The 54,125-nt window shown below is 43.0% G+C and carries 63 protein-coding genes and 1 tRNA gene (2 of these 64 cut by a window edge); 45 read left to right on the top strand and 19 right to left on the bottom strand.

Annotated elements, in window-relative coordinates; translation table 11 throughout:
* The 6 genes from ACZ5NL_RS03030 to ACZ5NL_RS03005 form a co-directional block, all read left to right on the top strand.
* A protein-coding gene (locus ACZ5NL_RS03030; RefSeq protein WP_011011522.1) for an IS6-like element ISPfu1 family transposase crosses the window boundary here: on the top strand, window positions 1–143 show its 3' portion. 559 nt of this gene lie to the left of the window's left edge; 143 of the gene's 702 nt are visible here — the last part of the coding sequence; its start codon lies beyond the left edge, outside the window; it ends in the stop codon at window positions 141–143.
* A gap of 94 nt (window positions 144–237) precedes the next feature.
* Entirely contained in the window at window positions 238–654 is a 417-nt protein-coding gene (locus ACZ5NL_RS03025; RefSeq protein WP_004068133.1) for a YhbY family RNA-binding protein, read from the top strand.
* A gap of 3 nt (window positions 655–657) precedes the next feature.
* The gene (locus ACZ5NL_RS03020) at window positions 658–1,110 is read left to right on the top strand and encodes a 30S ribosomal protein S19e (protein WP_004068132.1); all 453 of its coding nucleotides are present in this window, start codon (window positions 658–660) and stop codon (window positions 1,108–1,110) included.
* 70 nt (window positions 1,111–1,180) lie between these two features.
* Entirely contained in the window at window positions 1,181–1,519 is a 339-nt protein-coding gene (locus ACZ5NL_RS03015) for a DNA-binding protein (protein ID WP_004068130.1), read from the top strand.
* Window positions 1,482–1,796: a hypothetical protein gene (locus tag ACZ5NL_RS03010; RefSeq protein WP_048874612.1), complete on the top strand. Its 315-nt coding sequence runs from the start codon at window positions 1,482–1,484 to the stop codon at window positions 1,794–1,796. The genes ACZ5NL_RS03015 and ACZ5NL_RS03010 overlap by 38 nt, the downstream gene beginning before the upstream one ends.
* Before the next feature lie 48 nt (window positions 1,797–1,844).
* Window positions 1,845–2,744: a transcription initiation factor IIB gene (locus ACZ5NL_RS03005; RefSeq protein ID WP_464842873.1), complete on the top strand. Its 900-nt coding sequence runs from the start codon at window positions 1,845–1,847 to the stop codon at window positions 2,742–2,744.
* A gap of 25 nt (window positions 2,745–2,769) precedes the next feature.
* Here ACZ5NL_RS03005 and fen read toward each other — a convergent pair whose 3' ends face one another.
* Together fen and ACZ5NL_RS02995 are read right to left on the bottom strand one after the other, a co-directional pair.
* On the bottom strand, window positions 2,770–3,792 hold the full coding sequence (gene fen / locus ACZ5NL_RS03000) for a flap endonuclease-1 (protein ID WP_464842872.1): 1,023 nt from the start codon (window positions 3,790–3,792) through the stop codon (window positions 2,770–2,772).
* Window positions 3,792–4,211, bottom strand: a complete 420-nt coding sequence (locus tag ACZ5NL_RS02995) for a phosphate-starvation-inducible PsiE family protein (RefSeq protein ID WP_464842871.1) — start codon at window positions 4,209–4,211, stop codon at window positions 3,792–3,794. Before ACZ5NL_RS02995 ends, fen begins: the two co-directional genes overlap by 1 nt.
* A 349-nt stretch (window positions 4,212–4,560) precedes the next feature.
* Here ACZ5NL_RS02995 and ACZ5NL_RS02990 point away from each other — a divergent pair, with 349 nt between their 5' ends.
* The 3 genes from ACZ5NL_RS02990 to acs all read left to right on the top strand — a co-directional run bounded on the left by ACZ5NL_RS02990 (window position 4,561) and on the right by acs (window position 8,264).
* The gene (locus tag ACZ5NL_RS02990) at window positions 4,561–5,751 is read left to right on the top strand and encodes a C39 family peptidase (protein WP_464842869.1); all 1,191 of its coding nucleotides are present in this window, start codon (window positions 4,561–4,563) and stop codon (window positions 5,749–5,751) included.
* Window positions 5,752–5,760: 9 nt separating this feature from the next.
* Window positions 5,761–6,510, top strand: a complete 750-nt coding sequence (locus ACZ5NL_RS02985) for a hypothetical protein (protein ID WP_464842867.1) — start codon at window positions 5,761–5,763, stop codon at window positions 6,508–6,510.
* Between the two features lie 365 nt (window positions 6,511–6,875).
* Window positions 6,876–8,264 carry an acetate--CoA ligase alpha subunit gene (acs, locus tag ACZ5NL_RS02980; RefSeq protein ID WP_464842865.1) on the top strand — a complete coding sequence of 463 codons (1,389 nt, stop codon included), beginning with the start codon at window positions 6,876–6,878 and terminating at the stop codon, window positions 8,262–8,264.
* Window positions 8,265–8,322: 58 nt separating this feature from the next.
* On the opposite strand, the gene rgy is transcribed toward acs, so the two are convergent.
* On the bottom strand, window positions 8,323–11,970 hold the full coding sequence (rgy, locus tag ACZ5NL_RS02975; RefSeq protein ID WP_464842864.1) for a reverse gyrase: 3,648 nt from the start codon (window positions 11,968–11,970) through the stop codon (window positions 8,323–8,325).
* A 77-nt stretch (window positions 11,971–12,047) separates the two neighbouring features.
* On the opposite strand from rgy, the gene ACZ5NL_RS02970 reads away from it, so the two are divergent.
* Window positions 12,048–12,419, top strand: coding sequence for a hypothetical protein (locus tag ACZ5NL_RS02970; protein WP_464843295.1), 372 nt, complete (start codon window positions 12,048–12,050; stop codon window positions 12,417–12,419).
* Here ACZ5NL_RS02970 and ACZ5NL_RS02965 read toward each other — a convergent pair.
* Complete coding sequence (locus ACZ5NL_RS02965) at window positions 12,388–12,927, bottom strand: SWIM zinc finger family protein (protein WP_283218027.1); 540 nt, start codon at window positions 12,925–12,927, stop codon at window positions 12,388–12,390. The genes ACZ5NL_RS02970 and ACZ5NL_RS02965 overlap by 32 nt on opposite strands.
* A gap of 117 nt (window positions 12,928–13,044) precedes the next feature.
* Here ACZ5NL_RS02965 and infB point away from each other — a divergent pair, with 117 nt between their 5' ends.
* Together infB and ACZ5NL_RS02955 are read left to right on the top strand one after the other, a co-directional pair.
* On the top strand, window positions 13,045–14,838 hold the full coding sequence (infB, locus tag ACZ5NL_RS02960; protein ID WP_464842863.1) for a translation initiation factor IF-2: 1,794 nt from the start codon (window positions 13,045–13,047) through the stop codon (window positions 14,836–14,838).
* 31 nt (window positions 14,839–14,869) lie between these two features.
* Complete coding sequence (locus ACZ5NL_RS02955) at window positions 14,870–15,481, top strand: DUF7411 family protein (protein ID WP_464842862.1); 612 nt, start codon at window positions 14,870–14,872, stop codon at window positions 15,479–15,481.
* Here ACZ5NL_RS02955 and ACZ5NL_RS02950 read toward each other — a convergent pair.
* Window positions 15,472–17,193, bottom strand: a complete 1,722-nt coding sequence (locus ACZ5NL_RS02950) for a glutamate--tRNA ligase (protein WP_464843294.1) — start codon at window positions 17,191–17,193, stop codon at window positions 15,472–15,474. The genes ACZ5NL_RS02955 and ACZ5NL_RS02950 overlap by 10 nt on opposite strands.
* A gap of 257 nt (window positions 17,194–17,450) precedes the next feature.
* Between ACZ5NL_RS02950 and ACZ5NL_RS02945 the strand changes: the two genes are divergently transcribed.
* The 5 genes from ACZ5NL_RS02945 (at window position 17,451) to ACZ5NL_RS02925 (ending at window position 20,984) form a co-directional block, all read left to right on the top strand.
* Window positions 17,451–17,849, top strand: a complete 399-nt coding sequence (locus ACZ5NL_RS02945) for a hypothetical protein (RefSeq protein WP_464842861.1) — start codon at window positions 17,451–17,453, stop codon at window positions 17,847–17,849.
* A gap of 12 nt (window positions 17,850–17,861) precedes the next feature.
* On the top strand, window positions 17,862–18,548 hold the full coding sequence (locus ACZ5NL_RS02940) for a hypothetical protein (protein WP_464842860.1): 687 nt from the start codon (window positions 17,862–17,864) through the stop codon (window positions 18,546–18,548).
* 92 nt (window positions 18,549–18,640) lie between these two features.
* Window positions 18,641–19,162, top strand: coding sequence for a nucleoside-diphosphate kinase (ndk, locus tag ACZ5NL_RS02935; RefSeq protein WP_087036613.1), 522 nt, complete (start codon window positions 18,641–18,643; stop codon window positions 19,160–19,162).
* 54 nt (window positions 19,163–19,216) lie between these two features.
* Entirely contained in the window at window positions 19,217–20,476 is a 1,260-nt protein-coding gene (locus tag ACZ5NL_RS02930; protein ID WP_464842858.1) for a C69 family dipeptidase, read from the top strand.
* Between the two features lie 40 nt (window positions 20,477–20,516).
* Entirely contained in the window at window positions 20,517–20,984 is a 468-nt protein-coding gene (locus tag ACZ5NL_RS02925) for a COG2426 family protein (RefSeq protein WP_464843293.1), read from the top strand.
* Between the two features lie 14 nt (window positions 20,985–20,998).
* On the opposite strand, the gene ACZ5NL_RS02920 is transcribed toward ACZ5NL_RS02925, so the two are convergent.
* Entirely contained in the window at window positions 20,999–22,324 is a 1,326-nt protein-coding gene (locus ACZ5NL_RS02920; RefSeq protein WP_464842857.1) for a TldD/PmbA family protein, read from the bottom strand.
* 5 nt (window positions 22,325–22,329) lie between these two features.
* The gene (locus ACZ5NL_RS02915) at window positions 22,330–23,748 is read right to left on the bottom strand and encodes a TldD/PmbA family protein (RefSeq protein ID WP_464842856.1); all 1,419 of its coding nucleotides are present in this window, start codon (window positions 23,746–23,748) and stop codon (window positions 22,330–22,332) included.
* A gap of 125 nt (window positions 23,749–23,873) precedes the next feature.
* On the opposite strand from ACZ5NL_RS02915, the gene ACZ5NL_RS02910 reads away from it, so the two are divergent.
* Both ACZ5NL_RS02910 and cuyB read left to right on the top strand, forming a co-directional pair.
* A complete protein-coding gene (locus tag ACZ5NL_RS02910) occupies window positions 23,874–24,389 on the top strand; it encodes a cob(I)yrinic acid a,c-diamide adenosyltransferase (RefSeq protein ID WP_464842854.1) in 516 nt (171 codons plus the stop codon).
* Window positions 24,390–24,394: 5 nt separating this feature from the next.
* On the top strand, window positions 24,395–25,081 hold the full coding sequence (cuyB, locus tag ACZ5NL_RS02905) for a cysteate racemase (RefSeq protein WP_464843292.1): 687 nt from the start codon (window positions 24,395–24,397) through the stop codon (window positions 25,079–25,081).
* Here cuyB and corA read toward each other — a convergent pair.
* Both corA and ACZ5NL_RS02895 read right to left on the bottom strand, forming a co-directional pair.
* Window positions 25,076–26,062: a magnesium/cobalt transporter CorA gene (gene corA, locus ACZ5NL_RS02900; RefSeq protein WP_464842853.1), complete on the bottom strand. Its 987-nt coding sequence runs from the start codon at window positions 26,060–26,062 to the stop codon at window positions 25,076–25,078. The two genes, cuyB and corA, sit on opposite strands and share 6 nt — an antisense overlap.
* A gap of 239 nt (window positions 26,063–26,301) precedes the next feature.
* Window positions 26,302–26,378 (bottom strand) — tRNA-His (locus ACZ5NL_RS02895).
* Between the two features lie 142 nt (window positions 26,379–26,520).
* On the opposite strand from ACZ5NL_RS02895, the gene taw3 reads away from it, so the two are divergent.
* The gene (gene taw3 / locus ACZ5NL_RS02890; RefSeq protein ID WP_464842852.1) at window positions 26,521–27,147 is read left to right on the top strand and encodes a tRNA(Phe) 7-((3-amino-3-carboxypropyl)-4-demethylwyosine(37)-N(4))-methyltransferase Taw3; all 627 of its coding nucleotides are present in this window, start codon (window positions 26,521–26,523) and stop codon (window positions 27,145–27,147) included.
* Here taw3 and ACZ5NL_RS02885 read toward each other — a convergent pair.
* Window positions 27,119–28,087: a ribose 1,5-bisphosphate isomerase gene (locus tag ACZ5NL_RS02885; protein ID WP_252743990.1), complete on the bottom strand. Its 969-nt coding sequence runs from the start codon at window positions 28,085–28,087 to the stop codon at window positions 27,119–27,121. The genes taw3 and ACZ5NL_RS02885 overlap by 29 nt on opposite strands.
* A 260-nt stretch (window positions 28,088–28,347) precedes the next feature.
* On the opposite strand from ACZ5NL_RS02885, the gene ACZ5NL_RS02880 reads away from it, so the two are divergent.
* Together ACZ5NL_RS02880 and ACZ5NL_RS02875 are read left to right on the top strand one after the other, a co-directional pair.
* Complete coding sequence (locus ACZ5NL_RS02880) at window positions 28,348–29,601, top strand: aminotransferase-like domain-containing protein (RefSeq protein WP_464842851.1); 1,254 nt, start codon at window positions 28,348–28,350, stop codon at window positions 29,599–29,601.
* Window positions 29,602–29,745: 144 nt separating this feature from the next.
* Complete coding sequence (locus ACZ5NL_RS02875) at window positions 29,746–30,474, top strand: helix-turn-helix domain-containing protein (RefSeq protein ID WP_464842850.1); 729 nt, start codon at window positions 29,746–29,748, stop codon at window positions 30,472–30,474.
* Here the strand turns inward: ACZ5NL_RS02875 and ACZ5NL_RS02870 are convergent.
* From ACZ5NL_RS02870 to ACZ5NL_RS02860, 3 genes are read right to left on the bottom strand one after another with little or no spacing between them, the layout of a single operon-like run.
* A complete protein-coding gene (locus ACZ5NL_RS02870; RefSeq protein WP_464843291.1) occupies window positions 30,471–31,259 on the bottom strand; it encodes a 4-phosphopantoate--beta-alanine ligase in 789 nt (262 codons plus the stop codon). The genes ACZ5NL_RS02875 and ACZ5NL_RS02870 overlap by 4 nt on opposite strands.
* Before the next feature lie 46 nt (window positions 31,260–31,305).
* On the bottom strand, window positions 31,306–32,835 hold the full coding sequence (locus tag ACZ5NL_RS02865) for a hypothetical protein (protein WP_464842849.1): 1,530 nt from the start codon (window positions 32,833–32,835) through the stop codon (window positions 31,306–31,308).
* A 42-nt stretch (window positions 32,836–32,877) separates the two neighbouring features.
* Complete coding sequence (locus tag ACZ5NL_RS02860; protein WP_464842848.1) at window positions 32,878–33,336, bottom strand: hypothetical protein; 459 nt, start codon at window positions 33,334–33,336, stop codon at window positions 32,878–32,880.
* A 180-nt stretch (window positions 33,337–33,516) separates the two neighbouring features.
* Between ACZ5NL_RS02860 and ACZ5NL_RS02855 the strand changes: the two genes are divergently transcribed.
* The 10 genes from ACZ5NL_RS02855 to ACZ5NL_RS02810 are packed head-to-tail and all read left to right on the top strand — an operon-like array spanning window position 33,517 to window position 39,706.
* On the top strand, window positions 33,517–33,843 hold the full coding sequence (locus ACZ5NL_RS02855) for a transcription factor S (RefSeq protein WP_464842847.1): 327 nt from the start codon (window positions 33,517–33,519) through the stop codon (window positions 33,841–33,843).
* 11 nt (window positions 33,844–33,854) lie between these two features.
* Window positions 33,855–34,025 (top strand): hypothetical protein, encoded by a 171-nt coding sequence (locus tag ACZ5NL_RS02850; RefSeq protein ID WP_464842846.1) that lies wholly within the window; start codon window positions 33,855–33,857, stop codon window positions 34,023–34,025.
* A 2-nt stretch (window positions 34,026–34,027) separates the two neighbouring features.
* Window positions 34,028–34,777 (top strand): DNA polymerase sliding clamp, encoded by a 750-nt coding sequence (locus tag ACZ5NL_RS02845; protein WP_464842845.1) that lies wholly within the window; start codon window positions 34,028–34,030, stop codon window positions 34,775–34,777.
* A 30-nt stretch (window positions 34,778–34,807) separates the two neighbouring features.
* On the top strand, window positions 34,808–35,368 hold the full coding sequence (locus ACZ5NL_RS02840) for a DNA replication complex subunit Gins51 (RefSeq protein ID WP_464842844.1): 561 nt from the start codon (window positions 34,808–34,810) through the stop codon (window positions 35,366–35,368).
* Between the two features lie 9 nt (window positions 35,369–35,377).
* The gene (locus ACZ5NL_RS02835) at window positions 35,378–37,276 is read left to right on the top strand and encodes a molybdopterin-dependent oxidoreductase (RefSeq protein ID WP_464842843.1); all 1,899 of its coding nucleotides are present in this window, start codon (window positions 35,378–35,380) and stop codon (window positions 37,274–37,276) included.
* A gap of 60 nt (window positions 37,277–37,336) precedes the next feature.
* On the top strand, window positions 37,337–37,657 hold the full coding sequence (locus ACZ5NL_RS02830) for a hypothetical protein (protein ID WP_464842842.1): 321 nt from the start codon (window positions 37,337–37,339) through the stop codon (window positions 37,655–37,657).
* 6 nt (window positions 37,658–37,663) lie between these two features.
* Window positions 37,664–38,023: an iron-sulfur cluster assembly protein gene (locus ACZ5NL_RS02825; protein WP_464842841.1), complete on the top strand. Its 360-nt coding sequence runs from the start codon at window positions 37,664–37,666 to the stop codon at window positions 38,021–38,023.
* Window positions 38,013–38,849 carry an aldo/keto reductase gene (locus ACZ5NL_RS02820; protein WP_464843290.1) on the top strand — a complete coding sequence of 279 codons (837 nt, stop codon included), beginning with the start codon at window positions 38,013–38,015 and terminating at the stop codon, window positions 38,847–38,849. The genes ACZ5NL_RS02825 and ACZ5NL_RS02820 overlap by 11 nt, the downstream gene beginning before the upstream one ends.
* Window positions 38,850–38,882: 33 nt before the next feature.
* Window positions 38,883–39,122, top strand: a complete 240-nt coding sequence (locus tag ACZ5NL_RS02815; RefSeq protein WP_464842840.1) for a LysO family transporter — start codon at window positions 38,883–38,885, stop codon at window positions 39,120–39,122.
* A complete protein-coding gene (locus ACZ5NL_RS02810; protein ID WP_464842838.1) occupies window positions 39,119–39,706 on the top strand; it encodes a LysO family transporter in 588 nt (195 codons plus the stop codon). Before ACZ5NL_RS02815 ends, ACZ5NL_RS02810 begins: the two co-directional genes overlap by 4 nt.
* Here the strand turns inward: ACZ5NL_RS02810 and ACZ5NL_RS02805 are convergent.
* Complete coding sequence (locus ACZ5NL_RS02805) at window positions 39,694–40,260, bottom strand: hypothetical protein (protein ID WP_464842837.1); 567 nt, start codon at window positions 40,258–40,260, stop codon at window positions 39,694–39,696. The genes ACZ5NL_RS02810 and ACZ5NL_RS02805 overlap by 13 nt on opposite strands.
* A 166-nt stretch (window positions 40,261–40,426) precedes the next feature.
* Between ACZ5NL_RS02805 and ACZ5NL_RS02800 the strand changes: the two genes are divergently transcribed.
* The 6 genes from ACZ5NL_RS02800 to ACZ5NL_RS02775 all read left to right on the top strand — a co-directional run bounded on the left by ACZ5NL_RS02800 (window position 40,427) and on the right by ACZ5NL_RS02775 (window position 44,073).
* On the top strand, window positions 40,427–40,705 hold the full coding sequence (locus tag ACZ5NL_RS02800; RefSeq protein ID WP_004069081.1) for a 50S ribosomal protein L44e: 279 nt from the start codon (window positions 40,427–40,429) through the stop codon (window positions 40,703–40,705).
* Window positions 40,706–40,722: 17 nt separating this feature from the next.
* Window positions 40,723–40,914, top strand: coding sequence for a 30S ribosomal protein S27e (locus ACZ5NL_RS02795; RefSeq protein ID WP_464843289.1), 192 nt, complete (start codon window positions 40,723–40,725; stop codon window positions 40,912–40,914).
* 80 nt (window positions 40,915–40,994) lie between these two features.
* A complete protein-coding gene (locus ACZ5NL_RS02790) occupies window positions 40,995–41,822 on the top strand; it encodes a translation initiation factor IF-2 subunit alpha (protein WP_464842836.1) in 828 nt (275 codons plus the stop codon).
* Window positions 41,819–41,998: an RNA-protein complex protein Nop10 gene (locus tag ACZ5NL_RS02785; protein WP_464842834.1), complete on the top strand. Its 180-nt coding sequence runs from the start codon at window positions 41,819–41,821 to the stop codon at window positions 41,996–41,998. The genes ACZ5NL_RS02790 and ACZ5NL_RS02785 overlap by 4 nt, the downstream gene beginning before the upstream one ends.
* The gene (locus ACZ5NL_RS02780) at window positions 41,995–42,780 is read left to right on the top strand and encodes a proteasome assembly chaperone family protein (RefSeq protein WP_464842832.1); all 786 of its coding nucleotides are present in this window, start codon (window positions 41,995–41,997) and stop codon (window positions 42,778–42,780) included. The genes ACZ5NL_RS02785 and ACZ5NL_RS02780 overlap by 4 nt, the downstream gene beginning before the upstream one ends.
* A gap of 27 nt (window positions 42,781–42,807) precedes the next feature.
* Window positions 42,808–44,073 carry a TIGR00375 family protein gene (locus ACZ5NL_RS02775; protein WP_464842831.1) on the top strand — a complete coding sequence of 422 codons (1,266 nt, stop codon included), beginning with the start codon at window positions 42,808–42,810 and terminating at the stop codon, window positions 44,071–44,073.
* Here ACZ5NL_RS02775 and galT read toward each other — a convergent pair.
* Window positions 44,070–45,050 (bottom strand): galactose-1-phosphate uridylyltransferase, encoded by a 981-nt coding sequence (galT, locus tag ACZ5NL_RS02770; protein WP_464843288.1) that lies wholly within the window; start codon window positions 45,048–45,050, stop codon window positions 44,070–44,072. The genes ACZ5NL_RS02775 and galT overlap by 4 nt on opposite strands.
* 54 nt (window positions 45,051–45,104) lie before the next feature.
* On the opposite strand from galT, the gene ACZ5NL_RS02765 reads away from it, so the two are divergent.
* The gene (locus tag ACZ5NL_RS02765; protein WP_464842829.1) at window positions 45,105–46,367 is read left to right on the top strand and encodes a glycoside hydrolase family 1 protein; all 1,263 of its coding nucleotides are present in this window, start codon (window positions 45,105–45,107) and stop codon (window positions 46,365–46,367) included.
* Between the two features lie 28 nt (window positions 46,368–46,395).
* On the opposite strand, the gene ACZ5NL_RS02760 is transcribed toward ACZ5NL_RS02765, so the two are convergent.
* From ACZ5NL_RS02760 to ACZ5NL_RS02750, 3 genes are read right to left on the bottom strand one after another with little or no spacing between them, the layout of a single operon-like run.
* A complete protein-coding gene (locus ACZ5NL_RS02760; protein WP_464842828.1) occupies window positions 46,396–47,730 on the bottom strand; it encodes an MFS transporter in 1,335 nt (444 codons plus the stop codon).
* Window positions 47,717–48,811 carry a polysaccharide deacetylase family protein gene (locus ACZ5NL_RS02755; protein ID WP_464842826.1) on the bottom strand — a complete coding sequence of 365 codons (1,095 nt, stop codon included), beginning with the start codon at window positions 48,809–48,811 and terminating at the stop codon, window positions 47,717–47,719. Before ACZ5NL_RS02755 ends, ACZ5NL_RS02760 begins: the two co-directional genes overlap by 14 nt.
* Window positions 48,812–49,867: a galactokinase gene (locus tag ACZ5NL_RS02750; protein WP_464842825.1), complete on the bottom strand. Its 1,056-nt coding sequence runs from the start codon at window positions 49,865–49,867 to the stop codon at window positions 48,812–48,814.
* 83 nt (window positions 49,868–49,950) lie between these two features.
* Between ACZ5NL_RS02750 and ACZ5NL_RS02745 the strand changes: the two genes are divergently transcribed.
* A complete protein-coding gene (locus ACZ5NL_RS02745; RefSeq protein ID WP_464842824.1) occupies window positions 49,951–50,886 on the top strand; it encodes a thiamine-phosphate kinase in 936 nt (311 codons plus the stop codon).
* On the opposite strand, the gene ACZ5NL_RS02740 is transcribed toward ACZ5NL_RS02745, so the two are convergent.
* Window positions 50,883–51,602, bottom strand: a complete 720-nt coding sequence (locus tag ACZ5NL_RS02740) for an SDR family NAD(P)-dependent oxidoreductase (protein WP_464842822.1) — start codon at window positions 51,600–51,602, stop codon at window positions 50,883–50,885. The two genes, ACZ5NL_RS02745 and ACZ5NL_RS02740, sit on opposite strands and share 4 nt — an antisense overlap.
* 87 nt (window positions 51,603–51,689) lie before the next feature.
* On the opposite strand from ACZ5NL_RS02740, the gene ACZ5NL_RS02735 reads away from it, so the two are divergent.
* The 5 genes in view from ACZ5NL_RS02735 to ACZ5NL_RS02715 are tightly spaced (at most 60 nt apart) and all read left to right on the top strand, a layout consistent with a single transcriptional unit that may run on beyond the window.
* A complete protein-coding gene (locus tag ACZ5NL_RS02735; protein WP_464842821.1) occupies window positions 51,690–52,352 on the top strand; it encodes a helix-turn-helix domain-containing protein in 663 nt (220 codons plus the stop codon).
* Between the two features lie 52 nt (window positions 52,353–52,404).
* Window positions 52,405–52,674, top strand: coding sequence for a hypothetical protein (locus ACZ5NL_RS02730; protein ID WP_464842820.1), 270 nt, complete (start codon window positions 52,405–52,407; stop codon window positions 52,672–52,674).
* Window positions 52,643–53,095, top strand: coding sequence for a type II toxin-antitoxin system VapC family toxin (locus ACZ5NL_RS02725; protein ID WP_464842818.1), 453 nt, complete (start codon window positions 52,643–52,645; stop codon window positions 53,093–53,095). The genes ACZ5NL_RS02730 and ACZ5NL_RS02725 overlap by 32 nt, the downstream gene beginning before the upstream one ends.
* A 60-nt stretch (window positions 53,096–53,155) precedes the next feature.
* Complete coding sequence (locus ACZ5NL_RS02720) at window positions 53,156–54,007, top strand: ABC transporter ATP-binding protein (RefSeq protein WP_464842817.1); 852 nt, start codon at window positions 53,156–53,158, stop codon at window positions 54,005–54,007.
* Window positions 54,004–54,125 carry the beginning of a fluoroquinolone export ABC transporter permease subunit gene (locus ACZ5NL_RS02715; protein WP_464842816.1) on the top strand. The gene runs 580 nt beyond the window's last position, so 122 of the gene's 702 nt are visible here — the first part of the coding sequence; its start codon is at window positions 54,004–54,006; its stop codon lies beyond the right edge, outside the window. Before ACZ5NL_RS02720 ends, ACZ5NL_RS02715 begins: the two co-directional genes overlap by 4 nt.

Raw genomic sequence — 54,125 nt, 5'->3', positions numbered from 1 at the left:
GGGGTAAAGACTGGAGGAGGGTTCATAGGTTTGTTTTTCTGTTTGCCTTCTGGTATAATTTTGTCAGAATTCATTCTAGTTTTGGTGATCCGCCTGGTGATGTTACTGAATGGCTTCAGGAGGTGATGCCCCAGTTATCCTAACAGTATCGCAATACCTTAAGCAAGGTTTAAAAAGGGCCTCTCCTAAAAAACTTCGCGTCCGTGAGTAAGGGCGAGATTACTTGAGGTGAGAGAGATGGAAAAGCGCTTACCTGGAAAGGTGAGAAGAGCTATAAGGGCTAAATATTACGATATTGAACCTAAAGCGTGGGTTGGTAAGAGAGGGTTAGATGATAGCGTCATTGACGAGATCAATACTCAGCTTAAGAAAGACGGGATATTAAAAGTTGAAATAAAAAAAGGTGCTTTAATATCAACCCAGATGGACAGAAAAGCGATAGCAGAAAAAGTTGCGGAGCTTACAGATAGTGAACTTATTGACGTGAGAGGCAAAAGGTTTATATTGTTCCGTCCCAGAGAGGGATGGGAAAAGTATTTAAAGAAGCTCAAGCTTAAGGAACTCTCGAAAGAGAGACGGGAGGAAAAACCCGTTAAGAAAGTCAAGCTCGACATTGCTCAATTTAGGAAAAAGTTCAAGAAAGGGAGGGAGTGAAGAATGGCAACAGTTTATGACGTTCCCGGTGATTTACTCGTTGAGAGGGTAGCTCAAAAATTGAAAGAGATTCCCGAAATAAAGCCACCTGAGTGGGCACCCTTCGTTAAAACCGGTAGGCATAAGGAGAGACTCCCAGAGCAAGACGATTGGTGGTATTATAGGGTGGCTTCAGTCTTCAGAAAGATATACATTGACGGGCCAGTTGGTATTGAAAGGCTAAGGACTTGGTATGGTGGAAGGAAGAACAGAGGGCACGCTCCAGAGCACTTCTACAAGGGAAGCGGAAGCATAATTAGGAAAGCCCTTCAGCAGCTTGAAGCGGCAGGGTTTGTCACAAAGGTACCTGGAGAGGGAAGGGTAGTTACACCAAAGGGAAGGAGCTTCCTTGACAAGGCAGCTACAGAGCTCAAGAAGGAGCTCGAAGAGGTAATCCCAGAGCTTAAGAAGTACTGATGTTCTCTTACTTTTTGGCTTTAATCAGTTTTTGAATACTTTTAAATATCATTTTATCTGGGGTGGTACGATGGCTGAGGACATAGAGGAGATTAGAAAGAAAAAACTTTTGGAGCTTCAGAAGAGACTTGCAGAGCAGCAGAAAGAGGAAGAAGAAAGGGTAAGGCAGGAGATGGAATTAGAAGCTCAGCTAAATGCCATAATGAAGCAAATTCTCACACCTGAGGCGAGGGAAAGGCTTGCGAGGGTTAAGCTTGTGAGGCCTGAGCTTGCGAGACAAGTAGAGTTGATTCTCGTTCAGTTATACCAAGCAGGCCAGATAACCGAGAGAATCACGGATGAAAAACTTAAAAAGATTTTAGCTCAAATAGATGCCAGAACGAGAAGAGAATTTAGGATTAAATGGTGACAAAAACGTGAAAATTAAAGACGTCATCAGGATACTAAATGAAAAGGGCGAGGTTAGTTTGGATATCTGGAAGCCATTGTCGGCAAGAAAGAGTAGTGATGGAACTCTTGACATTCTTTACCGCAACCTTGTTGTTGGAAGTGAGAAAGATCCGGTTTTCCTTTGGGTGTATGTCAACGTCCTTGAAGACGATGTCAGAGTGCTTGAGAAGATTACCTTTAAAAAAGAGCATGTAAACTGGATAACAAATTCAATATCGAAGTTTGGAAAAACTTAAGATTTATATATGGGGATTGACAAGTTTACTGACCGTGGGGGTGTAATTGTGACTAAGCATAGGGTTTGCCCAGTTTGCGGTTCCGATAAGTTTGTTTATGACCCCGAAAGGGGAGAAGTAATCTGTGCAAATTGTGGTTTTGTAATTCAGGAGAACATGATTGATATGGGTCCCGAGTGGAGAGCATTTGATGCTTCTCAGAGGGAGAAGCGTTCTAGAACCGGTGCGCCTGAGAGCATTCTGCTGCACGATAAGGGTCTTTCGACGGATATTGGTTATGACAGGAATGTTAAGGGTTTGATGAGGGAGAAAATTTATCGTCTCAGGAAGTGGCAGAGCAGGCTGAGAGTTAGCGATGCCGCCGAGAGAAACCTTGCTTTTGCCTTGAGTGAGCTTGACAGGCTTGGTGCGAGGTTAAACCTTCCAAAGCACGTTGAAGAGGAAGCTGCAAGGCTTTACAGAGAGGCTGTTAGGAAGGGGCTTATCAGGGGAAGGTCAATTGAGAGCGTTATTGCGGCTTGTGTTTACGCTGCATGCAGGCTCTTGAAGATTCCGAGGACTCTCGATGAGATTGCCGATATTGCCAAGGTTGACAAGAAAGAAATTGGCAGGAGCTTCAGGTTCATTGCGAGGAACCTTAACCTGACTCCCAAGAAGCTCTTCGTGAAGCCGACGGATTATGTGAACAAGTTTGCCGATGAGCTCAGCTTAAGTGAGAGGACTAGGCGGAGGGCTATAGAGCTCCTTGAGAAAGCTTACGAGATGGGCTTGACGAGTGGTAAAAGCCCTGCTGGCCTTGTTGCTGCAGCCTTGTATATTGCCGGTCTCCTGGAGGGTGAGAAGAGGACTCAAAGGGAAGTTGCCGAAGTTGCAAGAGTAACAGAAGTCACAGTAAGAAACAGATACAAAGAAATGGTAGAAAAACTAGGGCTAAAGCTCCCGCTTTGAGTATATTCTTTTGGAAATTAGCTTTTCACTTTTTAAACCAGCTGTCCAGCGTAAACTGTCTTCCTGCCTTAACCGCTTTTTTAAGCCTTTCTAAGCCGTTTTTAACTCTTTCTTCACTGAAGTCATGCTCGTCACATAAAAATTTCAATATGCCCTCTTCATCGGGCATTTTCCATTCGAGCTTGTATTCGTCTGTTGTCGGCGGGTTTAGGAAGAACTCCTTTATTGCATAGAGATCAACGTCGCTCATTTTTTGATACTTTGCCAGAGGATCTTTGGAGTATTTGACTATTTCAAGGGCCTTTTTTGGTCCAATCCCTTTTATGCCTCCAGGATTGTAGTCCGTCCCTACGAGAATTGCAAGTTCTATCAGCTTTTCCCTCGTTATCTTAAGCTCCTTTAACACCTCTTCAAGAACTATGAGCTCCGGTTTAACTTCCACGTAAATATCCTTCCCAGGAAGCTTTCTCTTTCCAGTTATGGTGAGGTTTCTCACTAGCCTTGGTGTTCCAAAGAGGAGCGAATCGTAGTCCTGGCTCGCCGAAGCCCAAACGTGCCCTTTAGATGCCATATAAGCTGCCTGCGCTTCACCTTCGCTGGGAGCCTGCACCCATGGGATGCCCATAAGCTCCAAAAGCTTCTTAGCATCCTCGATAAGCATCTCATTTACTTTGCTCGCCCGCTGTGCATATTTCTTCGCCTCTTCTAAGTCTCCCCTTGCTAGGGCTTCCTCCCATTTTTCCTGCGCTTCCTCCCTAGCCTCAGCTCTTTTTTCAAGCTCTTTTTTCTTGAACTCTGGAGGCTTCCCATCGAATACATACGCAGGCTTTATTCCCGCTTCCATTAGGTTTATAGTCCTGTAAAAAAGCCCTGAAAGATGGGACGTTATTCTTCCCTTGGAATCCATTAAAGGAGTCCCATCTCGTTGCCTTATTGTTGAGAGAAACTGGTAAATAGCGTTAAATGCATCTATCGCAACTTTTCTCCCATTTAAATTTTCAAGCTCAAGTTCTTTTCTTGGTAAAAGCTCACCAATCTGGACTCCCATTACTCACCACCTATCCTAATGTATAGGTGACCAAGTATAAAAAGCAATCCACCAACAGCAAAGAGCTTTAAGGCATCGAGCTCCTTAAAATCCGAGGCAACGATGAGCTTTTGGACAAGTGCAACAATTCCAACCTCAAGAATATGAGATATGCTCACGCGGTGCTGCCTTAAATAGATTATTAAGATCCTGTAGGTTTCTATTAGGATAATAGTCACTAGTATGTTCGCAATCAGAAGTTTTGGGTCGCTGGCTTTGTAAGTTAGCTTAAAGTTGAGGTAGATGGAGTATAGAGTGAGGTAGAGTATGAAGAACAGGAACACCATAACAACTGTATCAAAGGAAATCTCTAAGGCTTTCCTGAAAAGCTTGTGAATTTGGGTATATTGGGCTGTTTTTTCATCTTCAATCCTCGTCATCTCTATCAGCCTACCGGTGTGTTCATCACCCTCTCAGGGAGGGGAAGGGTCATCACCATTTTCTATTTTCTCTTCATGGCTTTAAAGCATTGCTCCATTTATTAGATTAGGGGGTTGACTCCCTCAGAGCTATGATCTTTATGTTATTCAAAGCGATCTTGTAAAACTGTTGATAGCCCATAAATTTTGGTTACTCTTCAAAGTTTTCAATTTTAATTTTTATGTATTTTGAAATTGGGGCCTTTTTAGTGCTTACTTTTTTTTCAAAGTTGGCTTTACTATTGTAAATCAAAAAAGTTAAATAGTTTGGTAGATATAACGATTATGAGAACTTCCTGTGGTGATATCAATGAGGTGGAAGTTGTTTGGTGTTTTGTTGCTCAGCTTGTTGATTTTGGGTTCTTTCGGGAGTGCTGCAGTGCCGAGTAATGAAGTTTCTCCAGCACTTGCTGAAAAAGTTGCAAAAACCTACGTGAATTGGATTGCTGCCAACATCCCTGACTTTGAGGAGTGGAAGGGTGCAACTCTTAGAAAACCCATCACTTACTACTTCCCCAATGGTGAGAAAAGTGCTTATGAATTTGCGGTTTTCAAGAACGGTAAGAACGTTGGGTTTATTCTCATCTCGGCAAGAAAAGACATGCCTCCGGTTTTAGAGTTCAGCAAGGCAGAACCACCAAGCTGGAACTTAGAAAAAGTTAAAGAACTCGCAGAAAAGAAAGGCTATAAAACTGGGAGACTACTCTATTACGGAGCACTAACCTACAGCGTTGACATTGGAAACAGGAAAGCAATAGGCTTAAAAGACCTCAAAGTGAGAAAACGCCCAACGAAAGTAAAACTAAAATTCAACAAAGAAAAAGCAAAGAAAAACTGGGATATTCTATTATCTACTTCTTCTGATTACGGAATCCAATACTTAGACGTAGGATACAACGAAATTTCTGGCGTGCCTGCATGGACATCGTATGATGATGGTAATTCAAATATCTCATATCCAAACAATGTAGGCCCAGATCCAGACCCGTGGCATGAGTGGGATGGTTGTTCTCCAATAGCAGGGGCAATGGTAATTGGATACTATGAACCACTGCTCGATGAGGAAGCAATAATTGATATTTTACACCACACCATGAGTACATCTACCGATGGATGGACAAATTTCTGGAATATTGACGATGGAATAGATGATTTTGACGACGAATACAATACACTTCTAAACTCTGGAATAGTTAATCAACCAATCTCACATTGGTTTGATGGATCAAATGATTGGTATGTTTCAACTTCCGATATCACTAGAGAAATTGATAACAGTAGACCCTTCATATTGAGTATGACTGATGCTGGTAGCAGCACAGATGGAGTTGGGCCTTATGGCGACCATAGTGTAACTGTTGTTGGATACTCTTATTGGCAAAGCATTGATTATTATGAATTTTATCTAATTTTCCATAACACATGGGACTCAGAGAAACATTATTTCGTATATGGGAATTGGGATACAGCAATTGCCACATATGTCTATGCCTATAGCTAGGGGGATAATATGGCGAGAAAGACTATGGTGCTTATCTTTTTAATTCTCCTTTCTTTATTCTTATCAATTCCTCTTCAGTACTGTATAATCATCTTTTTTGACATTCTTAAGATTGATCAGTTTCTTGGAGAATATGCACTACTTTTATTTATCATTCTACCGGCCTTCATAGTATCTTTAATTCCTTTTTATTTTCATGAGAACATGAAAATAAATAGGAAACTTTCAATTATCACGACAATAATAACATTTTTTGTAGCTGGGATAATTTTAACATCAACAATCCCAAAAGCTGGACCAAGTCCTTATGCTGCTGCTTATTTAACAATTCCTCCAAGCCTCCGTTCTTCAGGAACTGCTACTAAAACGTTAGAATGGATAAACACATACTTCTACGTTGTCCCGAAGGATTATGATGCCTCTTGGATTGGAATTATTAATGGAACATATCATATAGCAATCTTTATATGGAAAGACAAAACTGTGGGATTCATAAAGCCTCTTTTGAGTTTAAGCAATAAGAGAGGGTATTGCTTAGAAAAGTTTAATATAATTGAGGAGAACCTAAAATCTCGAAACTTTAAGGAATTAAAAATTCCAATTCAGCGGAAAGCTTATGAAAAAATTCTATTATCGAATGGCACTGAAGTAGTATACCTTGAATGCTCCGAAAAACTTGGATATCAAAGACTAATCTTCCTCGTCGGAACAGCCAATAAAACCAAAGAATTTATAGAATTCATTGAATACCTTAAATGATTTAGAAGAACCTCCCAATTCTATCAAAAATGCAATGTCCTTGAATTTAGTATTTATTTCAAATTTTGAGATCATCAAAAATCAGATTCCAGTGTCTTTGATAAGATATAGACGATGTCACAACACACTAACTATTGGATTTAAGATACTGTCAAGGATAATCTGGTGGAGGGAAGACCTCTACCCCGTGTTGTGTCTTATGAGGCTGTTATCACGGGGCAAGTCTTCCTTATGAAGCAGGAAGCCCCACCCAAAAGGGTGGGGTAGTTCACCAAACGCCGATATCCAAGTCGTCAAATGAATAAGAGAAAAGTTATAACTCCTCCTTTCGCATTAACCTTTGTAAAGTTCATGAGGTGAAGGAAATGAGCATAGAAGCACTTTTCAAACCAAAGAGCGTTGCCGTTATAGGTGCTTCTGGTAAGCCCGGGAAGATAGGATACGCTATCATGAAGAACCTTGTCGATTACGGCTACGAGGGCAAAATCTACGCAGTTAACGTTAAGGGTGGAGAGATAGAGATCAGCGGAAGAAAGTTCCCAGTATACAAGAGCATCCTCGATGTCCCGGATGAAGTAGACATGGCAGTTATAGTTGTTCCAGCTAAGTTTGTCCCACAGGTTGTAGAGGAATGTGGAAAGAAGGGAGTAAAAGTACTTCCGATTATCAGCTCAGGTTTTGGAGAACTTGGTGAGGAAGGAAAGAAAGTTGAGCAGCAACTAGTTGAGACAGCCCACAAGTACGGAATGAGGATACTCGGTCCAAACATCTTCGGTGTTGTTTACACCCCAGCCAAGCTTAACGCAACCTTTGGTCCAACAGATGTAATGCCCGGAAAGCTTGCACTTGTCTCTCAAAGCGGTGCCCTCGGAATAGCCCTTATGGGATGGACAATACTTGAGAAGGTCGGTCTTTCGGCTGTTGTTAGCATTGGAAACAAGAGCGACCTTGATGATGCAGACATGCTCGAATACTTTGAGACCGACGAAAACACAGGGGCAATCTTGATCTACATGGAAGGTGTGAAGGACGGAAGAAGATTCATGGAAGTCGCGAAGAGGGTCTCAATGAAGAAGCCGATCATAGTTATCAAAGCTGGAAGGAGCGAGAGGGGAGCCAAAGCAGCCGCTTCACACACTGGCTCCCTGGCTGGAGCAGACAGCATTTACACAGCTGCATTCAAGCAGAGCGGTGTTTTAAGAGCATTAACAATTGGCGAGGCTTTCGACTGGGCAAGAACCCTTTCAAACCTCCCAGAGCCCGAGGGAGATAACGTTGTAATCCTCACAAACGGTGGTGGAATAGGCGTTATGGCCACTGACGCTGCTGAGGAAGAAGGATTGAAGCTCTATGACAACCTTGAGGAGCTTAAGATCTTTGCAAACCACATGCCACCCTTTGGAAGCTATAAGAATCCAGTGGACTTAACGGGTATGGCCGGAGCTGAGGCTTACGAAGGTGCAGTTAGAGACGCACTAGCCCATCCAGAGATGCACGCCATAGCAGTCCTCTACTGCCAGACAGCTGTTCTTGATCCAAGAGACCTCGCAAAGATAGTCATCAAGGAATATGAGGCAAGCGGAAGGAAGAAGCCAATAGTGGTTGCCATAGTCGGTGGCGTTGAGGCTAAAGAAGCAATTGACATGCTCAACGAACACGGCATCCCAGCCTACCCAGAGCCAGAAAGGGCAATCAAGTCACTTGCTGCCCTCTACAAGTGGCACCACTGGAAAATGAAGCACAAAAAAGAGTGATTTCTTTTCTCTTCTCTTTTCATCTCAAGTTTTAAGAAGAAATGGGAAGAGAAGCAAATCAAGAAGCGATGTACTTCCTTATTTCCTTGTACATATCGTTCAGTATTTCCTGGTAATCTACCTTGTTCTCCTCCACGAGATCCATGAGCTCCTCCAGCTGTCTGGTCCTTTCTTCGCTTACGAGCTCCTTGTATTTGCTTATTAGGTAGTGATAGACCTTCGTACCAAGCTCTGTTGGCACCAACTTCTTCCTTCCCTTCGTTTCGATAACGTAGTGCCTGTCTAAGAGAGTTTTGACTATTTTTGCGTATGTAGAAGGTCTGCCGATTTTGCGCTCCTTCATTAGGGCAATTATGTCTCCTTGAGTAAACAGGGGCACTTTTGGAGCTCTCCATTTCTTGATGTCCTTAACCTTAATTCTCTGTCCTTTTTCAAGTTTGGGAAGCTGTCTTAGTGGAGGATTCCTAAGTCTTGTCCATCCATCGAAGAGTATCTCCACGTAACCCTCTATTTCCGCTTTTGCTACCTTTGCATCAATAACTGCCTTTTCATAAAGTATTTTTGCCGCTTTCATTTGGGAGGTCATAAAGCGCTTGAATATCATGTCATAGAGTCTGAAGTGGTCTCTCGTAAGACCTCTTGCCAAAGTTATTATACCATCCCTTAACAGTTGCATGAGCCTTCCAGTGTCAATGGGTCTTGTAGGTCTTATACACTCGTGTGCTCCCTCTTCACCCCACTTCCTCGGAGCAAAGTAATCCTCACCGACCTCTTCGGTGATGTATTCCTTGGCAACTTCAATACCAACGTTGCTCACATGGGTGGAATCTGTTCTTATGTAAGTTACCAGACCGAGTTCGAAGAGGTCTTGAGCAAGCCTCATCGTATAATCGGTTGAAAATCCTAGGAATCTTGAGGCATCCTGGAGCATTGTATCGGTGGTGTATGGTGGAAGGGGATTTAGATCTCTCTCTTCCAGCTGGACTTCTTCCACGATAACTTCTTGGACTTCTTCCTTAACTCCCTCCAGTGTCACTTCCAAGTCGTTTTCGAGTGTCAACCTCATGAAATCGGTTTCACTTTCCACGAATTCTCTGTATCTCTCTATGACCCAGCCTAGAACGGGGGTTTGGACTCTTCCAGCTGAAAGGTAAGTGTTCTCAAAAACCTCCCAGAGCTTCTGGCTAAGCTCAAATCCTATCCATCTGTCCTCTATTCTCCTCACAAGCTGGGCATTTACCCTTGCCTCGTTTACGTCTCTTGCCTCTTTAAGGGCCTTTAGAATAGCGGGCCTCGTAACCTCATGGAACTCTATCCTCTTTATGGTTGGAGTATACGGAGAGAGGACGTTTCTTATATCCCATGCAATCTTTTCACCCTCAACATCGGGATCCGTTCCAATCAGTATTTCGTCAACTTCCTGAGCAATTTCCCTCATTGCAATCACATTTTCGAGGGCATCCCTCACGTCTCTTGAACCACATCTAGGACATACCCCTTTCTTTTCCCAGTCCACAAATTGATGTCCGCACTCTCTACAGCGCTTTAAGGTATCGTAAACCGGGATAAAGTAGAGCTTTCCGTCGTTTTCCTTTATCAAAACTCCATGGTAACCTTCGTTTGTAACGAGATCGAACATATGTCCTCCGCTTGCCAGTATGGTGAGCATTAGTTCTCCTATGCTTACTTCATACGCTACCAAATCACCAATACGCCTCTTGCTTGGCTGTCCAAAGAAACTCGCAATAGTTCTGGCTTTGTTTGGTGATTCTACTATCATAAGGGCAGATTTTACAAGGTCTTTTGTCTTCTCTGCTATTTTACCCTCCATGATAAGCCTGACTTTCTCCCTATCAGCGTCAATTTCTCTTAGTATTTCTTCCAAATTGAGCTCATTGAAGGGCTTCATATCAAACTCCGCAAAGCGCCAGCGCATCTGCCTCTTCAAGCCATTGAAAACCTTCTCATTGTCCACTATCACAACGCTGAGTCCCCTTGTAATACCTCCAGCAAAAAGTCTCGAAGTTCTTCCTGTGGCCTGTATGTACGTCCTCACGTCGGGAATCTCTATGTACCACTTTCCTTCCTCTTTCTTGAGGCTCACAAAAGGATCCTCTTCTATTCTTTTTAGGACTTCGGGCTTCTTTAATACGTTTCTAAGGAACTCAACGGCTTCCTTAAAAACTTCAAGAACGTGATTCGAGAACCCTTCTAGGGGTAGCCCTTCTGCCAGTGATTCTTCTATTTTTAAGATTTCAAACTGCGGGATATTCCTTATGAGCCTCCTTAGCCTAGCGTACAGCTTTTCGGCGTTTCTCCTATCCTCATTTTCGAGGAATTCCATGACCTCACTCATCAGTCCTAAAACCCTGTATATGGTGGGCTGTTCGAGGTCTATGCTGAACCGGAACTTTGGAACTCCAGTAAATATGGCATATCTTATTAGATGGGGCAGATCTAATCCTCTAACAATAGAGCCATAATATGTAGCAACCCCTATTAGGTAATCAACCTCTCCCTTCTCGAATCTTTCAAGCCCCTTTTTGTTCCTTGCCGAGACCAACTCTACCTTAAATCCTAAATCTTGCAGGTAATTCGTTAGTTTCTCTGCATACACTATTCCCTGGTCAATTGGGACGAATATGAGTCCTCCCGAGCCTAAAGCTTTTAACAGCTCTTTGACGTGCTCCTCTATTGGCTTTTCGGGGAAGATATAGCTGTCCACGACGTTTCTCAATGCAGATCTGCCGCTTCCCACCTCGAAATCCAAAAGCTCACGGTAAAGCTTTATTCTATCTCCTCTAGCACTTCCAGTGGCGGAAGCTACGATTAGAACTCCAATTTTGTTTTCTCGCTTAAACTTTCTAATTTCTCCCTCAACTGCATTTATCTGCTTGTTCAGCTCTTTTAGCTTTTCATTTTTGTCCTTACTGTTGCCGTTGAGGTATTTTGCCATCTGCTTTTTGAGTTTTATAATCTCCCAAGCCTTCTGAATAATCTCTTCGGTAAAACCGAGGAGAATAAGGGAGCGGTCTATGTTCTTTGAGGCTTTGAGGAATGCATCAACATCATCCACAAATATAAAATCGAACCTCTTATCCTTCAAGAGATCAAAATTCCTTGCTAAATACTGTGCAGAGGTTATAAGGATGTCAAAATCTCCATTCTGAATTTTTTGGAGCATTTCTTCTTTCTCTTTTTTCTTCATGTTTCCGTGGTAGTAAGCTAAGTTAACGCTTACCCCGGCTTTTTCTGCAAATGTCTGGACTCTCTTGATTGTTTGAATCACCAGAGGTGTTGTCGGCAAAATTATATATGATTTTTTACCCTTTTTTGCATAGTAAATCGACATAAAAGCCCCAAAAACGCTTTTTCCCATTCCAGTAGGGGCGATTATAGAGAAGCTTTTTCCTCTCACTAAACGCTTAACCCAAGTTTTTTGGGCGCTCCAAAACGTGAAGCCGGTAGCTTTCTTGAAAAGTTCTTCAGCCTCATTCAGCTTTTTCTCAAGGGAATATAGCTCTTCCCAGTGTTTTAAAGTTCCTCTGAGCTTTAGGGCATCCCTAATTCCCTTTATCAGATCAAAATACACTTCGGCTTTTATTTCCTCATCCAAGCAGACCTCACAAGGATGCTTCTTGTATAAACGTAAATCGCTTATCCTGTCCTCACAGTTAGGACACATGCCCCTGTATATGGCCTTCATATTACCACCTTCCAATGCTCTTTTAGGGGATGCAAACTTTATAAGGCTTTTTTTGAAGGCCTTTTTCGGTGGAGCATATGATAGTGGAAAAACTTAAACTCACTGCAGAGCTCAATGAACAAGAGTACAAAAAGGTAGGGGAGATAGTGGAAAAGCTGAGGAAGAAGTTCCCAAACGTTATGGTGAGGGAGTACAAAACACAGAAAAAATTAACTTTTCTTGACATAGAGCTTGCCGAGAGACTTAATTTTGACATAATTCTTGGGAAAAGGAAGGGCTATTTCGTCTCAGTTGAGATGGAGGGCACTAAGGCAAAATATGCCTTTCAAATAATGAAAGCCCTTTTAGATGAAGCTGGGATTAGCTATAGCCTTACCCTCGATGGGAATAAGGTATATGATTCTTTAAGGAGAAAGCTCAAAGAGAGCACCCTTCTAGAGTTTCTTTGATCTCCCTTTCCAGCTCTCCGGTTAAATTGTAGTCTGGGAAAAGCCTCTCGAATTCTTTAAAAATTTCCAATATTTGGAAACCTTTTTCTTTAGACGGAGTAAGGCTGAACAGCTTTAAGGCTTCTCTCAAGAGTCTGGCCACTTCACTACCGCTTTCATCGTTGTTTATCTGGTAGTGAAGCTCCTTTAAAATAATCTCCAGTCCTAATTCTGGATTCTCATGGAACAGATATCTCTTTAAAGCTGCCTCTGGAAAAAACTCTGAGACTGGCTCATGGCTTTCTATGTAGAATCCCTCTTCAAAGGCTATTATTGTGGCAGCAGCATGCTTGCAGTCTTTTCCCTGTGGACAGGTGCACCTGCTGGAGTTCTTTTCCAAGTCAACTTCCGCATAATAGGGATAAGTGCCCAAAACCTTGGAAAACAGCTTTTCTTTGTATTTTAGAACCCATAAAACCTTTCCTTTCTTGTAGTAGCTCTTACCCTTTTGCATTGTCCTCTTCTCCATGATAACCACTAAATGTGGTAAGCATGGGGATTTTTAAGGTTAATCCCTAACCTTTAAAAAGCGGGCGTTTTAGTTAATCCCGTAACGCTCATCAAAAGTTTTGTGGAGTGTGAGAGTATGAAAAAAATTAGACAGCCAATTATAGCGGTTCTTGGACACGTAGATCATGGTAAGACCACGATGCTTGATAGAATACGTAATACCCGCGTAGCTGAGAAAGAAGCGGGTGGAATTACTCAGCACATTGGTGCGACCGAGGTTCCTATTGAAGTGGTTAAACAACTCGCTGGACCCCTTTTAAGTTTGTGGAAAGGCGAAATTAAACTTCCGGGATTGCTCTTTATAGACACTCCCGGCCACGAGGCTTTTACAAGCCTGAGAGCAAGAGGAGGCAGTTTAGCCGATTTGGCAATCCTTGTAGTTGATATAAACGAGGGCTTCCAGCCCCAGACTATTGAGAGCATAGAGATTTTGAGAAAATACAGAACTCCCTTTGTTGTCGCTGCAAATAAAATTGACCGTATTAAAGGATGGAAAATCGTTGAAAACGAGCCTTTCTTAGTAAACATCAAAAAACAGGATCAAAGGGCAGTTCAGGAGCTTGAGACAAAGCTTTGGGAACTAATAGGAAAATTCTATGAACTTGGCTTTCAGGCCAATAGGTTCGATCGTGTTCAGGACTTCAGAAGAGAACTCGCCATAATTCCCGTTTCAGCTAAATATGGAATAGGCCTTCCAGAATTGCTTGTTCTTATAGCGGGTTTGGCTCAGAAGTATCTCGAAGAGAAGCTGAAGATAGAAGTTGAAGGTCCTGCGAGAGGAACTATTTTGGAAGTTAGGGAGGAAGTAGGCTTTGGGACAACAATAGACGTGATAATTTATGACGGAACCCTCAGAAAAGACGATATAATAGTTGTGGGTGGCAAGGATAAGGCAATAGTCACAAAAATAAGGGCTCTTCTTAAGCCGAAGCCTCTCGACGAGATAAGAGATCCAAGATATCGCTTTGATCAGGTTGAGGAAGTTTCTGCAGCAGCTGGAATTAAGATAGCTGCCCCAAACTTAGAGGAAGCCCTTGCGGGTTCTCCCGTTATAGCTGCAAGAACTGAAGAGGAGATAGAGAGAGCAAAAAGAGAAATCCTTGAGCAGATAAAGAGCGTAATTATAAGCACGGACAAAGTTGGCGTTATTGTAAAAGCCGACACAATAGGAAGTCTCGAAGCGCTAAGCAAAGAACTGCAGGAAAAGAATATTCCAATAAGAAAGGCAGACGTTGGAAACATAAGCAAAACGGATGTTATGGAGGCATTGAGCGTAAAGGAGGAGGAACCTCTCTACGGTGTTGTCATAGGTTTTAATGTGAAGGTCAATGAAGACGCAGAGGAAGTTGCAAAGGCCAAGAAGATCCCGATATTTGTCGGCAACGTTATCTATAAAATCATAGAAGACTATGAAGCATGGGTGAAGGCTGAGGAAGAAAAGAAGAAAAAAGAACTTTTAGCTCAAACAAAGTTCCCAGGAGTAATTAAGATATTCCCAGATGAACGCTACATCTTCAGGAGGAGCCACCCAGCAATAGTTGGAATAGAGGTTATTGAAGGTAGGATAAAGCCGGGATACCCACTGATGAAGCAAAATGGAGAGCGGGTTGGGGTTATAAAATCAATAAAATCCAAAGAAGACTTTCTGCAGGAAGCAAAGAAGGGAGATCAGGTTGCTATAGCCATTGAGGGTGCAATAGTCGGAAGGCACATCCATCCTGGGGAGATACTTTACGTCGATATAAGCAGGGATGATGCAATAAGACTCGTGAAGGAGCTCAGGGATATGTTGGATGAGACCGACATAAGGGCACTAAAGGAAACCGCGAAAGTGAAGGCCCAAAAGGATCCATTTTGGAGTGCCCTATGATTTTAACTTTTTTTAACCGCTGGTGAGCCCTATGGAGGTTTATCACCTCTACAGTGGAGGAAAAGATTCTTCGCTTGCGGCTTATATTTTGAGAGAGATTGGATACGAGGTAAAACTTATTACTATTAACTTTGGAATCCTCGACAGCTGGAAATATGCTAAGGAAACAGCTGAGGCCCTCGGCTTTTCTCATGAGGTAATCTTCCTTGACAGGGGAATTCTTGAGGAAGCGGCTGAGATGTGCATAAGGGATTCTCATCCTAGCAATGCAATTCAGTTTATTCACGAAAAAGCTCTAGAAGAGGTTGCAAAGCTTAGGCATGTGGAGAGAATAAGCGACGGAACAAGGAGAGATGACAGAGTGCCCTTCCTTGATCAGAGAAAAACGAGAAGTCTTGAGGATAGGTTTAACGTTCAGTACATAAGACCCCTTCTTGGTTTGGGCTATAGGACAATACGGGAACTTACGGAGGAGCTTTTCATAGTGGAGCTTAAAGAGAGCGAAAAGCTCGGGAAATCCGACTATGAAGTAGAGCTGAGATACCTTTTAAGGGAAAGAGGGGTAGATCCTCTCACAATTTTTCCGAAAAAGCATCTGCAGTCGAGGGTATTGGGGTGGAAAAAAGAAAAGGGTCACTTGTGAGCAAATATCGCTATCACTTTGTCTCCCTCAACTTTGTCCACCCTTACGAAACCAAAGCGTTCAAACTGGACGATATCGTCAACCTTTAACTCCGCATCCCTCTCAAGTAGCCCCTTCCTAACAATAAGTTCATCTCCTTCTGGGACGAGAACTTCACACGGCTTGCCCTCAGGAACCCAGTGGATCATCCTCCACCTGTGCTCCCTAGCTTTCTCATATTCAACGCTGTCGAACTCCGCTATGATTTTTTCTTCGCTAACTTCGACTATTCTGACGTTGAATAAGTCCTTGAGCCTAACGTATTCGTTGCTCTTCAAGAGCTCAAGGTCGTCCTTTGAGACATAGATAGGCTTTCCGGGGGTGAACTTGAGTTTTCTAACCCCTCTCTCTGGATAATCTGGATGGAGTGGTATCTCCGCTGTAAACTCTTTTTCATAGCCTCTAACCTCCATTGGGATTGGGTCGGCAACGAAGAAGTATCTGTTCGCTATTGGTTCGATTATCCTTCTGTTTATTGCAGCCAAGTTGTCCCAGCTTATTGTGGTGTCGCTCTTCTTAAGTCCAACCTCAATTATAAGCTCTCTAATGGCCTCCGGCTGAATGCCCCTTCTCCTCAATGCCCTAATTGTTCCAAGTCTTGGATCATCCCACCCGAGGTACTTGCCTTCTTCAATGCCCTTCCTTGTCTTGGATTTGCTGAGTATAACCCCCTCAATGCTCAGCCTTCCATGGTGGACTGTCTCAGGGTACTCCCATCCAAAGTATTCGTAAATATACCTTTGTCTTGTCTCGTTTTCGGCATGCTCTTGCCCTCTGAAGATGTGTGTAACACCGAGCTCGTGGTCATCTATAGCGGAGGCAAAGTTGTAGAGAGGCCATACGCGGTATTTGTTTCCGGTTCTTGGGTGATTGGGATTATCAATTATCCTAAGGGCAGGCCAGTCCCTAACTGCAGGATTTGGATGACTTAGGTCGGTCTTAATTCTAACGACGGCTTCGCCTTCTTTGTATTCTCCGCTGAGCATCTTTTTCCACTCTCTTAGCTGAACTTCTGGAGGAAGGTCTCTGTGGGGACAGGCCTTTCCTTCGTCTCTAAGCTTTTTGAAGTATTCTGATTCACAGGTACAAACATAGGCCTTCCCCATCTCAAGAAGCTTTTCTGCATAGGAGTAATAAATTTCAAGCCTGTCGCTTGCATGGTGAATCTCATCTATCTGAAAACCAAGCCACTTCAAATCTTCAATAATCCATTCGTAGAATATGGGCTCAGGTCTTTTGACCTTCGGATCGGTGTCATCAAACCTAAGGATGAACTTCCCATCATAAAGCCTTGCATACTCATGGCTTAGGATAGCTGCTCTCGCGTTTCCAAGGTGAAAAGCTCCATCGGGGTTTGGTGCAAACCTCGTGACGACTTTTCCCTTTTCTGCCTTTGGCAGTGGTGGGAGGCCTTTCTTTTCCTCCTTTTTCTCCTTATGCTCCTCAAAGAACTCGGGGTATATTTCCCTAAGTTTCATTTCTTGCTCCTCTTTGCTCATGGAGTTAACTTCCTGAACAACCTCATTGACAAGCGGAATTATCTCCCTTGCTTTTGGTCTCAGCTCCGGGTTCTCACCAAGTATTTTTCCTATAACGGCTTTTGGATTCGCCTTTCCATCATGCTGGATGGCGTTGATGAGCGCGTATTTGAGTATTGTCTCCCTTAGTTCCATTTTCTTCACCAGAGTTAGAAGGCAGAAATGAGTTATAAACCTTGTGCGGGATATTATAGTTTGTTTGGTATGATTTGTCTCGGAACAATTCTTATTCATTCTAGTACTTTTTGATAGGTGTTGAGTCAAATTTATTTCATCAAGTGTAAAATATTCCTTGTTAAATCATATTTACATATATCGACTACTTAGAACAGTAAAATTTATATAGTTTCATGACATTAAAGAATAATGAAACCCACATTGGGGGGGGGCAAATGCAAAAAAGCAAAGTATTGGTTGTCTTTATTTTGGTGGGTGTAATAGCAGAAGCACTGTTAGTCTCTGCTCAGAGTTGGGATGTAGTTCTGTGGGATAGCCCGGGTCCCTACTTTAGAGATGTGAAAGATGTAGGAACATGTAGCTTTGTTCTCAGTGGGACTATAACCTCATATGAGAGCGCATATATTAGTGGACAAGGATGTTACAATATCTATATCTGGCCGTTGGGAATACTAACTTTTACCCAGGGTTCTGCTGCAATAGAAAATGTGGCAGGATATTATAGAGGTTTTTACTTCTATTCTCCAGGCTTCAGTAGATCTTATCCATACCCATATCCTGCAGATGTAGAGGCAGAAATGTGGGCGGGATGGCATTATGAAAGAAGATATTAGGGGGTGAGAATCGTGAAAAAGCTTGTTGTGGTTTTAGCTAGTGTTCTTTTAGTGTTTTCAACCTTTGTTCTCGCATATGGAAATGGAAGAACTCCAACTGAAAACATGGTAGTACAAGGAATAAAAGCGCTTCAACGATATTCCTACGTACAAACTGTCGAATTCGACAACTATCAACTTGTCCCTGATGAGAATGGGGAGATTAGGGAAGTCTTTCTGTATCATGGAAAACTTATTGAGACGGGACGTGTTGACTTAGCTACTATGAGCATTGAATATACTCAAGAGTTCTATGTAAATGGCACAGTTTTAAGCAGGGGATACATCAAGATAGAGAATGGAAACGTTATCACTGGATACAAAGAAGAAAATGGGAACAAAGTCGTTTTAACAGAAGAAAACGCAGTTCAACTAACGGGATATGGCCTTGAAGTACTTCCCAATGAACTGTTAAAACTCGAACCCCTCAAAGTTGTAAGAAATCCTCAGAAAGTGGTTCCTAGACAGACAACAATTCCTGTGATGGATAGGATATTGATGGGACTTGGTGTTAAGGATGGGAGATTTGAATACGAGATAACTACTGCAAACGGACAAGTATGGCTTGTTCAAGTTGATGGAAACGGGCTTCCAGTAAGATTGGAAAACATTCCAAAAGATGATAGGCATCCAAAAGTTGTCATCACAATTGAAGCATAACATCGTCCATATCGTCCATTTGGTATTTTATTTTTTCTTTTGGTTCGCAAACCTTTTTAATTCTTCCGCTTTTATTCTTCTCGGTGTTGCCGATGAACAAGACGGAGAGAACTCTTGTAATCATAAAGCCCGATGCCGTTGTTAGAGGTCTTATAGGTGAAATTATAAGCAGATTCGAAAAGAGAGGTCTTAAAATCATTGGAATGAAGATGATTCACATCGATAGAGAACTGGCGGAGAAGCATTATGAGGAACACAAGGGGAAGCCCTTCTTTGAGCCTCTAATAGACTATATTACCAAAGCACCAAGTGTAGTAATGGTTCTCGAAGGCAGGTATGCTATAAGCGTCGTTAGGAAAATGTGCGGTGCAACTGACCCCAAGGATGCAGAGCCGGGAACCATAAGGGGCGACTATGGTCTTGATGTTGGGGATGCGATTTACAATGTTATTCACGCTTCTGACAGTGAGGAAACCGCAAAGAGGGAAATAGCACTCTACTTTAAAGAGGATGAACTCTTTGAATACTGCAAGGCTGCTGAGTGGTTCTACCACTCTCACTGGGACAAGGAGAAAGGGGAATACTTAGACTCCACAGATTGCTTGAAGCTTTGATGCTTTTCCAAATTGTTAAAAACCTCTACCTCTAATCTTTTTTAGGTGCTGTGGATGTGCGACATCCTTGTTGCAACTCCCAAAGCTACTAAAGAAAAAGTTATGATTTTTGCGAAAAACAGCGATAGAGATCCAAATGAGGCTCAGGTTCTCGAGGTCATCCCAAGGCAAAAACATGAGGAAGAGGCTGTTAAGCTGACCTACGTTGAATTCCCTCAAGTTAAGGAAACCTACGCGGTAATTCTCTCCCGCCCTTGGTGGATCTGGGGCGTGGAGATGGGGGTGAATGAATTTGGATTGGCAATAGGGAACACTGCCGTTTTCACCAAGGAGAAGATTCCAGATAAAGGCATCTTGGGAATGGACATGATAAGGCTCGCCCTTGAAAGAACAAAAACCTCTAAAGAGGCTCTTCATTTCATAATTGATATAATCGAGAGCTATGGGCAGGGAGGAAATGGTAGCTACGAGCACAAACTGCTCTACAGTAACTCATTCATAATTGCGGACCCTAAAGAGGCGTGGGTCTTGGAGAGTGCTGGCAAACACTGGGTTGCAAAGAGAATTGAGGATGTATACTCTATTTCAAATGCTCTCACGATAGAGGATGATTGGGACTTAGCTTCAGAGAGCGTCGAGAGCCTTGCCAAGAGACCAAAGTTTAGTTTTGTCAAGCATTTCTCTGATAGATTCTATACCCATTTTGCCCATGGGAGGGAGAGGAGAGCCTTCACATATTGGAAACTCAAAGAAAGAGAAGGTGAAATAACTCTCGAGTACATGATGGAAATCCTGAGGTCTCACAGCTTCGAGCCGTATTCCCCAGAAAAAGGCTCCATGAGGGATATCTGCATGCACTATGGCGGTTTAACGAGGCCCTCTCAAACCGCCTCATCTCAAATCTCGGAGCTTGGCAAGGATATGCACTGGTTTACCGGGACTTCGCTCCCATGTTTAAGCATTTTCAAGCCAATATCTTTTGAAGGTGGAATTCCGGAATCAGAGATGCCTACGAACCGCTATAATCCCAAAAACTACTGGTGGAGGATTGAAAAGTTCCACAGGTTGTTCCAGACCAACTATCAAAAGTATATTGGGGAATTCTCAAAGGAGAGAGATGAGCTGCAGATGGAGATAATAAGAAGGGCGAGGGAACTTAAAGAAAACGAAAGCCTTGCAAAACTCACAAAATGGGCTTTTGAAAGAGAAAAAGAGCTTGTGGAAAAATGGGAGAAGCTTATTGTTCCCGGCAAGTTCCCCTTTTTGTATGGGATGAGATTGAGGAAGGTGAACCAAAAGGCTGGCTTGAGATAAGTTTTTTAACTTCTCTCCATTTACGTTTTTGGTGTTAAAAGTGAACGGTCTGCTTGAGGTGTTTTTACTCTCACTCCTTCCAACCTTTGAGGGAAGGTACGCCATAGTTTATGGGATTGGTAGAGGTTACCCTCTCTCTGGCACTTTAATCATGGCATCGCTTGGAGTGCTGCTTCTCTCCTTAACTTTACCACTTCTCTTACCTCTGATAGACTGGGTTATGCTTAAACTTGAAAACACATCATTAGGAAAATTTGCCGATTTGTATTTGAGGTATGTGGAAAGGGTTAGAAAGAAAGCCCACCCCTACGTGGAGAAATGGGGGTTTTTGGGCCTTGTGGTATTTGTGGCTGTGCCCCTGCCGGGGACGGGAGTGTGGACAGGGAGTTTAGCCGCTTATATCTTTGGAATAGAAAAAAGAAAAACAATTCCTGCATTGGTTATTGGAGGGCTTTTGAGCATTCTCATAACTCTAATACCAAGCTTGGGCCTGCTGAAAATAATTTAGAAAAGAAAAAGGCCTTACTTTGTAGCCTTTGTTATTCCCACATCTTTTACGAGAACGTAGGGCGTAAATACTGGAGTATTAACTTCCCACCAGTGGATGTGGTAGAGGTCTTTTCCTAATGCTGCAATGCTCTCAAGTATGTGTTGGAAGTTGTCGCTTACCCTTATGTTTCTTATGGGCTTTACTATTTCGCCGTTCTCAATTAAAAACGCCCCGTCCCTTGGAATTGTTGAGAAATCCCCGGTAACATAGTTTTGGAACCTTGTGTACCATACGTTGGTGATGTAAACTCCATGCTTGACTTCACTGAAAAGCTCATCTTTTGAATAATCTCCTGATGCAAGGTAGACGTTCCAAGCTTCAGGCATCAATAAACCTGCGTTTGCCGTGGTTTCCCTCTTATATTTCCTTGCAAAGCTTGTGTTGAGGAGGTAAGTGTTCAGAGTTCCGTTCTCAATGATTGTGGTTTCCCTTGTAGGAACACCCTCATCGTCAAATTTCCTTGTGCCATAGGCGTTTGGCATGTTTCCAACGTCCTTGATTGTTACGATATCGTTTGCAACCTTCTGTCCGAGTTTGCCAACCAAGAAGCTGAACCCAGCCTCTACGGCAAAAGCTGAAGCCATGAAGCTCATGTAGCTCATTAGGTTGGCGAAGGCTAGCGGGTCGAATATTACATCAAAAGTCCCAGCTTCACCTTGAACAGGATTGACAGCCATCTTTGCAATTTCTCCAGCCTTTCTTCCCGCGCTTTCTGGGTCAAACTTTTTGAGAACCCTTACTGAATTAGTCCCATGCCCGCTCTCTTCATCACCTATAAATGCCCTTATGCTTATCTCTATTCCCGTTCCCTCGTCAAAAGCCTCGACGCCGTTGCTTGTTGTTAGGTAGAGCTTATTGTGGTCTGTGTAAAGGACACCTGCGGTTCTCTTTGCTCCCTCTTCAAGAGCAGCGTTTATTGCGACCTCAACGTATTCGTTTGGCTCATCAAGCTCTACTATTGCCTTATCAAAGGTCTCTGGAATGTCTTTGTACTCAAAAGGCCCCTCGGCTATTCCGTAGTAATCCTCTTTGGGAGCGAGGTTTTTAACGCTCTTCATCAACATCTGAAGGGTTTTTTCTATCGTCTTCTCATCCAGAGCTGTTAAAGTTGTTGAGGCCAATCTCTTCTGGTACTCAACGAAAAGGTTTACCTTTTGCGTATGCCAGTTCTTTGCAACCGTTATTTCGTTGTTGGCAAACCTCACCTGTCTTCTGTTCTGCTCGTAAGCTAATACAACAACATCGCCAAAGCCGAGCTCTTTCGCCTTTTTCAGAATTAGTTCGTTAATCTCGAACATCTTTTTCACCTCCTCAGCACGACATCCCTAAGTCTCGCATGGGCCCCTCCCATCCATACCGGGACTCCCTGTCCGGGTTCACCTTTTCCACATGTGCCTGGATAAAATTCCACTTCCTTTCCAACGGCATCGACGCTGCTCCACAGTCCTTTGGTGGTTATCTCAAGAATTGGTCTCCTTACGGGGTGCTTTATCTCGCCGTTCTCGATTAGGTAAGCCTCTCTACCAATGTACCTCTGCTGGTATCTCCTATCGTCTATGTTCCACTCGTTAAAGCTCACCATGTAGACGCCGAGCTTAACGTCCTCAATAAGCTCCTCGAAGGAATAGTCACCTGGGGCCAAGTAAGTGTTTGCCATTCTCACTATTGGCTCGCGGTTGTAGTTAATTGCCCTCGCAGCTGCGTTTGATTTCATTCCAAGATAAGCAGCGTATTCCCTGTTCATGAGAAACTCGTTTATTATACCTTCTCTAATGAGGTACCTTGGTCTTGCTTTGACACCTTCGTCATCGTATAGGTAGAAACCCCAGCTGTTTGGAATCGTTGGGTCCTCTATAACAGTTACAGCTTCACTTCCAATTCTCTCTCCAAGCATTTCCGGCTTCACAAAGCTCTCTCCAGCTTGGGCTGCCTCTCTTCCCATTATTCTGTCGAGCTCATAGGGGTGCCCAACGCTCTCGTGAACCGCTATACCGGCCACTTCGGGACTTATGACAACATCAACCTTTCCTTCGGGTGGTTTTTGACCTTCTTTTATGAGCTTCTGAAGGGCCTTGACATCCTTAACTGCCCATTCCCAGGGTTGGTCTTTTTCAATTAATTCAAGTCCCCCAGAAAAAGCCCTCTGGACAAAGGGAGCCTGTTCCATCTGTCCTTCTTCAAAGACAACGAGGTTGTAGGTGACAGAAACTCTTGGAATGAAGCTTTCTACAAGCGCTCCCTCATTGTTCATGAAAATTTTGTGCCACATAAAATCTCCATATCTCAAAAAGCGCATTGGAGTATTTACTCCGCTCTCTTTTACTTTCTCCTCAATGAGCTTAAGATACTCCATTTTTTCTTCGGAACTAACATCTCTAAAGTCCTTTTTCATTTTCACTTCGTAGAAAACTTGGTGAAAGTCTTCCTCACTGAATTGGATGGGTTTGTTTCTTATCTTTGCAGCAGCTTTCGCAAGCTTCACCGCTTTCTTAACAGCATCGCCTACACTTTCCTTTGTCAAGACGTTTGTTGAAGCAAATCCCATCCCGCCATTCACAAGGACCCTAATACCTATGCCCCTATCAGCTAATATTCCAAGACCTTCTGGACTGCCGTTTTTCATGACTATTTCTGTTCCATTCTTTTCCTCAAACCTTGCTTCTGCATAACTTGCACCCAGCTCCTGGGCTTTTTCAACGGCAAATTCAATAAGCTCATGCATGTACATCACCTCTAGTTAATGCATATAAAAGTGCTCCCTTGAAGTATAAAATCGTTTCGATGTGCATTGAAGCGAATTGAGAAAAACTGATAAACATTGAATCACAATTTTACTCAGGTGGTAGCATGTCAATTACGACTAAAACCGGGGATAAAGGAACAACGGGAATATTCACAGGTGAGAGAATAGCCAAGTTTTCTCCAATAATAGAAGCTAACGGCACCATCGATGAGCTGAGCTCCTTTTTAGGGGAGGCAAAGCACTATCTCGATGAAAAATTGAAGGAAATCCTCGAGAAGATTCAGGTTGAGCTCTATTCGCTCATGGCTGAAATTGCAAGCAAAGGAGAGTACAAAAAAGTTGGAGAAGAGGAAATAAGGCGTTTAGAGGAGCTCATTGAAAAGTTTGAGAGCGAAGTAAAGCTCGAAGGATTTGTTGTTCCTGGTTCAACAATAGCAAGTGCAAAGCTTGACATCTGCAGAACAATTGCTAGAAGAGCCGAGAGGAGAGTTTCCAAAGTGGTTTTGGAATATGGGATTGGCGAAGATGTTTTGAAGTATCTCAACCGCCTGAGCGATCTGCTCTTTATAATGGCCCGTTACGTTGAGCTTAAAGAGGGAAAGATCAAGTACGTAAAGTGATTGATATGGAGAAAGTCATAGGGATTTTAGGCGGGATGGGTCCGCTTGCAACTGTGGATCTCTTTAAGAGAATAGTGCTCAAGACTCCCGCAAAGAAGGATCAGGAACATCCGAGAATAATTATCTACAACAATCCTAAAATTCCTGATCGAACGGCTTATATTCTCGGAAAGGGTGAAAACCCACTTCCAGAACTCATCGATAGCGCAAAAAAACTTGAGAAATGGGGGGCAGATTTCATAATAATGCCGTGCAATACCGCTCATTACTTTGCTGAAGAGATTCAAAAGGCCATCAAGATACCGCTGATAAACATGATAGAGGAGACCGCATCTTATGTAGAATCCTTGGGCGTGAAAAGAGCGGGGATCCTTGCAACGACCGGCACAATAGTGAGCGGTATCTACCAAAAAGCCCTCGAAAAGAGGGAAATTGAAGGGATTGTTCCCTCAGAAAAGGATCAGGAAAAAGTCATGAAAGGCATATACAAAGGAGTAAAGGCGGGGAATATAGAACTCGGGAGGAATCTTCTTCTTGAGGTGGCAAAAAAACTTGAAGGTGAAGTTGAAGCTATAATAGCCGGATGTACGGAAGTAAGCGTAGCTTTAAAGCAGGAAGATCTAAGCGTTCCTCTCATAGATCCAATGGACATACTGGCCGAAAAGGCCGTAAAGATTGCTCTGGGCTTATAACCACCCTTTCCTTTTGAAATAGTACAGCATTCCAAGGGCTATCATGAGCATAGCTAGGAGTGTAGCTGGATAGCCGTAGTACCAGTTGAGCTCAGGCATGTTATAAGGGGAGACATGGGTATTAAAGTTCATTCCGTATATACCTGTTATGAATGTTAGGGGGATGAAAATCGTAGAAACTACAGTGAGGATCCTGATGATGTCGTTTGTTTTCGTGGAGAGAGTGGAGTAATAGATATCAATCAAACCATTGGCCATTTCTCGGTGGTTTTCAATGATATCGAGGATTTCCATAACGTGCTCATGGAGTTCCTCCAAATAGCTCTGTGTCTCTTCACTAAAGAATTCTTTTCCTTCTAATCTTAGCCGCCTGAAGATCTCCAACAGGGGAAATATTGTTCTTCTCACAAACAGTATTCTCCTCCTAATTCCATGTATCTTTCGAAGCACTTCTTTGTCTCCGTCTTTTAGGACTTTGGTTTCTACAACCTCCATTTGCGAGCTGATGTTCTCTAGAATTGGAACGTAGTTTTCAACTATCGCATCAAGAAGTGCAAAAAGTAGATAATCCGCACCTTTCTTCCTGAAAATCCCCTCTTCATGCCTTATGCTTTCTCTAATTGTGTTGAACACGTCGCCTGGCCGTTCCTGCATTGTTATGACGAAGTTATCTTTTAGAAAAACTGCAGTTCTTTCTTTTTTCAATCCTCCTTTCAGCTCGTAGACCTGGTGGAGTAGAACAAAAATGTGGTCTTTTAGAATGGAAACCCTTGCTCGGGTCTTTGCTCTAAGAATTGACTTAATGGCCACCTCATGAAACTTGAAGATTTCTTTAAGCTCTTGGAGATAAGCAATTCCATCTATGTTTACCCAAACTACATTGTAATCTTTGTACTTGAGGACATCTTTAACCGTTTTAATCCTCTTCTCCTCGAATTTATCTTCCGAATACGCAAAGACCGTTATCTTTGCCTCATCCATCGTGAACACCACAACGAAAGCCACTAATTTGAATTTCACTTAATGGTAATTATAGTTTTCTCTCTTCAGAACCTAGAAGGAAACAAGAAAAGTTTTAGCGATTTGTGGTCTCGATTGTTACATTTTCCGAAAGCCTCGCCGCTCACGGCGGGGAGAAGGTCATTAATCAAGAAGATCTATAAAGTGCTTGTATTCGCTGGAATTGGCTTTAGAAGCATATTATAGAAAAGCGGTTGTTATGGGGCCGGGGCCGGGATTTGAACCCGGGCTAGGGGATCCACAGTCCCCTGTGCTAACCAGGCTACACCACCCCGGCCACGTCCACTTTAGCTATCTGGGATATCTTTATAAACTTTTCGCCAAATTATGCTTAAAAAGTGCTAAGAATGGATCAATAATCAATTAGCCGTCTTAGAAAAAATTTATAGAAGAAAAATGTCCTCAGAGGTGAGCTGGAAATGAGAGCAAAAAGAGAAGCCTTGAAGGCACTCTTCACTGCAATAAAAGAAGGTAAGGTCGATAGTGATATAGTAGATCTGCTTCTGCTTATTAACTCAATAAAAGGGGTTTATACAACAAGCTCATGTTCTGGAAGAGTGGGAATAATCGAAGAGCCCAAAATAGGGGCTAAACCTTTATCAAGGTGGCTCATTAAGAAACACACCCCAATAACATTTGAAGAAGCAAAAAATAGCTTGAAAGCTGCCCAGAAAGGAGTAATATTCCTTAAAGCCCAGCCTCCAATTTTTCACATAGTTGGAGAAAATGTAGAAATAGGGAAAAAGCTTCATGAAATAGGTCTATCTTCGGGCTTTAAGTACACCACTTTCAAAGCCCTAAGCAAAGAAAGAGTTTTGATAGAGATAAACGGCACCGAATATTTGACCGTCCCCCTGGGCAGAGATGGAAGAATATTAATAAGCGACGAATACCTCGAGTTTTCAATAAACTTGGCAAATGAGATGCTTAAGCGGAGTAAATCAAAGCTTTCGAGGCTTGAGAAGAACTTCAAAAAACTGAAAGAGGAGTTTGGGGAGGATGAACTTTTCTATGAACTCAATCCTCCCAAGGTTCGGTATATTTAAGCGCCCATCCGAATTCTTCCTTTAGTATGTCTATTGCTGCATACGGCGGAATAACAGACTTTTCGGTGATTATCACGTCAATGTACTCCGGTGGTGTAACATCAAAGGCAGGGTTCTTAACAACAATGTTTTTAGGCCATGTGTCGAGCTCCTCTTTTGGAACGACCTCGTATGGATCTCTCTCCTCTATTTCAACTAGCTGTCCTAGAAGTGTCTCTGGATGGAACTTATACGTCTCGGCAGCAATCATAACCCATACCCTATGTTCTTTTGCCGTTAAAGCTACCAGAGCAGTTCCTACTTTGTTGATAACGGCACCGTTGGCCGTTATTGAATCTGCCCCCATAACAACCTTATCGGTCATTTTCATGTAATGCCTTGCGGCCCCATCAACAACATAGATAACCGGGATCCCTGCTTCAGCAAGCTCTTTGGCGGTAATTTTCCCTTGATATCTTGGCCTTGTTTCGGTCACGATGACCTTGATGTCCTTTCCCTCTTCCCATGCTTTTTTCATAACTCCTACAGCAGCCTTCGAGTGACAGTGAGTCATTATAATGTCCCCATCTTCAATCCTCTTCGCACCGAACTCAGCTATTCTTTTAACAGCATTTTCTGAGTTGTGTATGAACTCCTTCGCTGAATTGATCACTATGAACTTGAGCTCCTCTAAGTCTGCGCCGCTGTTGTATGCCACCTTTGCACGATATGTGACGTATCTCAAAGCATTTGGAAGGGAAACGGCAGTGGGTCTTGTATGATATAAAATCCTCGCTGCTTCTTTAATTTCCTCCCAGAGTTCATCTGCAGTCTTTGCTTTGCTGTTTTCAGCTTGTAATTGTAGAGCATATGCAGCGGATCTTGCTATTTTTCCTGCTCCCCTTATTTCCATCGTCTTTATCTTCTCCGCTATCTCTAAAACCTCTTTTATTACGGGCATTTCAATCCCCCCATTATAATCTTAATTCCTCAGATGGGTTTATATAGCTCACTCCTCTCGTTTCAATTTCTGTTCGTTGATGTTTTTATATGTTCCTTGATGTACATAAAACTATCATATCCCAAATCTTTACAAACATAAAGGGTATTTCCGACCAACGCCGAAAGCTTTATATTTAATTGCCACAAAACTATCAATGCATAAAATAGGATACGTGTTCACTTTAGTACATTAAATAAATTGTACGGAGGAAGATTAAGATGGAGCTTGAGAAAAGGCTTAAGGAGAAATTGGAGGCACCAACTTTGGATTATGAAAAATACTTCTCGGAAAAGGCTCTTGGGATGAAGGCTTCAGAGATTAGGGAGCTTTTAAAGCTCGTTGAGACTTCGGATGTGATCTCACTTGCTGGCGGTCTTCCAGCGCCTGAAACCTTCCCAGTGGAGATAATTGGGGAAATCACTAAGGAGGTTCTTGAAAAGCACGCTGCTCAGGCGCTTCAATATGGAACCACGAAAGGTTTTACCCCTTTAAGACTTGCCATTGCTGAGTGGATGAGGAAGAGATATGACATTCCTATCTCTAAAGTAGATATTATGACCACAAGTGGCTCACAGCAGGCTCTTGACTTAATTGGGAGAGTTTTCATAAATCCTGGAGATATCATTGTAGTTGAGGCTCCAACTTATCTTGCCGCCCTTCAGGCTTTCAAGTACTACGATCCTGAATTTGTTCAGATACCTCTTGATGATGAGGGAATGAACGTTGACCTCCTTGAAGAGAAGTTACAGGAGCTGGAAAAAGAAGGGAAGAAAGTGAAGATAGTCTACACAATTCCAACTTTCCAAAACCCAGCGGGCGTAACAATGAATGAAAAGAGAAGAAAAAGGCTCCTTGAGCTTGCAAGTCAATATGACTTTATAATAGTTGAAGACAACCCCTATGGGGAGCTCCGCTACTCTGGTGAGCCAGTAAAGCCCATTAAGGCATGGGATGAAGAGGGTAGGGTTATATACCTCGGAACGTTCTCCAAGATACTTGCCCCAGGATTTAGAATTGGATGGATAGCTGCAGAGCCTCATTTCATAAGAAAACTTGAGATAGCCAAGCAGAGCGTTGATCTTTGTACAAACACCTTCAGCCAGGTTATAGCGTGGAAGTATGTAGAGGGAGGATATTTAGATAAGCACATACCGAAGATAATTGAATTCTACAAACCAAGGAGAGATGCAATGCTAAAAGCCTTGGAAGAGTTCATGCCAGAGGGCGTTAGGTGGACAAAGCCAGAGGGTGGAATGTTCGTTTGGGCAACTCTTCCCGAGGGGATTGATACAAAACTTATGCTTGAGAAGGCCGTTGCAAAAGGCGTCGCGTATGTTCCGGGAGAGGCTTTCTTTGCCCACAGGGATGTTAAGAACACAATGAGGCTTAACTTCACCTATGTTCCAGAGGAGAAGATTAGAGAAGGTATAAAAAGGCTTGCCGAGACAATAAAGGAGGAAATGAAGAAATAGCAAAGGTTATTAATGAAAAGTTCCAATTACCTCTGCCCGGGGAGCACCGCCGAAGGCGGAGTCGATGAACTCGGGCGGGTTATTACCCCCTTTCTATAGGCAATTGCCGAAAAACTTATAACAACTTAATGTGAGGAATCAATTATGTTGGAGAAAGAAAAGGAAGCTCTGGCAAAAAGAATTGCTGGGGAAATAACCCTATCTTCCGACCCCGGAAAGACCATGAGAAAATGGAGGGAAATATTTGGTATAAGCCAAACCGAGCTCGCTGAGTTTCTTGGTGTATCTTCTTCGGTGATCAGCGATTATGAGGGTGGTAGAAGAAAAAGTCCCGGGGCTTCAACGATTAGGAAATTCGTTGAAGCTCTTCTCGAAATAGATGAAAAACGAGGAGGAAATGTTATAAGGGCTTTTAGCAGGACTATAGGTAGTGACCTCCCCACAAATGCCATTCTTGATATAAGGGAGTTCGCCTTCCCCGTTACAGTTGCCGATATAGTTACTGCGGTAAAAGGAGAAATTGCCGCAAATGAAGATCTTCTTGGAAGAAAAATCTATGGATACACAGTTATAGACAGCATACAGGCCATTTTAGAAATGAGCAGCGACGAATTTTTAAAGCTCTACGGGTGGACTACGGAGAGAGCTTTGGTGTTCACCAAAGTAACCACCGGAAGGAGCCCAATGATCGCCATAAGAGTCCAGGGGCTGAAGCCAGCGGTGGTTGTTCTTCATGGGGTTAAAAGACTCGATGAACTTGCTGTGAAAATAGCGGAGAGGGAAAGAGTCCCCTTAGTTATCTCCAAAGCAAAAGATGAAAACGAACTAATTGTGAATCTCAGGGCGTTGGTAGAAAAGGCTGAAAAAATTTAAAGATTTTCTCTCCTCCAAACACCTTCCTTGGCTAATTTCTCTAGTCTAGACTTCATATAAGTCAAGACGTCGCTGAGTATCTTTCCATTGTCATACTCTGCCACTATTTTTTCAAGTTCTTTTCTAGGGAGTTTTTTCATTTCTTTGGCCAGTTCAATCATTTTTGGATACGCCCTTACTATGTTGTCAACTATGGTTATGTCTGCCATTCTCGCACTCCGTGAGAGAGGATTCAGGTCAACTGTTATAACGAATTTGCCCATTTTTACAAGTGCCTCTGTTCTGTCTCCATCTTCTAGGGGGACTACAACGACATCAGCCTTCCATATACCATTCTCATCAACTTTGCCCCTTTCACTTTCCAGATTTGGGATTCTTTTGGTTGGATTTATGCCAAGAAGCTCCACTTCCGGATCGTGTCTTTTGAGCTCCTCCGCTATAGCTTTGACTCTTTCTTCTGTGCGATAGAAGAGGTTTATCTCGAGTTTAGCATTGAGAGCTTTTGCAAGCTTTATTGTTTCTTTTGGAACCAATGCTGCCACGTTTCCATTTACTGAAAGTACTGGATACTCAGATAAGAGGAGTTTTGCAATCGCAGCTTTCATAGCTTTTTCTGCCGGTTCGATGGTGGTTTCTCCGAGAAGGTAATCAAAAGCTTCTCCCCTTCCATGAGCTATTAGTCCCGCTGTAGCTAAAATGCCCTTTTCGAGGGCCTCCTCCAGTTTATGCCTGTAATATAGGCTCCAGTATCTTGGATGAGATTTCGGCACGAAAAATTTTGCCATTTTTATCACCAAGGGGATATAAAGGGAAGAAAATAAAAGCCTTTTCTTATCTCTTCAATCTCCAGAGGAGTGAAACCAGTGTGAAGAGCACAATTGTTGAAGGGCCACAGATCCCTTTGCTTTCTTTACTCGTGGTCGAAGAGCTAGTTGTTGAGGAAGTGGCTGTTGAAGACGGAATCTCAGAAGAAGATGTTTCTTTTTTAGTGGTTGTTGATGAAGGGGTGGTTTGTGATGGTGACGAACTCTGAGTTGTTGTGGTTTGTGTTGTGCTTGTTGTAGATATTGGAGATGTTGTTTCTACAGAAGTTGTGGTAGTAGTTTCAACCTTGCTTTCCTCTTTTCCGAATTTAAAAAACCATGCATCTCCGTTTTTTGGAGAGTTCAATGTCCCGCTGACTGGTTTTATGAGAACTTTGTAGTCGGAGGATTCCAATGTTATTTTCTTGGGTTCGGGCGAATATTCTTCTTCTGGTATGTCTAAAGATCCATATAGGGTTTCCCATGTAACTTCTGAAACATTGGGTATAATAAACTTTTTAGAGAAATCCTCGGTGTAGCCAGCTGCGTATATGACATCATCTTTTAGAATTCCTTTAGCAACTATATCCTCCTTCCCCCCTTGGATTATTCCAAACCATTGCAATTCCCCCGATTCATTAAATTTTGAAATAAGGCCATCGCGGTTGCCAGAGGTAAAATTGCCGCTGTAACCCAAGAGGATTATTTGGGAGTTGTTGAACATTATAGAAACGAACTTATCTCCATACCCTATTCCAAAGTGCTTTTTCCAGATGGTATCTCCTTTTTGGGAGATTTTTAGTATGAAGGCATTCCCGAATCCTATGTCGTCCTTTGTGCTTCCGGCCACATACACGTAGTCTTTGACTTCAATTGCTCCCACGTCCTTCAATGGGTACGCCTTGGCCCACCTTAATCTTCCAACTAGATCAAAGGCGCACACAAAAATACCCTTATCATAAGTTCCAGCGACGTAGATGAGGGATTGAGTAGCTTTCACTGCAGTCGCTTTGGCATTTCCATTTCCGAATTCAACTACCCAATTTATGTGTCCATCAAGCGACAATTCCGCTAGAAATGCTCTTTGAATGCTCCCTGTCGGGCTTGTATAGCCTACTACGTAGATTTTATCATTTGCTATGTCTATTGCCTCAGCACCATCATTAAAACTCCTGCCAAAGGTTTTGAAGTAGATAAGCTTTCCATTTGTGCTGAATACTCCTATAAATGCATCAGCATCCTGAAAGTTTATGGCGCCTATCTGTCCCACCAAATATGCCTTGTCTCTGTAAAGGATTGCATCCCTGATGAGAATTGGTTTAGAGGAGTAGATAAGCTTTTGGAATTCCAGACCTCCTTTGTCATCGACTTTAACAATAAAACCTCCTCTCACATCTTCGAAGCTTTTAGTAGATCCTACTAAAAGGGAATATCCTTCTCCTGGGAGATAAGCTACTCCGCTGTCGACCTCGTTACCGCCCCATGTGAGATATTCTAGCTCCTGGGCATATGCAAAGGGCAACAAAAACAATACTATGAACACTACTAGTTTTTTCATAATATTCACCAGAAGGTATCTTTGATTCCTCCTAAATAAGGTTTACCACTGTCTTCTTCTGTCTCCCAAGAAGACTTTCATAAAACCTGAGAATTCTTCGCCTCTGAAATCTTCGTAGAGCTTTTGAGTTTCTTCCTCACTTAACCACTCCATATCATCGGGAATACCTTCAAAGAAATCATAATAAATCTCATTACCTTTCCGCGCTACATTTATTGTGTAAATCTTCTTCTTAAGTTCTTGGGCGATTTTTATTTCTCTGCTAACGAGAGATGTGAATTTGCCAACTATTCCAATGGCAACAAATATCTGGGCGTCTTTTATCATGTGGTGTGTGGGCTTTAGCCCATAATCTGAAGGGAGGATAAAGTTGTTCGAATTAAGCCTCTCCTCAATAACCTTCAGCAGTGCCCTTTCAGTTTGGGTATGATAAATAATCGTAGGCTCGCTCACATATATCAAAGCACCATATTTCCTCTTTTTCTTGAAAAATTTGAGCATTTTTTACACCTCAGGTGGGGATAAAACGTCGTCACCTCTCGGCTGGGATGACACTCATCATCGGTTGTTCTTATTTTTGAGTTTTAGCGTGATCTTAAAAACTCTTCCCTTTGTGCTCTCAACATAGCAAAACTTTTTATTTCAATCTCGGCAATCTTGTCTTAGATTGGGGGTGAGAGCATGAAATTCTGTCCAAAATGTGGGAGCATAATGCTGCCAGATAAAAAGAAGGGAGTCTTTGTGTGCAGGAAATGTGGATATGAGGAACCTCTTGATCCTGAGACGGCAAACAAATACAGAATAACCCAAAAGGTCAAGCACGAAAGAGAAGACATCCCCGTTATTGAGCAGGACATAGCTACACTTCCAAAAGTAAAGATAACTTGTCCAAAATGCGGTAATGATGAAGCTTACTGGTGGGAAATGCAGACAAGAGCTGGAGACGAGCCTTCAACGATCTTCTACCGCTGTACAAAGTGTGGCTACACGTGGAGAAGCTATGAATAGCGGTGAAAATCATGGAGAAACTTGAAATGGAAGTACTTAAACGCCTTGCAGAAAAAGCTTTAAAGGAGTTAGACGAAGCATATAGAAGGATACCTGATGTGAACAATGGAAAAACTTATTTATTGAGAGGTAAAGAAAGAATAAGGTTGATGGCTAAAATTCTCAACGATATGGAGGGATAAAGATGCCGTTCGAGATAGTTTTTGATGGGGCAAAGGATTTTGCAAGCTTGATTGACACAGCAAGTAATTTGATCGATGAGGCGGCCTTCAAAGTCACAGAGGAAGGAATATCGATGAGAGCCATGGATCCAAGCAGGGTTGTTTTGATTGACCTCAACCTTCCCGCAGGGATCTTCAGCAAATATGATGTCGAAGGAGAAGAAACCATCGGCGTTAACATGGATCACTTCAAAAAAATCCTCAAGAGAGGAAAAAGCAAAGACATCCTTGTCCTCAAGAAAGGAGAAGAAAACTTCCTAGAGGTAACTCTCGAGGGAACCGCAAAGAGAACCTTCAGACTGCCTCTCATTGAAGTTGAGGAGCTTGAGCTTGAATTGCCAGAGCTTCCGTTCACTGTAAAAGCAGTTGTCCTAGGTGAAGTTTTGAAAGAGGCAGTTAAAGACGCTTCTCTCGTTAGTGACTCCATAAAGTTCATTGCCAAAGAGAATGAATTCATTATGAGGGCGGAAGGAGAGACCCAGGAAGTTGAGATCAAGCTCACGCTTGAAGATGAGGGCTTGCTTGACCTTGAAGTTGAAGAAGAGACAAGGAGCGCCTATGGTGTTAGCTACCTCGCAGATATGGTGAAGGGAATCGGAAAAGCTGACGAAGTTGTTCTCAGATTTGGAAATGAAATGCCCCTTCAGATGGATTATCCAATTAGAGACGAAGGAAGGTTAACATTCCTGCTTGCTCCGAGAGTTGAGGAGTGACCTCCTCATACTATTTTTTAGGTGGTTAAATTGGACCTTGCAAAGCTCAGGGAACTTCTGGAGATGGAGTTATCTTCAAACGAATTGATTTCCTTAGATGAAGAGTTCTATAAAGAGTTTGACAGCCTTGTAAAGGCCTTGAAGCTTAGGGCAGAATCTTCCAAGGAGAGGGGAGAAGAAATTGAGGAAAGGTTATATCTTGCAGAGATGAACGTCGCAGAAAAGCTCATCAAGGAGATACTTCGCACAAGGCTTCATAAGATAGTGGATATGGTCTTTGAAGGAAGGCCACACAACCTTGTCGGTGAAGAAAGGAAAATCTTCTCCCTACTTCTAGCGTTTGTAAACAGGGAGCATATTCCCATGGAAGAGCTTGAAATAGTTGAAGAGGAAGTCGAGGAAAAAATTCCAGAGACTGGAAAACAGATTTGGGAGGCTTACCTTATTCTTGAAGATATCCCTAAAGTCATAGACGAACGCTTGAGGGAGTATGGACCCTTCAAGGCGGGCGATCTGGTTACTCTTCCAAGAACCCTTGGACATGTCTTGGTTCGGAGAGAAGCGGCTAGAAGGGTGAGCATTTCCCATTAGGTGTCCCCAATGTTCAGCGTTTGTATGAGAGATTGCTACGACACCTGTGCAATTATAAGTGAACTCAAAGATGGGAAGCTCTTTGTCAGGGGAAATCCAGATCATCCAATAACAAGGGGCTTTTTGTGCCCAAAGGGTGCTCTCTTGCCAAAGTGGTTTCACAGCAATGAACGATTAAAAAAACCATTGATGAGAGAGAGGTTGGAAGAGAAATTCAGAGAGGCAGAATGGGGCGAAGCTATCAAAGCTGTTGCGGACAAATTGAAAGAAACAATAGATACCTACGGAAGCGAGAGTGTACTTGTTTATAACTACGCCGGTGATAGAGGGGTTGTTAATTATGCCTTTCCGTTAAGGCTTTTCCATTATCTAAATACTGCAATGCTCGATTATGGAATCTGTGACAGGGCTGGTCAAGAAGCCTTGAAAGACGTTTATGGAACCGCGGTAGGAATGGATCCGGAGGACCTCAAGGATCAAAAGCTCATTGTGTACTGGGGGATAAACGCACTTTGGACAAATCTCCATGGATTCATGCTTGCAAAAAAATACAACCTTGAAAAATGGGTTGTTGACGTGGTTAGAACAGAGACTGCAAAAAGGAGTGAAAAGTTCTTCCAGATAAGGCCTAACACGGATGCTCTGTTTGCCCTGGGGATTGCGAAGGTGATTGTGGAAAATGAACTTTATGATAAGGAATTTATCCGGGAAAATGTTCATGGATTTGATGAGTTTGTAGAATATCTCAGGAAAGTAGACTTGGACTTTGTAAGTGAAGAAACGGGAATTGAAAAGGAAAGAATAGAAGAGTTTGCCTTCGAGTATTCTGAGAAGAAGGGGGTTATACATATTGGGTATGGTTTTCAGCGTTCCCTCAATGGTGGAGAGGCTGTGAGGGCTGTTTCTCTCCTGCCTGCCCTTGTGGGGCATAGGTTTGGCTTTATTTACGATATGAAAACAATTGATAAAAGCTATGCAGAGGGAGCTTTTCTAAGAACAAAACCAGTCAAAAGAATACTCCAAATGAAGCTCGCCGAATACATCGAAAATGGTGAGATTAAGTTTCTCTACATATACAATGCCAATCCTTTGGCTTCACTTCCAAATCAGAACAGATTGAGAAAAGCTATAAAGGAAAGCGATGTGTTTGTCGTGACTCATGACATTTTCCTAACTGACACAGCTCTTTATTCTCATGTGGTTTTACCTGCGAATACTTTCTTTGAACGATTCGACATTGCCGATTCCTACTACCACCGCTATGTTGCTTTAAACAAGCCCGTGACGAGAATCTGCGGAAAGAGCAACAGTGAAGTAACGAGAATGCTTGCTAAAGCCATGGGTATAAAAAGTCCCCATCTCTACGAAAGTGATGAAGAAGTTGTCAGAAAAGTTTTAGAGATGAATGGTTTAAGCTTAGATGAGCTTAAAAAGAAAGGCTTTGTGAAGGTTGGGGCAAGAAAAAGAGTGTATAGTACTCCAAGTGGTAGGATAGAGTTTTATTCTCAGAGAGCACTTGAAAGAGGTCTCTCACCTTTCCCCGAGTATAGACCGCTGAAAGGGGAGGGACTCCAGCTTTTGAGTCCAACGTGGAAGCTAACGATCACGAGCCAGTATCACAACACCTACAACATAATTGATCCCTACTTGTACATCAGCCCCAAAGATGCTGAGGCAAGAGGAATTAAGGAAAACGATGAAGTGGAGGTTTTCAATGAATACGGAAAAATCAGGACAAAAGCAAAGGTGAGTGCAGACATTCCTGAAGGGGTTGTGATCCTTTATAAGGCATTCTGGGTTAGACTCCTTGGATGGAATGTAAACTTCCTTACAAGCGATAGGACTTTAGAGGAATACGGAAACTCTTCCGTTTTTCATTCGACCTGGGTAGAGGTAAAGAAGATATAACCAAATTTGTCCAAAAATGTTTTTATGCATTCTCTCAAATCTTCAAATGGTGAGGAAAAAATGAAAGTTTATAGAAATGACAGGGAGTATCCTCCGGAGTATAAAGAAGTTCTCGAGGAGTTAAGCACTGTTATTGATCCTATAAGTACAATGAATATACTGGATGCAGGTCTTCTGGCGGGGCTTGACGTTAGTGATGACACCCTCAAGATATGGCTTGCTGTGGAGAGCAATGCATATTACAACATGATCGGAGGCGCTGCTATAGCGCATTCAAAGATAATAGGAGACATCATGGAGCGTTTTGCTCTTGTGAGGTTTTCAAAGGTTTATATATACGACATGAAAAACAACCTCCTTGCAAAATTTGAGAAGAAGTGAGAAAAAATGGGATTTCTGGATTTCCTTAAAGAAAAACCGAGGGGGAAGCTAAAGGAGCTTCCTCCCGAAGTTAAAGAGGTTGTAGAGGAGCTTAAGAAAGTTAGAGACCCCGAAACAGAGCTTAATATAGTGGACGAAGGCCTGGTATACGGTTTGACTGTGGAGAATAAAAAGGTTATGATATGGCTTTTGTTAGCTAGAACCACCCCAGAGTGCCATTTTTGTCAGGCAATTGCCATGAACGTGCAGAAGAGGATTATTAAAGACGTCATTGAAGTATTGAGGGGAAAAGGTTTTAGGAGCGTTAAGGTGTATAATGAAATTGGGCTTTTACTTGAGGAATGGAGGGATAAGGATGAGAGTTAAGGCATTTAATGATCTAAAAAGGATTGGAGATGACAAGGTTACAGCCGTTGGGATGGGAACATGGGGAGTAGGTGGCTGGGAGAGTCCAGACTACTCAAGGGATAAAGAACACATAGAGGCTCTTAGATATGGGCTCGAGCTTGGAATGAACCTCATAGACACAGCGGAATTTTATGCCGCCGGTCACAGTGAGGAGCTCGTTGGAAAGGCCATCGAGGGGTTTGAGAGGGAAGACATTTTCATAGTGAGCAAAATCTGGCCGACCCATTTTGGATACGAGAGTGCCAAAAGAGCAGCAAGGGCAAGTGCAAAGAGACTAGGCACTTATATAGACCTCTATTTGCTTCACTGGCCTACTGAAGACTTTAGAAAAATAAAAGAAACCCTTCATGCCCTTGAAGAACTCGTTGATGAGGGCCTCATTAGATACATCGGAGTTAGCAACTTCGACCTTGAACTCCTCAGGAAGAGTCAAGAGGTCATGAGGAAATACGAGATTGTGGTAAATCAAGTAAAATACTCTCTAAAAGACCGAAGACCAGAAGAAAGCGGCTTGCTGGAGTACATGAAGAGAGAGGGCATCACGCTGATGGCGTACACACCATTGGAGAAGGGAACCCTAGCTAGAAACAGCTGTTTGGCGGAAATAGGGAAAACGTACAACAAAACTGCTGCTCAAGTTGCATTAAACTGGCTCATATGGAAGGAGAACGTTGTTGCCATTCCAAAAGCTACAAACAAAGAGCACATTAGGGAAAACTTCGGTGCAATGGGGTGGAGACTGAGCAAAGAAGATTACGAAAAAGCCCTCGAATGCGTCCGGTAGTTTTATTAATATTTATGTACCTTAAGTTAAGACATGAACATCTTCATTCCCCTTGTACTGGGCGTCTTTGTTGGTTATCTGCTTAGAGGTAGAATAAAGTTTAGCATGGACAAGCCGATGAGTATTGCTTTGCTGTTTTTGATCTTTTTTATGGGTGTTGAAGCTGGCAGGGTAGAGATAGATGCTCTCAAGCTTCTTGTTTCTTCTCTAGTGTTTGCCTCTTTTACAATATTGGGAAGCCTTCTCATAGCGCTGCTGGGGGTGAGAGAGTGAGCTTTCTTTATTTGGTGGTCTCATCTCTCCTACTTGGCATGTTCATTGGGAGGTACACAACCTTGGATTTTGGCAATCTCTATGAGCTCATGCTATACCTCCTCATATTCATTATAGGCATCGACATTGGGAAAAGCAGGGGATTAAGAGAAGAGCTTAAAAGACTTGGTAAAATGGCTCTTCTGCTTCCTGCATCAACTGTTGTGGGTTCGTTGATAGGTGGTGTATTTGCTTCCTTTCTCCTGAAGGTTCCTATTAAGTGGGGCTTAGCGATTTCCGCTGGTTTTGGATGGTATTCTCTGACGGGCCCTCTTTTGGCAACTTATTCCCCAATATATGGAGTAATTGGATTTTTGGCAAACTTAACAAGGGAAATCCTGACGATAATTTTCTACCCCCTGGCAATAAAAAAGATTTCAAAAGAGAAGGCGATAGTCATGGGAGGTGCAACGACTATGGACACAACTCTCCCTTTGATGGCAAAATTTGCAGGAACGGAAATAACCCTTCTGGCATTTGTGCATGGATTTATTTTAACTGCCCTAGCCCCCTTCTTGATCCCCCTAATCCTTCAGCTTTTATAGTGTTCTAGGAGCTTCTCAAGCATCTTTTTGTGCTGTTCTTCGTTGTTTTTGATGTCCTTCGCGATTCCCTTTAGCACTGGATGTTTGGCTTTCTCTGAAAGTTTTTCATAATTCATTATGAGCGCTTCCTTGTTCTTTATGTATCCCCTTAGCTTCTCCCTAACCTCTTCCATGAGTTCCGCTGGTATTATGGGTTCACCTGGGAATTCTCCGAAATACTCCTCTAAAAGTTCATCTGCTGGAATCCTTGTGCCAATAGCGTTCACCTCCCTTGGAAGAATTATCGTTGGTATCCCTGGGAAGAGGACAGCTGTTCCTAGCTCCCCTTCTTCTTCAGGCGTGTACTCCCTCACAAGCTCCTCAACTTCCTGATAAGCTTTTTCCAGAGCTTCGGAGATGTGCCTGTGAAGTACCTCATCTATGGTCAGCTTTAGAAGAAAGTTCCGTAGGTCTGCATATTCAGGGTCTTTGAGCTTTTTAAGAAGTTTTTTGTAGCTCTCGAGCTCTTTTTCCTCCAGCCCTCTAATCTCATGAAGGAGCTCTTCCAGTGTCATTGCTCCTCACCTCCGATTTTTAGTAACATTTTGTATTTAAAAATTTTTCTGAGTTTCTCCAAAAACGTTTTAAAGGGTTCTATGTTAGGGGTTCTCGAACTGTCATGGGTTCATGCTCGGGGGTGTCCGAGAAGGAGCCTACCGGGCGTGTTAGGGAGGTGAAAAGATGAAGTATCCAAAGCAAATAAGGACATACTGTCCGTTTTGTAAGAAGCACACAGTTCACAAGGTAGAAAGAGTGAAGAAAAGGCCTAGAAGTGAGCTTAGCGCAGGTCAGAGAAGATTCAGGAGAATCCTAAAGGGTTACAAGGGTTTCCCAAGGCCAAACCCAAGTGGAAGGGAAAAGCCAGTGAAGAAGCTTGACCTCAGGTTTAGATGCACAGAGTGCGGAAAGGCACACACAAGAGGCGAAGGGTTTAGAGTAAAGAAGTTCGAACTTGTGTGAGGTGAGAAAAGATGGCAATGCCCAAGAATCTCATTCCAATGCCAAGGTCAAGATTCCTCAAAGTTAAGTGCATTGACTGTGGAAATGAGCAAATTGTTTTCAGCCACCCAGCTACAAAGGTGCGCTGTTTGGTTTGCGGTTCAACTCTCGTCGAACCAGCTGGTGGAAAGGGGATCATAAAGGCAAAGATTCTCGAAGTTCTTGAATGATCTCTCTTATTTTTCTCCAAAACCTTAAAAAACCTCATACAACTACCTTTATTAGGTAAAATTTTTGGGAGATGGTGAAAATGCCGAGGAGAGCTAGAGAATTTCCGGAGGAAGGAGAGTTTGTTGTAGCCACCGTTAAGAGCATCCACCATTACGGTGCGTTCTTGACACTTGACGAGTATCCCGGAAAGGAAGGTTTTATGCATATAAGCGAAGTTGCTCCAACTTTTGTGAGAAACATTAGGGACTACCTCAAAGAAGGTCAGAAGATTGTGGCAAAGGTTATACGCGTTGATCCAAGTAAGGGGCATATAGATCTAAGCCTTAAAAGAGTCAAACAACAGGAAAGGAAAGCAAAGCTTCAGGAGTTCAAGAGAGCCCAAAAAGCAGAGAACCTCTTAAAGATGGCAGCTGAAAGACTCGGTAAGGACTTCGAAACAGCCTGGAGGGAGGTTTGGGTGCCGCTTGAGGAGGAATATGGGGAGGTCTATGCGGCCTTTGAAGATGCCGCCCAGAATGGTATTGAAGTTCTTAAAGATCTTATTCCAGATGAATGGTTACCGGTTCTTGAGGAGATAATAAAGAACTATGTTGAAATTCCAACCGTCACAATAGATGCGGAGTTTGAAATAAGCGTCCCGACTCCTAACGGCATTGAAATCATAAAGGAAGCCCTTATAAGAGCCAGAGACAGAGCGAATGAAGAGCAGGGGATAGAAGTGAAGTTCAGCTACCTCGGTGCGCCAAGGTACAGGATAGACATCACAGCTCCCGACTACTATAAGGCCGAAGAAGTCTTAGAAAAGATAGCTTCGGAAATACTTCAGGTTATAAAACAAGCCGGCGGAGAGGCCTCTCTCATAAGGAAGGAAAAGAAGATAAGGAAGATAAAGAGGAGAGAGGCATGAGGTTCAGAATTAAAAAATGTCCGAAATGTGGTAGATATACCCTAAGAGATGTTTGTCCGGTTTGTGGGGAAAAAACAAAATCAGCTCACCCTCCTAAGTTTTCCCCGGAGGATCCATACGGGGAGTATAGGAGAAGACTTAAGAGGGAACTACTTGGTATTGGGGTGAAAAAATGAAGGAAACAATGATAGTTGTTTATGAAAAACCCGAGATATATGACCCAGTTTTTATTGAAGGTCTGCCGGGAATTGGTTTAGTTGGTAAGCTGGCTGCAGAGCATTTAATTCAAGAACTTAAGGCAAAGAAATTCGCTGAGCTTTACTCTCCTCACTTCATGCATCAAGTTATAGTGAAAAAAGATTCGACAGTGGATTTGATGAGAAACGAGTTTTACTACTGGAAGAGTCCCGATGAGGAGCACAGAGACCTAATAATAATTACCGGAGACACTCAAGTACCTCCAACCGATAGCTACGGCCACTTCGAAGTTGTTGGAAAGATGCTTGACTTTGTGGAGCAGTTTGGGACGAGGGAGATAATAACCATGGGCGGTTATCAAGTTCCGGAGCTTGAAGGAGAGCCAAGGGTTTTAGCTTCTTTCACCGATTTAGAAACAAAGGAAAAATACAAACACCTGCCCGTTGTATTCAGGGAAGATGAAGGGGGAGCAATAGTTGGAGCAGCGGGTTTGCTCTTGGGCATAGGAAAGCTCAGGGGAATGAGAGGAGCATGCTTCCTTGGAGAAAGCCTTGGCTATATAGTGGATGCAAAAGCTGCTAAAGCAGTTCTAAGCGTCGTTGCGCAGGTTCTCAATTTAGAAATAGACATGAGCGCTCTTGATGAGAGAGCGAAAGAAACTGAGGAGATTCTTAGAAAGGTCCAGGAAATGCAGAGGGCCATGTTTGAACAGCAGATTCCACAGCCCAGTCACGAGGAAGAGGATAGAGGCTACCTTTGATTTCTCTTTTTCTTTTGAGGTGCTTTTATGATAGTGGATGGGGATTTACACATTCACTCCCGTTATTCCAAGGCCGTTTCAAAATTGATGACGTTTCCAATTCTGGCAGACAATGCGAAGCTTAAAGGACTTGGAATCGTTGGTACCGGGGATATTTTAAACCCCCACTGGGAGAAAGAGCTTTTAAAAGCTGCTCAAAAAGTTGATGATGGGAGTTATGAGATAAAAGGTGTGAGGTTTCTCCTTACGGCCGAAGTTGAAGATAACAGGAGAGTTCACCACCTCCTGATTTTTCCCTCCATTGATGCGGTAAGAGAGATGAGGGAGAGGCTCAAACCATCTTCCAGAGACATTGAAAATGAAGGAAGACCGCATGTAAATTTAAGTGCTGCCGAAATAGCGGAGTTGGCCAATGATTTGGACGTTTTAGTGGGCCCCGCACACGCCTTTACCCCATGGACAGCCCTTTATAAAGAATACAACAGCCTTAAAGAGGCTTATAGGGACTTTAAGGTTCAATTCCTTGAGCTCGGACTCTCTGCCGATTCATACATGGCTGATAGGATAAAAGCCCATCACAAGCTCACCTATCTAAGCAACTCCGATGCGCACTCACCGATGCCCCATCGTCTTGGGAGAGAGTTCAACCGCTTTGAAGTGGAAGAAGCAACTTTCGAGGAGGCCAGAAAAGCTATCTTAAAGCGTGGAGGGAGGAGGATAATCCTCAATGCTGGGCTTGATCCGAGGCTGGGTAAGTATCACCTAACGGCCTGCTCAAAATGCTATACCAAATACAGGCTTGAAGATGCGAAAAGGCTAAACTGGAGATGTGAAGTGTGTGGAGGAGTTATAAAGAAAGGAGTGCATGATAGAATTCTTGAACTTGCCGATACAAATGAAAGGCCGAAGGACAGACCTCCTTATCTCCATCTTGCTCCCCTTGCAGAGATAATTGCCATGGTTCTCAACAAAGGTGTTGAAACCAAAGCCGTCAAGAGTGTATGGGAACGCCTTTTGAGAGAGTTCGGTAGTGAAATTGCCGTCTTAGTTGATGTTCCGATAAAAAGCATAGCCGAGCTGATTGGAGAGGAGATAGCCAAAGCAATATGGGCGTTCAGGAATGAAAAGCTTATCGTAATCCCCGGAGGAGGGGGAAAATATGGTGAAATTAAGCTCCCGGAGGAGATAAAGAAAGCAAAGCTTGAAGAAATTGAGGATATAGAGATAAAACAGGAAAATTTCTACTATAAGCCGAAACAGAGTTCGATTTTAAGCTTCTTGAAGAAAACTTAAATGCATTTACCATCCCCATTTACTCTCTTAATAACTCTTCTGCAAGCCTCTTTAAGCTTCCTCGCATTCTCTTCTGGAATGCCGTCATAAGTAAACTCCCATGTGCCCAGTTCAATGCCAGCTGTGTATTTGGCCTTCCCGTTGTCCCTTAGGATTGGGTAAAATTCGATGTGAAGGTGGTAGAAAGGATAGCTCCCCTTAAACGGTGCCTGGAATACCATCATTGCGTAGGGCATGTCTCTATCCAAGACTTCATTTAGGCTTCCAGTAACAACCTGAAGCACATCCGCTAAATCTCTCGTCTCTCCGCTGTTAAGCTGAGTTAAATACTGAACGTGCCTCTTTGGATATACGTGGACCTCAAAAGGCCAGCTCGCGAAGAAGGGCATGAAAGCGATGAAGCTTTTGTTTTCATAGATGGCCCTCTCTCCTTTAGCCTCTTCTTCGAGTATTCTGCAAAATAAACATTCTCCGGAACGATGGAAGTATTTCTTCGAGTTCTTAATTTTTAACCTTGCCTTAAGTGGTATGAAGGGCAATGCATAAAGTTGCCCATGCGGGTGGGTTAAGCTGACCCCAATCTCCTCACCCTTGTTTCTAAAGATTGCCAAATACGCGATTTTCGGGTTTTTCATAAGTCTGGCGGTTGTGTCTTTCCATAGCTTAACAACTTTGATAATCTGCTCCCTCGGCAATTCGTCCAAGTCCTTTAGCTCATGCTGGGGGGTTTCTACTATAACACTGCACTGCCCAATGGCTCTAGCTTTTGTGTAAAATCCTTCTTTTTTAGGTTTTGGAGCATCAAAAGATAGCATGGGGAATCTATTTGGCAAGAGGAGGACTTCCCACCCATATCCGGTCTCTTCACCACCGGGACAAAAAGGACAGAAGTTTCTAGGTCTCCAAGGCCGATTTTTTCTCACAGCGGAAACCATAACCCACTGTCCCGTTAAGGGGTTGTAACGGAGTTCACGCATAACCATCACAATAGATTTAAGCACTCATGCCAAATAAATAATTTGGTGGGCAGTATGCTTGTCTTTCCGGAATCCTTCCTCTTCGGAACTGCCACATCTTCTCATCAGATTGAGGGGGATAACAAGTGGAATGATTGGTGGTACTATGAGCAAATAGGAAAACTCCCTCACAAATCCGGTAAAGCCTGCAACCACTGGGAGCTTTATAAGGAAGATATTGACCTTATGTCAAATCTCAACTATAACGCCTATCGCTTTTCGATAGAGTGGAGCAGATTGTTCCCTGAAGAGGGAAAATTTAATGAAGAGGCGTTCAACCGATACCGCAAAATAGTTGAACTCCTCCTTGAGAGAGGCATAACTCCAAACGTTACTCTTCACCATTTCACATCTCCATTATGGTTTATGAAGAAGGGAGGCTTTGCAAGAGAGGAGAACCTCAAGTACTGGGAGCAATACGTGGAAAAAGCCGCTGAGCTTCTTAAGGGAATTAAACTTGTGGCCACTTTTAACGAGCCAATGGTTTATGTTATGATGGGCTACTTCACGGCCTATTGGCCGCCTTTCGTTAAAAGCCCATTTAAAGCGTTTAGAGTTGCTGCAAATCTTCTCAAGGCTCATGCCATAGCCTATGAAATCCTTCATGGGAAATTTGAGGTGGGGATAGTTAAAAACATCCCTATAATGCTGCCTGCAAGTGAGAGTAAAAGGGATGCAAAAGCAGCTCAAAAGGCCGATGATCTCTTTAACTGGAATTTTCTTGATGCAATATGGAGCGGAAAATACAAGGGGGCATTCACCACATATAAGACTCCAGAGAGTGATGCAGACTTCATAGGAATAAACTACTACACTGCCAGCGAGATAAGCCACAGCTGGAACCCGCTCAAGTTCTTCTTTGATGCCAAACTTGCCGACCTGAGTGAGAGGAAAACTGATATGGGTTGGAGCGTCTATCCAAAGGGCATATACGAGGCGATAAAGAGGGTGTCCCGCTATGAAAGGCCAATGTACATTACAGAAAACGGAATAGCGACTCTAGATGATGAGTGGAGGATAGAGTTTATCATTCAGCATCTTCAGTATGTGCATAAGGCGCTGAGCGAAGGATTTGACGTGAGGGGCTACTTCTACTGGTCTTTTATGGACAATTTTGAGTGGGCTGAAGGTTTTAGACCGCGCTTTGGGTTAATTGAGGTGGATTACACAACGTTCGAAAGAAGGCCAAGGAAAAGCGCGTACATCTATGCTGAAATTGCGAGAAAAAAGAAAATTGGAGATGAATTACTTTCGGGGTATGGGCTTTCCAGGCTATAATCTTTTTTACTTTTTCAGGCCTCGTCTTTTAGGGTCGGTAGGAGGTCAGAAGTTCTTCAGCCCTTCTTCTCAAAATTTCTTTGATTTTTTCTCTGTCCTCTGGGTAGCTTTTTCTTATCCAGAGCCACACTAAAGCACAGGGTATCCAGAAAAGGGCCCCAATCAGAAGTGTATACTCGTATGCTAATGCATCTGAGTAGCCCATGCTCCTAAGAGTCTCTATCAAAAATCCACCAAACAAAGGTCCAGTAGCTTTCCCAACGTTGTCCAAGATATTAAAGAGGCCAAACACAGTTCCTCTGTCTTCTGGGAGGTTAACTTGAGACACTATAGCCCTGACGTTTGGTCCGGCATAAGAAACGAACTGGACAAGTGCTAGGGAATAGAGGGTTAGGGCTATCCAGTGAATTGAAGTTAATTTGCTTGGAAGGGGATAAAGGATAAGGCCTATAGCAGCTATCATTCCAATGAAGATTGCCAGACCGGTAATTACAGCTCTTCCTCCCCTCTGTCTTACCTCAAAGTAATCTCCTACAAATCCGCCTACTAGGCTTCCTATGATGCTTGAGATGCCGACTATGAGGAGGACAAACGTAGCTGTGCTCTTCTCCATACCCCTTGTTACTATGAAGAAAGAGATAAGCCAGTACATTATAACTCCCCATGGCACTGTTCCTATTATACCCTGGAGGAAAATTAAGATGTTTGTCTTGGTCTTGAGGGACTTTTTAAGGGCTTCCTTATTCAGCCGGTAGGTGTATTCATAGCCTTTCTCCAGCACCTCTCTGAGCTCTTTCTCTCCCTCTCCCCTCTTGGGTTCCTCAGCTATAATGTAGAAAAGCGGAGCGAGAATGAAGTTTGGAACTGCCGCGATTATAAACGGAGTTCTCCAGCTCGCTATTAAGCCTGCTATTATCATTCCAAAGAGCGTCCCAAAACCAAAGGCAGTCTCTATGTAGGCGTAACCTCTTCCCCTCTTTTCCTCCTCAAACATGTCCGCTATTAGAGAGTAGCCTATAGGGATTATCGACCCTATGCCTATGCCCGTAAGGAAGCGCATTGCCAAGAGCTGCCAGTAGCTGGTAACATAGGCGGTTAAAAAACATGGAATTTCTCCAAGGAGAACTCCTACCACAAGAAGCTTCTTTCTGCTTTTTATATCGGAAAGCAGGCCCCAGAGGATTGTGATCAATGCGCTCGTTGCAACAAAAATAGTCGAAACAAGGCCCATTTGAGTCTCGCTTATACCAAACTCGGCCATTATCTGCTGGTAGTTTGGGGGAAGGAGGTTCTGATCGGCCATCAAAAAAGCCGCCATTAACACGAGGAGCACAATTGAAATTCGCCTTCTAAGATCCCTCATTTTCTCCCCTCCAATATGTGTAAATAGCCCTAAAAGCATCTAATCTTCTCTCAGGAAGGGGCTCCCATCCTCTTGCGTCGCTGTTCTCTGCCATAAAGGCAAGTTCACCTTTCATATTGTAGGACAGCATGTTGAGTCTTACATTTCCTTCATCTTCCTTCCATATCCTCAAACTCTTGTCTGGCGCCCAGCTCGACGTTCGGAGGTATAATTCTCTTCCATTATGCTTGAGCTTTGAGGGAAGGCAGATTTTCGAGTTAAGTTCTCCAATAACCTGCAAAAGCCCGGTAACACTCATCTTATAACCCGCAAGGTCTCTGTAACCCATGAACTCTATATCAGTGCCGTATAGGAGGATATTGTCCTTGTCCCTTATCCAGTTTGCTGCTTTCTTGGGGTTCATGAGGGGGAAGCGTCCTATGCCAAGCATAACCGCTGTGTTAACCGCTACCCAAACCGGGACAGCTTCAATGTTTTTAACGGCTTTTAACGTTACTTTGCCCTCAAAAGCGAGTCTTATTGCCTTCCTGAGCTCCCTTAGGCCAAGAAAGTAGTTAACGTATCTGAAGCGCTTCTCTCGTTGCGCCTTGATAAGATGTGGGTAGAGCGGTTTTATCGGCTTTATTGCGGAGTTCAAATGATTTGAAAGGAGCATTGCCTCTCCATCGGCAAAAAGATACCTGTAGCCGTTGTCCTTCAGTATAGCTGGGAGTATTGGATCGTAGGCGAGCTCTGGAAGCCAAAAACCCTCTGGAGAAACCTCGAATAGTTCCTCTTTGATCTCTCTATCCCGTTGAATTTGGGCTTCAACCCTGTCCAGTGGGAGAAGAGGGAGAATTGCGTGGGTATAGCTCGTTCCTATGATTTCAATAAGCCCGCTCTCAATTCCTTCCTTTACAAGAGAGATAACGTCTTTGGGCAGGATTTTCATGGTATAGCCTGTTATGTTGAGACCGAAGGGAATCCCCTCTTTAATCAAGGTTTCAATAACGGGAATGTAGGCTTTCTCAATAACTTTTTGAATTTCGCCCTTTGGTATCTCCGCATACTGAAGGTTGCCATGAAACACAAGAGCCTTCAACTACCTCACCCCATCAGAAGGCTCTACAACAAAATATTCCGCGTTCCATGGAAAAATTCTTCTGTACTCCTTTAGAATTCTTTCTGCAATAACTTGAGCTTTTTCCCTATCCACAAGTGCTATCGCAGAACCTCCAAAGCCTGCCCCTGTTAATCTTGCCCCATAGGCTCCAAGTTCCTTGGCTTTTCTTACGAAGAAGTCCAGCTCCTCTGAACTTACTCCGTAGTTTCTCGCAATGTCCCAGTGAGCTCTGGTCAGGATTTCTCCCACTTTAGCAATATCTTCAGTTTTTAAAGCGTCTCTTACTTCGAGAACCCGGCGGTTTTCTCTGACGATGTATCCAAAAAGTCTGCGATAAAGGGAGGGGAGTTTAACAAGTTCGCTCTCATCAACGTCTTTTGAGGTTCTTTTTCCAAGAAAACGGAGTGACTCTTCCGCAATCTTCTTCCTTTCCGCGTATGCTGAAGAAGCAAGTTCCCTTTTGACTCCTGTGTAGAACACTATTATCGAAACATCCCCTGGAAACGGTATGTACTCGTAGCTTAGTGTGTCCGTATCGAGAAAGATCACATGCTCTCTCTTTCCAAAGGCTATTGCAAACTGATCTAAGATTCCACAAGGCACGCCTACAAATTCGTTTTCAGCCTTTTTGGCAAGCAATGCCATATCGAGCCGGGATAAATTGAGATAGTAAGCCCTGTTCAAGAATGCTATAACTGCAAGTTCGAGGCTTGCCGAAGAACTCAGTCCGGCTCCAATCGGTAGATTGCCCGATATTTTCCCGTGTATCCCTCCTATACTGTGCCCCTCTTCCTTCAGCACCCAGTAAATCCCTTTTATATAATCTATCCATGTGTTCTCCTTGTAAAGCTGATTTAAGTCGAAAGACTTCTCCTCTTTAAAGTGTTCTGAATAAAGGGTGACATCTGTCGCTTTTTCTCCTTCTAAAATCGTGTGGAGGTTTATTGCCATTGGCATCACATAGCCCAGGGTATAGTCGGTGTGCTCTCCTATGAGGTTCGCCCTGCCGGGGGATTCGACCCTTATCATAACCATCTTAAAAATTTGAGTTCTCAGGATATAAATCCCTTTCCCTAAGACTTTTTAATGTGCGTGTCTCATTATTAGAGGGGGTCATAGTGGAGCGCGAGATAATAGAGCTGTTCATGAAGCATATCAAACTTCAGGGTGATTTCCCATTGGGTGATGATGCGGGAGCATTAAAGCTTGGTGATGAATGGCTAATAGCAACAAACGACATGCTTGTTAGGAGCACAGACGTTCCGGAGATAATGACTCCAGAACAGGTTGGCTTTAAGGTCTTTACAATGAACATCAGCGACGTTGCCGCTATGGGAGGCAAACCTATCGGCTTTCTATTCTCCCTTGGAGTGCCAAGGAGTATCGATATGAACTATCTCGAGGGCATTGCAAAAGGAATCGCCAAGGCATCTGAGTTTTATAATACACCCATAATAAGCGCCGATACCAACGAAGCGTGTGATCTTATAATCGATGGAATAGCCCTTGGGACAAGTAAAAGGTTACTTAGGAGGAGCGGAGCGAAAGAAGGGGATTTGGTTTGCGTTACTGGCGATATTGGAAGGGCCCTTGCTGGGCTTAAAGTTTATTTTGAGGCACTTGAAGTGAGCGAAAAAACAAAGAGGGCTTTATATGAGAAGCTCCTTGAGCCTAAGGCGAGAGTTGAGGAGGGGCAGATTTTATCGGGATATGCGAATGCCGCAATAGACATAAGCGATGGCATGAGTAAGGAGCTTCACTTAATAGCGGAGATGAGCAAGGTGAGAATAACAGTTGATGCAGAAAGACTTCCTATAAGGGAGGAGGTCATTGAAGTTGCAGAGCTTTTGGAAGTTGATCCCATTGCCCTTGCTCTGGCAAGTGGCGAGGAGTTCGAACTAATTTTCACAATTCCCGAAGAGCACCTTGAAAAGCTTGACTTTGAGTTTACGGTAATTGGAAAAGTCGAAAAGGGAGAAGGGATTTACCTGAGAAGAAATGGAAAAGTTGAGAAGATGCCGCTTTTGGGATGGGAGCACTTGACAAATCCCTAAAATTCAAACTTGTAGGTCAAAGCCGGCCATCTGGGAGTATATTTCATGACTTTGAGATATCCCGGCACGAACACCTCTTCCTTTTCCTTTTCTATTGCCCTCATTATGGCATCTGCCACCTGTTCTGGTGGAATGGCTCCTTTTGGAGTTTTGTTCCAGAAGGGCGTGGCAACTTGCTTTGGATAGACCCTTATTACCTTTATTCCCTTCTCACGGAGCTCTTCGCTGAGTGTGAGTGATAAGTAGTGAAGGCCTGCTTTTGCGGCACCATAGGCAGACATTTCTGGAATTCTAACAAAGGCAACGCCACTTAATACCATTACAACTTTTGCACCCTCTTGCATAAAGGGTAACAGTTCTTTAGTCATTAAAATCGGGCTTATCGTTAGAACTCTAAACAGCTTTTGAAGTTCCTCTTCACTATGCTCTAAGAGAGGTTTGACTACTCCAAATCCGGCGTTATTCACCAAGACGTCGACTTTAGCTACACCTAAATCCTCAAGAGCATCCTTAATGTCTTTTTCTACATTTTCTTTGGCTAAGTCTTGAGCAATATATTCGAAGGAATCCCCGAACTTGCTTTTAAGCTCCTCTAAGGCCTCTCTGCTTCTTGCTATACCTACTACTCGATAACCCTTTTTTATTAACCTCTCAACCAAAAGACGGCCGATACCTCTTGATGCCCCAGTAACTACGGCCAGCATTTTGATCACCATCTGATCTTCTTTGATAGCCCTTGAATATAAGTATAACTGAAACAGCTTATGGCAAAATTAATAACCTTCGCCCTCCAAACATCTCTGATGCCTATGAAAAGGATAAGATTCAAGATTCCCCTCAACCTTGAGTATTTCAACACCTTTCGGAGCTTCTTAGAGGCAGTTGAGTGGGGTTATGGGGATACTTACTTCATTGTAGGGAATGATGTGGTGAAACTGGTGGAAGTCAAGTTCAAAGAAGAAGTAAACCCAGAGGATATCCTTAATGACCTTTTAGAAATTCCTCACGTTAAGGAAGCAAAGCTGATACCGAAGAACGGCCACTACCTTCTTTACGTTAGAGCTGATCTTCTTAGCGCCCCTCTTCCAAAGAATGTCTTTGACCTTTTTGAGGTTCAGAAGAAGGGGATGGTGATTTTTGAGAAGGGAACTTTCAGCCCAGAAGGGGTTAATCTATACGTGATTTGTGAAGATGAGCTTGTTAGTGATGTCATCTCTACAATCAAGGATGTTTATGGAGCAGAAGTAGCGGGGATTGAGGATTATAGTCCCGAATACAGTCCTATATTAAAGCTAACTGAAAAGCAGTTTGAAGTTCTTCTCTTTGCGTACAAGAGTGGTTATTTTGACAATCCTAGGAGAGTAACTCTTAGAGAACTGGCCCAGATGCTTGGCCTAAGTCCATCAACTGTAAAGGAGCATCTAAGAAAAGCCCAGAAGAAGATACTTGAAGAGATCATTGAATAATCTACCGAAATCCTTAAAGGATCTTTTCGGTAATTACTTACAGGTGAGAATTATGGGAAAGATTAAAACTAGTATTTATATTGATGCTGACTTGTGGTGGGAACTTAAAAAAGATGCAGCTGAAGAGAAAAAAGACCTAAGCAAGTTTCTTGAAGAGATTATCTCGGAAGAGTTGCTATTAGATCTTGAAAGTAGGTTGGAGAATATGCTGAGAAAATTTGAGGAGAAAATAGAATTCGAACCAGTCTCCTCAAGAGGCACTGTAAGCGATCTCGTAAGGGAGATGAGGGATGAACGAGAAGAGAGCTTACTTGGACAGTAGCGCGATAATAAAGCGCTACATAAAGGAGAAGAACAGTGAAAAGATGGTTGAACTGTATAAAAGGGCATACCAAGGAGAAGTCAAACTGGCTTTCAGCTTATGGAATATAGGGGAGGTTTTAGGAGTATTAGATAAGGCAAAACGAATAAAACGGCTTGATAAAGAGAGCTATGAATTAGTTAGAGCCAGATTTCTTTCTGAAGTCCTTAGGATGAAGAGGCTTGGGATATTGAAGGTAATTCCCGTTTATGGCTCAATTCTTGCAGAAAGCTGGCAGCTGGTGGAGAAATATCACATATATCAAGCAGATGCTCTCCAAATTTTGTCTGCAAAGAGAGTAAATGCCTCTGAATTCTATACAGCAGATAAGTCCCTGAATGATGTTGCCCTTTCCGAAGGTTTGAACTCGTTCCTCATCTAACCGCACATGTGCGGGGTTAAGTATAACTACTTCAAACTCCTATTTTAAATTGGTGAAAATATGCCTGTGATTGAAGTTAAGAATGTTAGAAAGTATTACGGCGATGTTAGGGGTGTAGAGAATCTTAGCTTTGAAGTTGAAGAAGGAGAAATCTACGGCTTTTTGGGCCCAAATGGGGCCGGAAAAACTACAACCGTCAAAATCCTCGTGAAGATAATCAAAGACTACACCGGTGAAGTTAAGGTTTTTGGTAAAGACCTAAGAAAATGGGGCAAAGACTACTACAACAAAATTGGCGTTTCCTTCGAGTTCCCTGCAGTTTATTCACGGCTTACTGCCCTTGAAAACCTCCAATTCTTCGCGAGCTTTTATAAAAAGCACCTCGATCCTATGGAAGTCCTCAAAATGGTGGGGCTTGACAAGGAGGCAGATCAGCTTGTTGCCGGGTTTTCCAAAGGCATGAAGAAAAAATTAGATCTTGCAAGAGCTTTGCTTCCCGATCCTGAAATACTCTTTTTGGATGAGCCGCTTGAGGGCCTCGACCCAGCAAGTGCGAGGAAATTCAAGGATTTATTCCTCGAGATGAGAGAAAGCGGAAAAACGATTTTCCTCACAACACACAACATGTATGTTGCCGATGAGCTTTGTGATAGGGTAGCTTTCATCGTTGATGGTGCCGTGAGGCTTGTAGATAACCCGAGCGAGCTTAAGGTCAAAATGGGCAAACGTCTTGTTAGAGTAGAGTATGTGGCAAATGGCGACGTTAGTGTGAAGGAGTTCCCACTCGAGGGAATTGGTCAGAATGAGGAGTTCCTCAACATTATCAAAAACTACGAGATCAGAAGAATAAACACCGAAGAGCCCACACTTGAGGAGATATTTCTCAAGGTGACGGGGAGGAGACTTGTATGATAGGAAATCTGATGAAGATAAACACTCTCGTTGGGATAAGAAGCTATGTTTATCCAATCTACATACTCATAGCATTGGCCTATGGTTTGATGCTCTTGGCTTTCCCAGAGCAGTATCT

The sequence above is a fragment of the Thermococcus aegaeus genome (genome assembly GCF_055393685.1).
The sequence above is the reverse complement of the archived record's forward strand: the minus strand, read 5'-3'. Positions and strand labels throughout refer to the sequence as shown.

Excerpts from the sequence above, each read along its gene's own strand:
- ACZ5NL_RS02990 (WP_464842869.1), top strand. The coding sequence starts at position 4,561 with ATGAGGTGGAAGTTGTTTGGTGTTTTGTTGCTCAGCTTGTTGATTTTG.
- ACZ5NL_RS02955 (WP_464842862.1), top strand. The coding sequence starts at position 14,870 with ATGGAGGTTTATCACCTCTACAGTGGAGGAAAAGATTCTTCGCTTGCG.
- ACZ5NL_RS02725 (WP_464842818.1), top strand. The coding sequence starts at position 52,643 with ATGAACGAGAAGAGAGCTTACTTGGACAGTAGCGCGATAATAAAGCGC.
- ACZ5NL_RS02825 (WP_464842841.1), top strand. The coding sequence starts at position 37,664 with ATGGGATTTCTGGATTTCCTTAAAGAAAAACCGAGGGGGAAGCTAAAG.
- taw3 (WP_464842852.1), top strand. The coding sequence starts at position 26,521 with ATGAGAGCAAAAAGAGAAGCCTTGAAGGCACTCTTCACTGCAATAAAA.
- ACZ5NL_RS02720 (WP_464842817.1), top strand. The coding sequence starts at position 53,156 with ATGCCTGTGATTGAAGTTAAGAATGTTAGAAAGTATTACGGCGATGTT.
- ACZ5NL_RS02945 (WP_464842861.1), top strand. The coding sequence starts at position 17,451 with ATGCAAAAAAGCAAAGTATTGGTTGTCTTTATTTTGGTGGGTGTAATA.
- ACZ5NL_RS02780 (WP_464842832.1), top strand. The coding sequence starts at position 41,995 with ATGAAGGAAACAATGATAGTTGTTTATGAAAAACCCGAGATATATGAC.
- ACZ5NL_RS02765 (WP_464842829.1), top strand. The coding sequence starts at position 45,105 with ATGCTTGTCTTTCCGGAATCCTTCCTCTTCGGAACTGCCACATCTTCT.
- ndk (WP_087036613.1), top strand. The coding sequence starts at position 18,641 with ATGAACAAGACGGAGAGAACTCTTGTAATCATAAAGCCCGATGCCGTT.
- ACZ5NL_RS02910 (WP_464842854.1), top strand. The coding sequence starts at position 23,874 with ATGTCAATTACGACTAAAACCGGGGATAAAGGAACAACGGGAATATTC.
- ACZ5NL_RS02885 (WP_252743990.1), bottom strand. The coding sequence starts at position 28,087 with ATGCCCGTAATAAAAGAGGTTTTAGAGATAGCGGAGAAGATAAAGACG.
- acs (WP_464842865.1), top strand. The coding sequence starts at position 6,876 with ATGAGCATAGAAGCACTTTTCAAACCAAAGAGCGTTGCCGTTATAGGT.
- ACZ5NL_RS02820 (WP_464843290.1), top strand. The coding sequence starts at position 38,013 with ATGAGAGTTAAGGCATTTAATGATCTAAAAAGGATTGGAGATGACAAG.
- ACZ5NL_RS03015 (WP_004068130.1), top strand. The coding sequence starts at position 1,181 with ATGGCTGAGGACATAGAGGAGATTAGAAAGAAAAAACTTTTGGAGCTT.
- ACZ5NL_RS02785 (WP_464842834.1), top strand. The coding sequence starts at position 41,819 with ATGAGGTTCAGAATTAAAAAATGTCCGAAATGTGGTAGATATACCCTA.
- ACZ5NL_RS02870 (WP_464843291.1), bottom strand. The coding sequence starts at position 31,259 with ATGGCAAAATTTTTCGTGCCGAAATCTCATCCAAGATACTGGAGCCTA.
- ACZ5NL_RS02965 (WP_283218027.1), bottom strand. The coding sequence starts at position 12,927 with ATGGAGAAGAGGACAATGCAAAAGGGTAAGAGCTACTACAAGAAAGGA.
- ACZ5NL_RS02865 (WP_464842849.1), bottom strand. The coding sequence starts at position 32,835 with ATGAAAAAACTAGTAGTGTTCATAGTATTGTTTTTGTTGCCCTTTGCA.
- ACZ5NL_RS03010 (WP_048874612.1), top strand. The coding sequence starts at position 1,482 with ATGCCAGAACGAGAAGAGAATTTAGGATTAAATGGTGACAAAAACGTG.
- corA (WP_464842853.1), bottom strand. The coding sequence starts at position 26,062 with ATGGATGAGGCAAAGATAACGGTCTTTGCGTATTCGGAAGATAAATTC.
- ACZ5NL_RS03025 (WP_004068133.1), top strand. The coding sequence starts at position 238 with ATGGAAAAGCGCTTACCTGGAAAGGTGAGAAGAGCTATAAGGGCTAAA.
- ACZ5NL_RS02800 (WP_004069081.1), top strand. The coding sequence starts at position 40,427 with ATGAAGTATCCAAAGCAAATAAGGACATACTGTCCGTTTTGTAAGAAG.
- ACZ5NL_RS02815 (WP_464842840.1), top strand. The coding sequence starts at position 38,883 with ATGAACATCTTCATTCCCCTTGTACTGGGCGTCTTTGTTGGTTATCTG.
- ACZ5NL_RS02875 (WP_464842850.1), top strand. The coding sequence starts at position 29,746 with ATGTTGGAGAAAGAAAAGGAAGCTCTGGCAAAAAGAATTGCTGGGGAA.
- ACZ5NL_RS02915 (WP_464842856.1), bottom strand. The coding sequence starts at position 23,748 with ATGCATGAGCTTATTGAATTTGCCGTTGAAAAAGCCCAGGAGCTGGGT.
- ACZ5NL_RS02845 (WP_464842845.1), top strand. The coding sequence starts at position 34,028 with ATGCCGTTCGAGATAGTTTTTGATGGGGCAAAGGATTTTGCAAGCTTG.
- ACZ5NL_RS02995 (WP_464842871.1), bottom strand. The coding sequence starts at position 4,211 with ATGACGAGGATTGAAGATGAAAAAACAGCCCAATATACCCAAATTCAC.
- cuyB (WP_464843292.1), top strand. The coding sequence starts at position 24,395 with ATGGAGAAAGTCATAGGGATTTTAGGCGGGATGGGTCCGCTTGCAACT.
- ACZ5NL_RS02795 (WP_464843289.1), top strand. The coding sequence starts at position 40,723 with ATGCCCAAGAATCTCATTCCAATGCCAAGGTCAAGATTCCTCAAAGTT.
- ACZ5NL_RS02930 (WP_464842858.1), top strand. The coding sequence starts at position 19,217 with ATGTGCGACATCCTTGTTGCAACTCCCAAAGCTACTAAAGAAAAAGTT.
- galT (WP_464843288.1), bottom strand. The coding sequence starts at position 45,050 with ATGCGTGAACTCCGTTACAACCCCTTAACGGGACAGTGGGTTATGGTT.
- ACZ5NL_RS02750 (WP_464842825.1), bottom strand. The coding sequence starts at position 49,867 with ATGGTTATGATAAGGGTCGAATCCCCCGGCAGGGCGAACCTCATAGGA.
- ACZ5NL_RS03020 (WP_004068132.1), top strand. The coding sequence starts at position 658 with ATGGCAACAGTTTATGACGTTCCCGGTGATTTACTCGTTGAGAGGGTA.
- ACZ5NL_RS02970 (WP_464843295.1), top strand. The coding sequence starts at position 12,048 with ATGATAGTGGAAAAACTTAAACTCACTGCAGAGCTCAATGAACAAGAG.
- infB (WP_464842863.1), top strand. The coding sequence starts at position 13,045 with ATGAAAAAAATTAGACAGCCAATTATAGCGGTTCTTGGACACGTAGAT.
- ACZ5NL_RS02950 (WP_464843294.1), bottom strand. The coding sequence starts at position 17,193 with ATGGAACTAAGGGAGACAATACTCAAATACGCGCTCATCAACGCCATC.
- ACZ5NL_RS02830 (WP_464842842.1), top strand. The coding sequence starts at position 37,337 with ATGAAAGTTTATAGAAATGACAGGGAGTATCCTCCGGAGTATAAAGAA.
- ACZ5NL_RS02760 (WP_464842828.1), bottom strand. The coding sequence starts at position 47,730 with ATGAGGGATCTTAGAAGGCGAATTTCAATTGTGCTCCTCGTGTTAATG.
- ACZ5NL_RS02985 (WP_464842867.1), top strand. The coding sequence starts at position 5,761 with ATGGCGAGAAAGACTATGGTGCTTATCTTTTTAATTCTCCTTTCTTTA.
- ACZ5NL_RS02860 (WP_464842848.1), bottom strand. The coding sequence starts at position 33,336 with ATGCTCAAATTTTTCAAGAAAAAGAGGAAATATGGTGCTTTGATATAT.
- ACZ5NL_RS02735 (WP_464842821.1), top strand. The coding sequence starts at position 51,690 with ATGCCTATGAAAAGGATAAGATTCAAGATTCCCCTCAACCTTGAGTAT.
- fen (WP_464842872.1), bottom strand. The coding sequence starts at position 3,792 with ATGGGAGTCCAGATTGGTGAGCTTTTACCAAGAAAAGAACTTGAGCTT.
- ACZ5NL_RS02730 (WP_464842820.1), top strand. The coding sequence starts at position 52,405 with ATGGGAAAGATTAAAACTAGTATTTATATTGATGCTGACTTGTGGTGG.
- ACZ5NL_RS02855 (WP_464842847.1), top strand. The coding sequence starts at position 33,517 with ATGAAATTCTGTCCAAAATGTGGGAGCATAATGCTGCCAGATAAAAAG.
- ACZ5NL_RS02790 (WP_464842836.1), top strand. The coding sequence starts at position 40,995 with ATGCCGAGGAGAGCTAGAGAATTTCCGGAGGAAGGAGAGTTTGTTGTA.
- rgy (WP_464842864.1), bottom strand. The coding sequence starts at position 11,970 with ATGAAGGCCATATACAGGGGCATGTGTCCTAACTGTGAGGACAGGATA.
- ACZ5NL_RS02805 (WP_464842837.1), bottom strand. The coding sequence starts at position 40,260 with ATGACACTGGAAGAGCTCCTTCATGAGATTAGAGGGCTGGAGGAAAAA.
- ACZ5NL_RS02850 (WP_464842846.1), top strand. The coding sequence starts at position 33,855 with ATGGAGAAACTTGAAATGGAAGTACTTAAACGCCTTGCAGAAAAAGCT.
- ACZ5NL_RS02775 (WP_464842831.1), top strand. The coding sequence starts at position 42,808 with ATGATAGTGGATGGGGATTTACACATTCACTCCCGTTATTCCAAGGCC.
- ACZ5NL_RS02920 (WP_464842857.1), bottom strand. The coding sequence starts at position 22,324 with ATGTTCGAGATTAACGAACTAATTCTGAAAAAGGCGAAAGAGCTCGGC.
- ACZ5NL_RS02835 (WP_464842843.1), top strand. The coding sequence starts at position 35,378 with ATGTTCAGCGTTTGTATGAGAGATTGCTACGACACCTGTGCAATTATA.
- ACZ5NL_RS02740 (WP_464842822.1), bottom strand. The coding sequence starts at position 51,602 with ATGGTGATCAAAATGCTGGCCGTAGTTACTGGGGCATCAAGAGGTATC.
- ACZ5NL_RS02880 (WP_464842851.1), top strand. The coding sequence starts at position 28,348 with ATGGAGCTTGAGAAAAGGCTTAAGGAGAAATTGGAGGCACCAACTTTG.